The organism is Pseudomonas brassicacearum (assembly GCF_003732175.1).
GTDB classification, from domain to species: Bacteria; Pseudomonadota; Gammaproteobacteria; order Pseudomonadales; family Pseudomonadaceae; genus Aquipseudomonas; species Aquipseudomonas brassicacearum_G.
On record NZ_MOBI01000012.1, the window covers coordinates 1 to 55,732 of the forward strand.

At 56.8% G+C, this 55,732-nt stretch carries 60 protein-coding genes, 4 tRNA genes and 2 pseudogenes; 11 read left to right on the top strand and 55 right to left on the bottom strand.

The annotated features are described in order from the left end of the window. Positions 1–85: 85 nt before the first annotated feature. The gene (locus BK658_RS10475; RefSeq protein WP_123582253.1) at positions 86–1,015 is read right to left on the bottom strand and encodes an NAD-dependent epimerase/dehydratase family protein; all 930 of its coding nucleotides are present in this window, start codon (positions 1,013–1,015) and stop codon (positions 86–88) included. Further along, entirely contained in the window at positions 1,008–1,892 is an 885-nt protein-coding gene (locus tag BK658_RS10480) for a sugar nucleotide-binding protein (RefSeq protein WP_123582254.1), read from the bottom strand. Before BK658_RS10480 ends, BK658_RS10475 begins: the two co-directional genes overlap by 8 nt. Before the next feature lie 376 nt (positions 1,893–2,268). Here BK658_RS10480 and BK658_RS10490 point away from each other — a divergent pair, with 376 nt between their 5' ends. Beyond that, positions 2,269–6,576 (top strand): DEAD/DEAH box helicase, encoded by a 4,308-nt coding sequence (locus BK658_RS10490; protein ID WP_123582256.1) that lies wholly within the window; start codon positions 2,269–2,271, stop codon positions 6,574–6,576. 149 nt (positions 6,577–6,725) lie between these two features. On the opposite strand, the gene BK658_RS10495 is transcribed toward BK658_RS10490, so the two are convergent. Beyond that, on the bottom strand, positions 6,726–7,715 hold the full coding sequence (locus BK658_RS10495) for a GlxA family transcriptional regulator (RefSeq protein ID WP_123582257.1): 990 nt from the start codon (positions 7,713–7,715) through the stop codon (positions 6,726–6,728). Between the two features lie 97 nt (positions 7,716–7,812). On the opposite strand from BK658_RS10495, the gene BK658_RS10500 reads away from it, so the two are divergent. The 9 genes and pseudogenes from BK658_RS10500 to BK658_RS10540 all read left to right on the top strand — a co-directional run bounded on the left by BK658_RS10500 (position 7,813) and on the right by BK658_RS10540 (position 13,846). After that, positions 7,813–8,367: a cysteine hydrolase family protein gene (locus tag BK658_RS10500; RefSeq protein WP_123582258.1), complete on the top strand. Its 555-nt coding sequence runs from the start codon at positions 7,813–7,815 to the stop codon at positions 8,365–8,367. Between the two features lie 164 nt (positions 8,368–8,531). Continuing rightward, positions 8,532–9,209 (top strand): YjfI family protein, encoded by a 678-nt coding sequence (locus tag BK658_RS10505; protein ID WP_123582259.1) that lies wholly within the window; start codon positions 8,532–8,534, stop codon positions 9,207–9,209. A 19-nt stretch (positions 9,210–9,228) separates the two neighbouring features. After that, positions 9,229–9,930, top strand: coding sequence for a PspA/IM30 family protein (locus BK658_RS10510; RefSeq protein ID WP_123582260.1), 702 nt, complete (start codon positions 9,229–9,231; stop codon positions 9,928–9,930). A gap of 69 nt (positions 9,931–9,999) precedes the next feature. Further along, positions 10,000–10,563, top strand: a pseudogene (locus tag BK658_RS10515) (rhomboid family intramembrane serine protease). Between the two features lie 73 nt (positions 10,564–10,636). Then, positions 10,637–10,759: pseudogene (locus tag BK658_RS30725) on the top strand (potassium channel protein); the annotation flags it as partial. 76 nt (positions 10,760–10,835) lie between these two features. After that, positions 10,836–11,486: a DUF2491 family protein gene (locus tag BK658_RS10525; RefSeq protein WP_123582262.1), complete on the top strand. Its 651-nt coding sequence runs from the start codon at positions 10,836–10,838 to the stop codon at positions 11,484–11,486. Positions 11,487–11,499: 13 nt separating this feature from the next. Further along, positions 11,500–11,928 (top strand): DUF350 domain-containing protein, encoded by a 429-nt coding sequence (locus tag BK658_RS10530; protein ID WP_123582263.1) that lies wholly within the window; start codon positions 11,500–11,502, stop codon positions 11,926–11,928. A gap of 19 nt (positions 11,929–11,947) precedes the next feature. Further along, the gene (locus BK658_RS10535; protein WP_123582264.1) at positions 11,948–12,676 is read left to right on the top strand and encodes a DUF1190 domain-containing protein; all 729 of its coding nucleotides are present in this window, start codon (positions 11,948–11,950) and stop codon (positions 12,674–12,676) included. A 12-nt stretch (positions 12,677–12,688) separates the two neighbouring features. Further along, positions 12,689–13,846, top strand: coding sequence for a glutathionylspermidine synthase family protein (locus BK658_RS10540; protein WP_123582265.1), 1,158 nt, complete (start codon positions 12,689–12,691; stop codon positions 13,844–13,846). A gap of 86 nt (positions 13,847–13,932) precedes the next feature. Here BK658_RS10540 and BK658_RS10545 read toward each other — a convergent pair whose 3' ends face one another. Both BK658_RS10545 and BK658_RS10550 read right to left on the bottom strand, forming a co-directional pair. Next, the gene (locus BK658_RS10545; protein ID WP_123423436.1) at positions 13,933–14,454 is read right to left on the bottom strand and encodes a single-stranded DNA-binding protein; all 522 of its coding nucleotides are present in this window, start codon (positions 14,452–14,454) and stop codon (positions 13,933–13,935) included. A 9-nt stretch (positions 14,455–14,463) separates the two neighbouring features. After that, a complete protein-coding gene (locus tag BK658_RS10550; RefSeq protein ID WP_123582266.1) occupies positions 14,464–15,861 on the bottom strand; it encodes an MFS transporter in 1,398 nt (465 codons plus the stop codon). A gap of 193 nt (positions 15,862–16,054) precedes the next feature. On the opposite strand from BK658_RS10550, the gene uvrA reads away from it, so the two are divergent. Beyond that, entirely contained in the window at positions 16,055–18,889 is a 2,835-nt protein-coding gene (gene uvrA / locus BK658_RS10555) for an excinuclease ABC subunit UvrA (protein WP_123582267.1), read from the top strand. Positions 18,890–19,046: 157 nt separating this feature from the next. Here uvrA and bfr read toward each other — a convergent pair whose 3' ends face one another. The 50 genes from bfr to birA all read right to left on the bottom strand — a co-directional run bounded on the left by bfr (position 19,047) and on the right by birA (position 55,612). Beyond that, on the bottom strand, positions 19,047–19,511 hold the full coding sequence (gene bfr / locus BK658_RS10560) for a bacterioferritin (protein ID WP_123582268.1): 465 nt from the start codon (positions 19,509–19,511) through the stop codon (positions 19,047–19,049). 155 nt (positions 19,512–19,666) lie between these two features. Further along, positions 19,667–21,115, bottom strand: coding sequence for a catalase (locus BK658_RS10565; protein ID WP_123582269.1), 1,449 nt, complete (start codon positions 21,113–21,115; stop codon positions 19,667–19,669). Between the two features lie 237 nt (positions 21,116–21,352). After that, positions 21,353–21,739 (bottom strand): 50S ribosomal protein L17, encoded by a 387-nt coding sequence (gene rplQ, locus BK658_RS10570; protein ID WP_007924175.1) that lies wholly within the window; start codon positions 21,737–21,739, stop codon positions 21,353–21,355. A 42-nt stretch (positions 21,740–21,781) separates the two neighbouring features. Then, on the bottom strand, positions 21,782–22,783 hold the full coding sequence (locus BK658_RS10575) for a DNA-directed RNA polymerase subunit alpha (RefSeq protein WP_007924176.1): 1,002 nt from the start codon (positions 22,781–22,783) through the stop codon (positions 21,782–21,784). A 22-nt stretch (positions 22,784–22,805) separates the two neighbouring features. Further along, positions 22,806–23,426 (bottom strand): 30S ribosomal protein S4, encoded by a 621-nt coding sequence (gene rpsD, locus BK658_RS10580; protein ID WP_003210056.1) that lies wholly within the window; start codon positions 23,424–23,426, stop codon positions 22,806–22,808. Positions 23,427–23,444: 18 nt separating this feature from the next. Beyond that, positions 23,445–23,834 (bottom strand): 30S ribosomal protein S11, encoded by a 390-nt coding sequence (gene rpsK, locus BK658_RS10585; RefSeq protein WP_002555466.1) that lies wholly within the window; start codon positions 23,832–23,834, stop codon positions 23,445–23,447. Positions 23,835–23,864: 30 nt separating this feature from the next. Further along, entirely contained in the window at positions 23,865–24,221 is a 357-nt protein-coding gene (gene rpsM, locus BK658_RS10590) for a 30S ribosomal protein S13 (protein WP_003186020.1), read from the bottom strand. 130 nt (positions 24,222–24,351) lie between these two features. Beyond that, entirely contained in the window at positions 24,352–24,468 is a 117-nt protein-coding gene (rpmJ, locus tag BK658_RS10595) for a 50S ribosomal protein L36 (protein ID WP_002555468.1), read from the bottom strand. A gap of 24 nt (positions 24,469–24,492) precedes the next feature. Beyond that, a complete protein-coding gene (gene secY / locus BK658_RS10600) occupies positions 24,493–25,821 on the bottom strand; it encodes a preprotein translocase subunit SecY (RefSeq protein ID WP_003228718.1) in 1,329 nt (442 codons plus the stop codon). Then, positions 25,822–26,259, bottom strand: coding sequence for a 50S ribosomal protein L15 (gene rplO, locus BK658_RS10605; RefSeq protein WP_003228720.1), 438 nt, complete (start codon positions 26,257–26,259; stop codon positions 25,822–25,824). It lies immediately after the preceding gene. 3 nt (positions 26,260–26,262) lie between these two features. Next, on the bottom strand, positions 26,263–26,439 hold the full coding sequence (gene rpmD, locus BK658_RS10610; RefSeq protein ID WP_003186033.1) for a 50S ribosomal protein L30: 177 nt from the start codon (positions 26,437–26,439) through the stop codon (positions 26,263–26,265). A gap of 2 nt (positions 26,440–26,441) precedes the next feature. Next, positions 26,442–26,942, bottom strand: a complete 501-nt coding sequence (gene rpsE, locus BK658_RS10615) for a 30S ribosomal protein S5 (protein ID WP_003186035.1) — start codon at positions 26,940–26,942, stop codon at positions 26,442–26,444. 3 nt (positions 26,943–26,945) lie between these two features. Next, on the bottom strand, positions 26,946–27,296 hold the full coding sequence (rplR, locus tag BK658_RS10620; RefSeq protein WP_003186037.1) for a 50S ribosomal protein L18: 351 nt from the start codon (positions 27,294–27,296) through the stop codon (positions 26,946–26,948). A gap of 10 nt (positions 27,297–27,306) precedes the next feature. Further along, positions 27,307–27,840, bottom strand: a complete 534-nt coding sequence (gene rplF / locus BK658_RS10625; RefSeq protein ID WP_007896774.1) for a 50S ribosomal protein L6 — start codon at positions 27,838–27,840, stop codon at positions 27,307–27,309. Positions 27,841–27,852: 12 nt separating this feature from the next. Continuing rightward, the gene (gene rpsH / locus BK658_RS10630) at positions 27,853–28,245 is read right to left on the bottom strand and encodes a 30S ribosomal protein S8 (protein ID WP_003186040.1); all 393 of its coding nucleotides are present in this window, start codon (positions 28,243–28,245) and stop codon (positions 27,853–27,855) included. A 208-nt stretch (positions 28,246–28,453) separates the two neighbouring features. Then, complete coding sequence (gene rpsN, locus BK658_RS10635) at positions 28,454–28,759, bottom strand: 30S ribosomal protein S14 (protein WP_003176414.1); 306 nt, start codon at positions 28,757–28,759, stop codon at positions 28,454–28,456. A 13-nt stretch (positions 28,760–28,772) separates the two neighbouring features. Then, positions 28,773–29,312 (bottom strand): 50S ribosomal protein L5, encoded by a 540-nt coding sequence (gene rplE, locus BK658_RS10640; RefSeq protein WP_003210069.1) that lies wholly within the window; start codon positions 29,310–29,312, stop codon positions 28,773–28,775. Positions 29,313–29,332: 20 nt separating this feature from the next. After that, positions 29,333–29,647: a 50S ribosomal protein L24 gene (gene rplX / locus BK658_RS10645; RefSeq protein ID WP_007896770.1), complete on the bottom strand. Its 315-nt coding sequence runs from the start codon at positions 29,645–29,647 to the stop codon at positions 29,333–29,335. Positions 29,648–29,658: 11 nt separating this feature from the next. Then, positions 29,659–30,027, bottom strand: coding sequence for a 50S ribosomal protein L14 (gene rplN, locus BK658_RS10650; RefSeq protein WP_002555479.1), 369 nt, complete (start codon positions 30,025–30,027; stop codon positions 29,659–29,661). Between the two features lie 23 nt (positions 30,028–30,050). Continuing rightward, positions 30,051–30,317, bottom strand: a complete 267-nt coding sequence (gene rpsQ, locus BK658_RS10655; RefSeq protein WP_003176419.1) for a 30S ribosomal protein S17 — start codon at positions 30,315–30,317, stop codon at positions 30,051–30,053. Positions 30,318–30,319: 2 nt separating this feature from the next. Next, entirely contained in the window at positions 30,320–30,511 is a 192-nt protein-coding gene (gene rpmC, locus BK658_RS10660; protein WP_008030901.1) for a 50S ribosomal protein L29, read from the bottom strand. Further along, complete coding sequence (gene rplP / locus BK658_RS10665; RefSeq protein ID WP_003186052.1) at positions 30,511–30,924, bottom strand: 50S ribosomal protein L16; 414 nt, start codon at positions 30,922–30,924, stop codon at positions 30,511–30,513. The genes rpmC and rplP overlap by 1 nt, the downstream gene beginning before the upstream one ends. Positions 30,925–30,936: 12 nt before the next feature. Beyond that, positions 30,937–31,623, bottom strand: a complete 687-nt coding sequence (gene rpsC / locus BK658_RS10670) for a 30S ribosomal protein S3 (protein ID WP_003176422.1) — start codon at positions 31,621–31,623, stop codon at positions 30,937–30,939. A 13-nt stretch (positions 31,624–31,636) separates the two neighbouring features. After that, positions 31,637–31,969 (bottom strand): 50S ribosomal protein L22, encoded by a 333-nt coding sequence (gene rplV, locus BK658_RS10675; protein ID WP_003103908.1) that lies wholly within the window; start codon positions 31,967–31,969, stop codon positions 31,637–31,639. Between the two features lie 11 nt (positions 31,970–31,980). Continuing rightward, positions 31,981–32,256, bottom strand: coding sequence for a 30S ribosomal protein S19 (gene rpsS, locus BK658_RS10680; protein WP_002555486.1), 276 nt, complete (start codon positions 32,254–32,256; stop codon positions 31,981–31,983). A 16-nt stretch (positions 32,257–32,272) separates the two neighbouring features. Continuing rightward, positions 32,273–33,097, bottom strand: coding sequence for a 50S ribosomal protein L2 (gene rplB / locus BK658_RS10685; RefSeq protein WP_003186055.1), 825 nt, complete (start codon positions 33,095–33,097; stop codon positions 32,273–32,275). 14 nt (positions 33,098–33,111) lie between these two features. Beyond that, positions 33,112–33,411 (bottom strand): 50S ribosomal protein L23, encoded by a 300-nt coding sequence (gene rplW, locus BK658_RS10690; RefSeq protein WP_002555488.1) that lies wholly within the window; start codon positions 33,409–33,411, stop codon positions 33,112–33,114. Continuing rightward, positions 33,408–34,010: a 50S ribosomal protein L4 gene (rplD, locus tag BK658_RS10695; RefSeq protein WP_003186057.1), complete on the bottom strand. Its 603-nt coding sequence runs from the start codon at positions 34,008–34,010 to the stop codon at positions 33,408–33,410. The genes rplW and rplD overlap by 4 nt, the downstream gene beginning before the upstream one ends. Positions 34,011–34,022: 12 nt before the next feature. After that, positions 34,023–34,658 (bottom strand): 50S ribosomal protein L3, encoded by a 636-nt coding sequence (gene rplC, locus BK658_RS10700; RefSeq protein WP_003186059.1) that lies wholly within the window; start codon positions 34,656–34,658, stop codon positions 34,023–34,025. A gap of 80 nt (positions 34,659–34,738) precedes the next feature. Further along, on the bottom strand, positions 34,739–35,050 hold the full coding sequence (gene rpsJ / locus BK658_RS10705) for a 30S ribosomal protein S10 (RefSeq protein ID WP_003186070.1): 312 nt from the start codon (positions 35,048–35,050) through the stop codon (positions 34,739–34,741). A gap of 139 nt (positions 35,051–35,189) precedes the next feature. Further along, positions 35,190–36,383, bottom strand: a complete 1,194-nt coding sequence (gene tuf, locus BK658_RS10710; protein ID WP_003186071.1) for an elongation factor Tu — start codon at positions 36,381–36,383, stop codon at positions 35,190–35,192. A gap of 31 nt (positions 36,384–36,414) precedes the next feature. Next, on the bottom strand, positions 36,415–38,520 hold the full coding sequence (gene fusA / locus BK658_RS10715; RefSeq protein ID WP_019693879.1) for an elongation factor G: 2,106 nt from the start codon (positions 38,518–38,520) through the stop codon (positions 36,415–36,417). A 30-nt stretch (positions 38,521–38,550) separates the two neighbouring features. Continuing rightward, on the bottom strand, positions 38,551–39,021 hold the full coding sequence (gene rpsG, locus BK658_RS10720; RefSeq protein WP_002555493.1) for a 30S ribosomal protein S7: 471 nt from the start codon (positions 39,019–39,021) through the stop codon (positions 38,551–38,553). 118 nt (positions 39,022–39,139) lie between these two features. Further along, positions 39,140–39,511 (bottom strand): 30S ribosomal protein S12, encoded by a 372-nt coding sequence (gene rpsL, locus BK658_RS10725; protein ID WP_002555494.1) that lies wholly within the window; start codon positions 39,509–39,511, stop codon positions 39,140–39,142. A 216-nt stretch (positions 39,512–39,727) separates the two neighbouring features. Further along, positions 39,728–43,927 carry a DNA-directed RNA polymerase subunit beta' gene (gene rpoC, locus BK658_RS10730; protein WP_123582270.1) on the bottom strand — a complete coding sequence of 1,400 codons (4,200 nt, stop codon included), beginning with the start codon at positions 43,925–43,927 and terminating at the stop codon, positions 39,728–39,730. A 63-nt stretch (positions 43,928–43,990) separates the two neighbouring features. Next, positions 43,991–48,064, bottom strand: coding sequence for a DNA-directed RNA polymerase subunit beta (gene rpoB / locus BK658_RS10735; protein WP_123423427.1), 4,074 nt, complete (start codon positions 48,062–48,064; stop codon positions 43,991–43,993). Positions 48,065–48,283: 219 nt separating this feature from the next. Continuing rightward, positions 48,284–48,649: a 50S ribosomal protein L7/L12 gene (gene rplL, locus BK658_RS10740; RefSeq protein WP_003206098.1), complete on the bottom strand. Its 366-nt coding sequence runs from the start codon at positions 48,647–48,649 to the stop codon at positions 48,284–48,286. A 75-nt stretch (positions 48,650–48,724) separates the two neighbouring features. Next, positions 48,725–49,225 carry a 50S ribosomal protein L10 gene (rplJ, locus tag BK658_RS10745; protein WP_123582271.1) on the bottom strand — a complete coding sequence of 167 codons (501 nt, stop codon included), beginning with the start codon at positions 49,223–49,225 and terminating at the stop codon, positions 48,725–48,727. 198 nt (positions 49,226–49,423) lie between these two features. After that, the gene (gene rplA / locus BK658_RS10750) at positions 49,424–50,119 is read right to left on the bottom strand and encodes a 50S ribosomal protein L1 (RefSeq protein WP_019693883.1); all 696 of its coding nucleotides are present in this window, start codon (positions 50,117–50,119) and stop codon (positions 49,424–49,426) included. After that, positions 50,119–50,550, bottom strand: a complete 432-nt coding sequence (gene rplK, locus BK658_RS10755; RefSeq protein ID WP_008008888.1) for a 50S ribosomal protein L11 — start codon at positions 50,548–50,550, stop codon at positions 50,119–50,121. Before rplK ends, rplA begins: the two co-directional genes overlap by 1 nt. 117 nt (positions 50,551–50,667) lie before the next feature. Then, on the bottom strand, positions 50,668–51,201 hold the full coding sequence (gene nusG / locus BK658_RS10760; RefSeq protein ID WP_010443972.1) for a transcription termination/antitermination protein NusG: 534 nt from the start codon (positions 51,199–51,201) through the stop codon (positions 50,668–50,670). Between the two features lie 9 nt (positions 51,202–51,210). After that, positions 51,211–51,579 carry a preprotein translocase subunit SecE gene (gene secE / locus BK658_RS10765; RefSeq protein ID WP_019693884.1) on the bottom strand — a complete coding sequence of 123 codons (369 nt, stop codon included), beginning with the start codon at positions 51,577–51,579 and terminating at the stop codon, positions 51,211–51,213. 45 nt (positions 51,580–51,624) lie between these two features. Further along, a tRNA-Trp gene (locus BK658_RS10770) sits at positions 51,625–51,700 on the bottom strand. A 53-nt stretch (positions 51,701–51,753) separates the two neighbouring features. Continuing rightward, positions 51,754–52,947, bottom strand: a complete 1,194-nt coding sequence (gene tuf / locus BK658_RS10775; RefSeq protein ID WP_123582272.1) for an elongation factor Tu — start codon at positions 52,945–52,947, stop codon at positions 51,754–51,756. 84 nt (positions 52,948–53,031) lie between these two features. After that, positions 53,032–53,107, bottom strand: a tRNA-Thr gene (locus tag BK658_RS10780). A 26-nt stretch (positions 53,108–53,133) separates the two neighbouring features. Further along, positions 53,134–53,207, bottom strand: a tRNA-Gly gene (locus BK658_RS10785). Between the two features lie 25 nt (positions 53,208–53,232). Then, positions 53,233–53,317: transfer RNA gene (locus tag BK658_RS10790), tRNA-Tyr, on the bottom strand. Between the two features lie 142 nt (positions 53,318–53,459). Beyond that, positions 53,460–53,906: a hypothetical protein gene (locus tag BK658_RS10795; protein WP_123582273.1), complete on the bottom strand. Its 447-nt coding sequence runs from the start codon at positions 53,904–53,906 to the stop codon at positions 53,460–53,462. Positions 53,907–53,913: 7 nt separating this feature from the next. After that, positions 53,914–54,663: a pantothenate kinase gene (locus tag BK658_RS10800; RefSeq protein WP_123582274.1), complete on the bottom strand. Its 750-nt coding sequence runs from the start codon at positions 54,661–54,663 to the stop codon at positions 53,914–53,916. Further along, positions 54,653–55,612, bottom strand: a complete 960-nt coding sequence (gene birA, locus BK658_RS10805; RefSeq protein ID WP_123582275.1) for a bifunctional biotin--[acetyl-CoA-carboxylase] ligase/biotin operon repressor BirA — start codon at positions 55,610–55,612, stop codon at positions 54,653–54,655. Before birA ends, BK658_RS10800 begins: the two co-directional genes overlap by 11 nt. Positions 55,613–55,732 lie beyond the last annotated feature (120 nt).

Consider the following 55,732-nt stretch of genomic DNA (forward strand, 5'->3'; position numbering starts at 1 on the left):
GTATCCGATCAGAAATAAAAATGCCAGTCAGCTTAACTGACTGGCATTAGCCTCGAAAGGCGCCTTTTTCATGACTGCGAAAAACTCAGCGCCCCAACAATCGCGCCAGCCCGACGCTCATCGGCGTCTGCTCGGGGAAGGTGAAGCGCTGCAACAGACGCTGGTTATTCGCCCGCGAGTGGCGGATGTCACCCGAGCGTGCCGGGCCGTAGGTGATCGGTGGCAACGGCCCAACCACTTCCTCCAACGCCTGGAGCATCTGATTGAGGGTCGTCGCCTGGTTCCAGCCGACATTGACCGCACCCACTTCAAGCATTGGCACTTCGATGGCCTGCACCAGCAGGTCGACCAGGTCTTCGACATAGACAAAATCACGGGTCTGTTCGCCATCACCGAACACGGTGATCGGCAGGCCTTTCTGCGCCCGCTCGCTGAAAATGCTGATCACCCCGGAGTACGGCGACGAGGGATCCTGGCGCGGGCCGAAGATATTGAAGAAACGGAAAATCGCCGGTTCCAGGCCGTGCTGACGACGGTAGAAGTCGAGGTAGTACTCGCCTGCCAGCTTGTCTGCGGCATACGGTGTGAGCGGCGCCTTGGTCGTCTCTTCGTCGATCGACTCGCCTTCACCGTTATTGCCGTAGACCGCTGCGCTTGAGGCAAACAGCACGCGCTTGACGCCGGCCTGACGCATCGCTTCGCAGACGTTCAAGGTGCCGATGAAATTGCTCTGGTGAGTGCGCACCGGATCATCCACCGACGCCTGAACCGACGCCACGGCCGCCAAATGCGCCACAGCGCTGCAACCGACCATTACCTGCGCCACCAGCGTGGCATCGGCGACGTCACCTTCGATCAGTTCAATCCGTGGATTATCCAGCGGCAGGTTGCTGCGCTTACCGGTGGACAGGTCGTCGAGGATACGCACCGAATGCCCTTTGGCGAGCAAGGCGTCAGCAAGGTGCGAACCAATGAAGCCGGCACCGCCGGTGATCAAAACAGGGCCATCAGCCATGACGATAAAACCTATCCAGTAAGCTCGGGAGCGCTGCGCGCCAAGCGCGTGGCTTGATCCCGAAGGTGTGCAGAATTTTCTTGCAGGCGAGTACCGCGTGCTGCGGTTCTTCGGCAGCATCCGGACGTGCCGCGTGAGCCTGCGCGGTCGGTGCTTCAATGGCTAGCGGGTGCAGCGTGCGCGCTTCGGCGAGGATCGCCTGCCCCAGTGCCAGCGGCGTGGTCGCCTCATGCCCGGCGTAGTGGTAAGTGCCCCACAGCGGCGCTGCGCAATCGAGTTGCTTGAGCACCGAAATAATCACCCGCGCAGCATCGTCCACCGGTGTCGGGTTGCCACGCCGGTCATCGGCCATCAGCAGCTCTTCAGGCAGCTCGGCACGCGCGAGGAAACGCCCCAGGGTGCCGTCGACGCTGTCATCGAGCAGCCAGCCAAAACGCAACATCACATGTTGCGGGCAAGTCGCGCGCACGCTTTGCTCGATACGCCACAAGGCCTGGCCGCGTAGCCCCAGCGGCACAGGCTCGTCTTTTTCGCTGTAGGCCGTCGCACGCGAGCCATCGAATACCCGATAGCTGGAAGGCTGCACCAGGACAATGTTGTGATGCTGGCACAGCTCGGCCAGCCGCTCGACCGCCCGCTCCTGAGCAGCCAAACGCGCCTCGGCCACGCTCTCCGCCTGAAACCAGTCGAAGTAATAGGCGAGATTGATCAGCGCGTCGGGACGCGTGTCGTCGAGCAGCTGCGTCAGGCTTGCGGCGTCCCAGCCGTCTTGCGGTGGACGGGGGGCGAGGAAACCGATGTCTTCCTCTGCACCGAGGCGAATCAGCGCCTGCCCAAGGGCATTTCCGCCACCCAGTAACATAAGGCGCATTCGCATAGAGTCAGCAGGCCCAGTCTGTTTGGAACGATGATTTTATCGACAGAGCCCGCAGGCTTTGCCGTTGAGAATTGCCAGAATCGTTGCATTTTGCGGGTTTAAAGCGCAACCGTCACCCGTAAAGTGTAGATCCTCCGGTTTCACACCCGCTCATTTGGCAAATGGGCTTGTTGTGGCGAGGGGGCTTGCCCCCGTCGGCCGGTCCGCGCTCGGGCGAAGCAGTCGCAATCCAGTAGACGCGGTGTACCAGAAGAAATGTGGTCGCTGGTTTTGGGGCCGCTTCGCAGCCCAACGGGGGCAAGCCCCCTCGCCACAGGATTACCGGTCAGCTCTGCAGACTTGCAACTTCCTGCCCCCAGCCGCATAAATTATCCCCATGAACCTCCCCGTATCAGCCGACAGCGCCCTGGCAGGCTTTCACCCTGCCGTCAGCGCCTGGTTCAACAGCACCTTTCCAGCGGTCACCGCCGCCCAAGCCGGCGCGTGGCCGTTGATCCGCCAGCGCCGCTCGACGCTGGTCGCCGCGCCTACCGGCTCTGGTAAAACCCTTACGGCGTTTCTTGCGGTCATTGATGATCTGGTCCATCAAGGCCTGGCCCACGGTGGCGAACTACCCGACGAAACCCTGGTGGTTTACGTCTCGCCCCTCAAAGCGCTGTCCAACGACATTCAGATCAACCTGCAAACCCCGCTGGCCGGTATCACCGAGCAACTGCAACGCCTGGGTTTCCCCGAATTACAGATCAACACCGCCGTACGCACCGGCGACACACCGCAAAAGGACCGTTCGGCGATGCGCAAAAGCGCGCCGCACATTCTGGTCACCACTCCGGAATCGCTGTACGTGCTGCTCGGCTCCGACTCTGGCCGGCGCATGCTCGCCAGCACCCGCACAGTGATCGTCGACGAAATCCACGCCATCGCCGGCAGCAAACGTGGCAGCCACCTGGCCCTGAGCCTGGAGCGTCTGCAGGCTTTGTGCTGCGAGCCACTGATGCGCATTGGCTTGTCCGCTACGCAAAAACCCATCGAAGCGGTTTCGCGCTTTCTGGTGGGCACCGCCCGCCCCTGCGAGATCGTCGATATCGGCCACGCCCGCCGGCGGGACCTGGGCATCGAAGTGCCGCCGGTGCCACTGTCGGCGGTGATGGCCAACGATGTCTGGGAGCTGGTCTACGACCGGATCGCCACACTGGCACGCGAGCACCGGACCACGCTGATTTTCGTCAACACCCGACGCTTGGCCGAGCGCCTGAGCCGTCACCTTAGCGAGCGCTTGGGCAAAGACGCCGTCGCCGCCCACCACGGCAGCCTGGCCAAGGAGTTTCGCCTCGATGCCGAACAGCGGCTCAAGCGTGGCGACCTGCAAGTGCTGATCGCCACCGCGTCGCTGGAACTGGGCATCGACATCGGCGATGTCGATCTGGTCTGCCAGATCGCCTCGCCACGTTCGATCGCCGGGTTTCTGCAACGGGTCGGACGCTCCGGGCACCAGGTCGGCGGCACGCCCAAGGGCCGCCTGTTCGCCACCACCCGCGACGACCTGATCGAATGCGCCGCCCTGCTCGACTGCGTGCGCCGGGGTGAACTCGATACCTTGCTGATCCCCACCGCGCCGCTGGACGTACTGGCGCAGCAGATCGTCGCCGAGGTCAGTTGCCAGGAATGGCAGGAGCAGGCCCTGCTCGAAATGGTACGTCGCGCATCGCCCTATACCGAACTCGACGACACACACTATCAAGCACTGCTGCAGATGCTCGCCGAAGGCTATAACGGTTGTCAGGGAATCCGCAGCGCTTACCTGCACCGCGACGCGGTAACTCGCACATTACGTGGCCGGCGCGGCGCCAAACTGACGGCGGTGACCAGTGGCGGGACGATTCCCGACAACGCCGATTACAGCGTGCTGCTGGAGCCACAAGGGCTGAACATCGGCAGCGTCAACGAAGACTTCGCGGTGGAAAGCATCGCTGGCGACGTCTTTCAGTTGGGCAACACTTCGTACCGGATCCTGCGGGTCGAAACCGGCAAGATCCGCGTCGAAGACGCCCAAGGACAGCCGCCGACCATCCCCTTCTGGCTCGGTGAAGCGCCAGGGCGCAGTGCCGAATTGTCGCTCGCCGTGGCGCGTCTGCACGCACACCTCGATGAGTTACTGAGCGCCACGTCCGGTGATCTACAGCCGAGCATCGACTGGCTGACCGAGACCCTCGGCCTGAACCTCGCCAGCGCCGAACAACTGGTGGACTACCTCGCCCGCGCCCGGCTGACGCTCGGCGCCCTGCCGTCTCAGGACACGCTGTTGATGGAGCGCTTTTTCGACGAGTCCGGCGGTACTCAGTTGATCATTCACTCGCTGTTCGGCAGCCGCATCAACCGTGCCTGGGGCCTGGCCCTGCGTAAGCGCTTTTGCCGCACCTTCAACTTCGAATTGCAGGCCGCCGCCAGCGAAGACGCAATCGTCTTGTCACTGTCCGCCAGCCACAGTTTCGAGCTGGATGAGGTCTGGCGTTATCTGCACAGCAACACTGCCGAACAGATCCTGATTCAAGCGGTACTCGACGCGCCACTATTTGGCGTGCGCTGGCGCTGGAACGCCGGCGTCGCCCTCGCGTTGCCGCGGTACAGCGGCGGACGCAAAGTGCCGCCGCAGATCCAGCGGATGAAAAGCGAAGACCTGATCGCCAGCGTGTTTCCCGACCAGATCGCCTGCCTGGAAAACCTCGTCGGCGAGCGCGAAATTCCCGATCACCCGCTGGTCGAGCAAACCCTCGACGATTGCCTGCACGAAGCCATGGACTGCGAAGGCTGGCTGGCGCTGTTGCGGCGCATGGAACGCGGTGAGGTGCGCTTGATCAGCCGCGACTTGCCTGCGCCCTCGCCGCTGGCGGCGGAAATTCTCAGCGCCCGGCCCTACACCTTTCTCGACGATGCGCCGCTGGAAGAACGCCGTACTCAAGCGGTGCTCAATCGGCGCTGGAGCGACCCGCAATCGACCGACGACCTCGGCGCACTGGATGCCGAGGCCATTCAATCGGTGCGCGATGAAGCCTGGCCGCAGCCCACCAGCGCCGATGAAATGCATGAAGCGCTGATGAGCCTGGCCGCCATCAGCGACGCCGAAGCGCAGGCCAATCCGCAGTGGCCGCTCTGGCTACAGACCCTGGCCGATGGTGGTCGCGCCAGCCGTTTGCAGATCAACGCAGAGCACTCTTTATGGCTGGCACTGGAGCGCCTGACCTGCCTGCAAGCGATCTACCCACACGCCACGTTGTTACCGCCGTTGCAGGCCTTGCCGGGTTTCGACGAAACCTGGGACGCCGATGAGGCGCTAGTCGAACTGATCCGCGCTCGCCTCAGTGCATTTGGTCCGTTACCGATTCATGCAATTGCTCAACCGCTGGGGCTTTCGACAGCCCAAGTCACTCAAGCCCTGGCGCAACTGGAGCGCGAAGGCTATGTGTTGCGCGGGCGCTTCAGCCCTGCGGCCACGCAGGAAGAATGGTGCGAGCGGCACTTGCTGGCGCGCATTCATCGCTACACAGTCAAACGCCTGCGGCGGGAAATCGAGCCTGTGGCGTTGCAGGACTTCATGCGTTTTCTGTTCGACTGGCAGCATCTGACGCCGGCAACGCAGGGCCAGGGCAGCGCGGTGTTGCCGGCGATTGTCAGTCAGTTCGAAGGCTACCCGGCGGCCGCATCTGCTTGGGACGGCGATATTCTGCCGGCGCGGCTCAAGGGTTATTCATCGACGTGGCTGGATGAGCTGTGCCGCAGCGGCAAACTGGTCTGGACCCGGCTGACGGCGCGCAACAAAGCCACTGGCGCAGCGCTGCGCAGCACACCGATTGTGTTGTTGCCACGGGCACAGGTCCCGCTCTGGAGCAGCCTGACCGAGCCACCGGAGGTCAGCGAGCTGTCGCCCAAAACCCAAAAAGTCCATCAAGCGCTGAGCCAACATGGCGCACTGTTTTTCGATGAACTGCTGCACGAAGCCCATCTGCTACGCAGTGAACTGGAGATCGCCTTGCAGGAACTGGTCGGCGCCGGGCTGGTCAACGCCGACAGCTTCGCTGGCCTGCGCGCGTTGATTACACCCGCCAGCAAACGCCAGGCGCGCAGCAGCCGACGTGGACGCGGAGCGTTTGTCGGTGGAATGGACGATGCCGGGCGCTGGGCCTTGTTGCGCCGTCAATCGACGCCGCCGGTTGTGGATAAGCGTGGCACCCCGAGCGAAACCCTCGAACACATCGCCCTGACCTTGCTCAGGCGTTACGGCGTGGTGTTCTGGCGGCTGCTGGAGCGAGAGGCCGACTGGCTGCCGAGCTGGCGCGAATTGCTGCGCACCTTTCACCGGTTGGAGGCACGCGGGGAGATTCGCGGCGGACGTTTTGTCAGCGGTCTGGCGGGTGAACAATTCGCCTTGCCCGAAGCGATCCCGCTGCTGCGCGAAGTGCGCCGGCGCCCGCATGACGGCAGTCTGATAAGTGTGTGCGGCGTCGACCCGCTGAACCTCGCCGGCACTCTGCTGCCGGGTCACAAAGTCCCCGCCCTCGCCAGCAACCGGCTGGTGTACCGCGATGGCCTGCCGGCTGCCGCCGAGATCGCCGGCACGCAGCATTACTGGCTGGAACTGGATCAAGCAGCGGCGACCGAAGTTCGCAGAAAGCTGATACAACACTGATCTACAGACCGATTGTTCCCACGCTCTGCGTGGGAATACCTCAATGGACGCTCTGCGTCCGCTTTGTGACGCGGAGCGTCATGGGCTGCATTCCCACGCAGAGCGTGGGAACGATCGAGCAACGCAGGCTGCTACGGGGACCGTGTTGCTTACATCCGCGCAGGAGCTGTCACCCCAAATCGCGCGCGATAATCGCTCGGCGCCAGGCCGGTGATTTTCTTGAACGTGGCGCGAAACGCACTCGGGTCCGAGTAACCGACGTTCCAGGCGATATAGTCAATGGTGCCGTTGGTAAACTCGAGCATCTCCCGGGCCTTGCCGACCCGCAGGTGCTGGCAGTACTCGGTCGGTTTCAAACCGGTCGCGGCTCGAAAGCGCCGCAGGAATGTCCGCTCTTCCAGCCCTGCCTGCTGCGACATCGCGCTCAGCGACACCTCCACCGCACCGTTGGCTTGCAACCAGTGCTGAACCTTGAGAATCGCTGCATCGCCATGACTCAGAATCGGTCCGAAGTTGCTCCCGCATTCGCTCGCACTGTCGCTGTGTTCGATCACCAGAAAACGCGCGGTGCCGGTGGCGATGCTCGGACCAAGCAAACGGTCGACCAGGCGCAAACCCAGCTCCGACCAGGCCATTAATCCGCCAGTGGTGATCAGGTCGCCATCGTCGACGATGGGCTTGTCGGCGTTGAGCGCGACCTTCGGGTAACGCTCGGCGAATTTTTTCGCCGAGGTCCAGTGAGTGGTGGCGCGGCGACCGTCGAGCAGACCGCTTTCGGCCAACAGAATAGACCCCACGCACACCCCACCAAGGGTCGCGCCAGCCGCGTGTTGCTGGCGAATCCACTGAATCAGCGCAGGCGATGCCTGACCTTCGGAAAAGCCGCCAATCGAGGGCGGGATCAACAGCGCTATCAGTGCGCCGTCAACAGCGGGATGACTGTCGTAAATGCGTTGGGGCGTATGCTCCGCATCAGCCTGCCAGTGGCTGACTCGCAACAACGGCAGCTGCGCGCGCTGATGCTCGGCGGCGATGCGATTCGCGACACCGAACAAATCCGTCAAACCATGCACCGCCGCCATCTGCGCGCCGGGATAGATCAGCACGCCCAACTCGGCGACTGCGCGTTCTACGCCCATTGTCAGTTTTCCCCCTTCTATTGTCGGTGCGGCCAATCCTCGAACGGCCGGTGAAACCCAATACTTCGTTCCACCCCCCCCCTGCGAGGAAACACCCATGGCCAAGCAAGCGCTCATCGTAGTCGATATCCAGAATGACTACTTCCCTCAAGGCAAATGGCCGCTGGTCGGCGCCAACGCGGCTGCCGACAATGCCGCGCGGGTGATCCAGGCCTTCCGTGATGCCGGTGATCACGTGGTGCATATCCGCCACGAATTCACCTCTGACACCGCGCCGTTTTTCACACCGGGCTCGGAGGGTGCGCAACTGCACCCCAAAGTCCTCAACCGCAGCCATGAGCCGGTGGTGCTCAAACACTTCGTCAACGCGTTCCGCGAAACCGAACTGGAATCAATCCTCGACCAATACGGCATCGAGAGCCTGGTAATTGTCGGCAGCATGAGCCACATGTGCATCGACGGTGCAGCACGTGCCGCGGCCGATCTTGGCTACGGCGTCACGGTGATCCACGACGCCTGCGCCACCCGTGACCTGGAGTTCAACGGTGTTGTTGTCCCAGCGGCCCAGGTACACGCGGCCTTCATGTCGGCCCTGGGATTTGCTTATGCAACGGTGCTGTCCACCGATGACTTCCTGGCGACCAATCACTGAGTCTGCCCCATAAAAACCTGAAGGCCCGTAGCGCTGACACGCTACGGGCCTTTTTTCGTGATGAAAATCAGTCGATTAAAAATCTCACGCGTGAGTTGTTGAGAGCGCTTGAATTTATCTGTAGTGTTCTCACGCGTGATACAAAATAAAGCGGAGCAACTGCTATGAAACGTCGCTCTCCATCAGCCTCAGACACCCCACCCGCGAGCAGCCAGGGAGAGCGCTCGAAACCCTCCACCAAAAAACCGTCGAGCTTCTACATGAAGCAGATGCGTGGAGGACTTAGCGCCGCCGGCTATGTGAAACATGAAACTTGGGTGCTTCCCGAAAACCGAAGCCTGCTCAAGCAAATGGAGAAACAGCTACGCCAGCCGATCCTGGCTGGTTCATTCATGTTGGAGGATTACATGAGCGCAGGTAACAACTGGAACATCGATCGCCTCTTCAGCGCCCTACAGGCCCTCGATGAGGTGACATCAAATGAAATCACTCCGACGCTGATTCAAGGCTCCGAGCAAAGCATCAAGCTGGAAATGAACGAGTTTGGCGGGCTGCCGATTTACATCGCCGTCGTCGGCGAGCAAATCATCGTCGACACCGTGCTGGTCGATCTCGAATCCATCAAGGACGTGCAGCGCTTCAACGATGCCGTGCTGCGCAGCCGGGAAATGTTCCCGCTGTCGTCGATCGGTATTGAATCGATGCCCAACGGCCAGACCGTCTACAACATGTTCGGTGCGCTCAGTTCCGAGTCCAGCCTGACCAACGTCGTGACCGAAATCAAAACGCTCGTCGACAACGTTCAGCGCGCCAGCGAAGCCTTCGAAAGCTTCTTCAACTAATTTTCGGGAGTACCGACGCATGCAAAACCAATCGATCTGGAGCAAGTTGTTCACCGCACTGCGTGGCGGCGCCAGCGAAGTCGGCGAAGCCATCGCCGACCAACAGGCCCTGCGCATCCTCGATCAGGAAATCCGCGACGCCGACAGCGCTCTGGCAAACGCCAAGCGCGAACTGGTCACCATCATGGCCAAGCACAAACTCTCGGCCGAGCGCGTGGCGCAGTACAACGCCAAGATCAAGGACCTGGAATCCAAGGCAATGGGCGCGATCCAGGCCAACCGTGAAGACCTGGCTCTGGAAGTGGCCGAAGCCATTTCGACCCTGACCAACGAACTCGACGCCGAACAAAAGCAAACCACCGAGTTCGGTGCCTACGCCGACAAAATGCGCAAGGACATCACCAAGGCCGAAGCCCGTATCAAGAGCCTTCGCCAGCAAGTGGACATGGCCAAGGCCCGTGAAAGCGTACAGAAAGCGCAGGTCAGCGCCTCCATCGCCAGCGGCGGTGCCAACGGCAAGCTGGAAACTGCGGTCAGCACCCTGAATCGCCTGCAAGCCAAGCAGGAACAACGTGCTGCCGAGCTGGAAGCGAGCGACGAACTGGCGGACGCGTCCACTGGTAACGACCTGGAGCGCAAGCTGCGCGAAGCCGGCATCACCCCGGACCAAGGCAGCGCGAACGCGATTCTGGACCGTCTGAAAAAACAATCGGCCGAGTAACCGGCTAACGCAAGCACTCAAAAGCAAGGGCACCGACGTGCCCTTCTTTTTGTCGATTCGAGGACAAGGATGGACAGGGTAACCGGCTTCAAGATCATCGCAGGCCTGGCCATGCTGATGGTCGCGATCCACCTGCTGAACATACTGACAGGCTACAGCCTGACGATATTCGGCCTGGTCCCCCGAACCGCCCACGGCCTCGTCGGAATTGTGACCTCACCGTTTCTGCACATATCCTTCGCGCACTTGATCGCCAACCTGGTGCCGTTCCTGGTGCTGGGAACCCTGGTGATCGCCGAGGGCTTCAAACGCTTTGCGGCCGTCAGCGCAATCATCATTCTGCTCGGCGGCTCACTGGTCTGGCTGTTCGGTTTCAACGGCGTTCATGTGGGTGCCAGCGCCTGGGTCTTTGGCCTCTGGGCGTACCTTCTGGCGCGCGCCTGGTTCCATCGCAGCTGGAGCAATGTACTGATCGCCGGCATTGTCGCCCTCCTCTACGCAAGCCTGATTTTCGGCTTTATTCCGCGCCAGGGCACTTAATTTGAAGGGCATATTGGCGGCGCATTCGCCGGATTTATTGCAGCACGGCTACTTCTCTCCAAGCCGCGCAGCAGGTCTAATGCAGCCCGGTAAATACGCAGGCACCAAAAAGGTCCACGGCGGGTTTATTCGTCAAGGACGCGTCACCCCAGGGAGCCAGGGACGAATGTCGATTTTCCTCTTATTACGCATGTACGCAGCGTCGCTCTTCCACACGTCTGGATCGGGCGGACTCGCCATCGCCTTGGGCGTACACGTTGCCAGCGCCTGCCTGGGCGAGTTGGCGCTCCTCATAGGCCTCCGCGCCAAAGGCTCACAGCAGCCTTCGATCAATATCGCTTCCACCCGCCTGAAGGAAATCACCAATGGGATGGTTTAAACAGTTGATGGGCCTTGAGGCCCCGACACCCAAGGACAGTGCACCGGTTGCCGGCCCCCTCGGGCTCGGCCAGGGCAAAGCGCTGATGTTCGACACCACTCTTAAGCTGTTGCTCGACGAAAAAACCAGCGTGGTCATTCCCGGCACCCAGCAGATCTGGAGCGTCGGCACGGTTGACCTCGGCCAGTCGACCTGGCTTTCGCGCTACTACATGGACGACGAAGACTTCTGGCTGCAGGTTCATACCACCGGCGCCGTCGCCGGCCAGGTCGAGTCGGTGATCCTGTTCAACTACCAGAGCTATGTCACCCTCAACAGTGAATCCGAACTGCGCAGGCTCGCGGGGCCGGACAGCCTGATCGGCCTGCCGACCTACACCCATGACGGCGTCGAATACAGCCGCGAATGGGGCACCGAGGCCGGGCAGACCGAGCTGGTGGCCTTCACTGAGCAGGTCAGCAATCCGGATCAGTCCTACGTCGTAGAACATCGCTCGATGCTCTACGCCCGCGAGACCGGTCTGACCGATCGCCGCGAATTCCTGCTGTTCTCGGTCGAAGAAGACGCCGAAGGCAGCATCAGCTTGAGCACCTCACTGGGCATCTCGCTGTACACCACCGACCTCACTACTCTTTAAAAAGGAACAGCCAATGCTAGAAGCACTCTCCGTCTCGTTGAACAAAGCCGCCGTCCTGGGATTTGTTTCGTACATCATAGGTGCCGCGCTGCTGTTCGCGATTTTCCAGTTCGTCTATACCCGCATCACGCCGCACAAAGAGTTCGAACTGATTCGCTCCGGCAACACCGCGGCCGCCATCGCCCTGTCCGGCGCCATCATCGGCTTCGCGATCCCGGCGAGCAATGTGATTGCCTACTCGGTCAGCCTGCTGGACTTCGCCGTGTGGGCGCTGATTGCCGCAGTGGTACAACTGCTGGCGTTCCTGATGACCAACCTGGTGCTCAAAGGCATCTCCGAGCGCATCCGTAACGGTGAAATCGCAGCAGCGATCTACGTCGCCGCTGTCGCCATCAGCGTTGGCCTGCTCAATGCCGCGTGCATGACCCCTTCGCAGAACTGATCGCGCCACGGAGGCAATGATGAAACGAAGCAAGTACGTTCAACTGTCCCTGGCGGCATCGGTCGCCGTCGCAATATCAGGCTGCGGGCCGACAGAAAAAACCTACACAGTGAATCAGAAGTTCAACTTTCAATCCGTGCAGCAGTGCGTGGATCAAAAGCTTCCGGTGAGTGTCTGCTCCAATGCCTATATGACCGCCCTCACCGAACACCGTCGCATTGCGCCGCTGTACGACAGCCAGGCCGATTGCGACGCCGACTTTGTCGCCGACTGGTGCCAGCAGGACTCCACCGGCAAGTTCATTCCAAAACTCGGCGGTTTCGAGCTGGCAGCCAATGGCCAGGTCACGCAGACCCAGCTGGACGCCGCCAGAGCACAACTGCCCGCCTCCGAGGTGAGCTCAGGCGGCTCAGGAGGAATGGTCAACGGTCTTCTCGCCGGCATGCTGATCAGCAACATGCTGAACAGCAACCGGGGCAGCTACAACTCCGAACCGGTTTACCGCTACCGCGATTCACGCGGTGACTACTCATCCTCGACGCTCAGCCAGCGCATCGCCACCGGCTCGAGCTTCACCAAATCCGACCAGGCGAAATACGGCAATGGCTACAGCAGCTCCACGTTCAAGTCGAGCAGCACCAAGCCGATCTCGGTAGCGTCGTCCACTTCCCGGGGCGGTTTTGGCAGCCAGGCCAGCGCTCGCAGCGGCTGGGGTGGCTCGAGCAGTTCCGGTCGATCGAGCAGTTAAGGAGCGAGCGCCATGAAGAAAATCCTCTGCCAGGAACGTCACGACTGGAAACAGACCGCCGAAAACCTCGGCTTCATGTTTCACACCATCGACGACGAACCCTATTGGGACGAGAGCGCGCATTACCAATTCACGCTCAAGCAGATCGAAAACGATCTCGAAGACCCTACTACCGAGATCCATGAGATGTGCATGGACCTGGTCGATCGGGTGGTGCAGAGCGAAGAACTGCTGGAGCGCCTGAGCATTCCAGCGCCCTTCTTTGACATGATTCGCACTTCATGGCGCGAGGGCCATCCGCACCTTTACGGTCGCCTGGACTTCTCCTACAACGGCACCGGCCCCGCCAAATTGCTGGAACTCAACTACGACACGCCCACCAGCCTGTACGAGGCGTCGGCGTTCCAGTGGGGCTGGCTGGAGCAATGCATCGAACGCGGCTTGCTGCCCAGCCATGCCGACCAGTTCAACAGCATCGACACCAAGCTGCATCAGGCCTTTGCGCAGCTGCAGATCAAACAGCCTTTCTACTTCGCTTCAATGAAACAGTCGGTCGAAGACAAGGGCACCACCGACTACTTGCGCCTGATTGCGGAAAAAGTCGGGATCGAGTCACGCCACATCGATATCGAAGACATCGGCCTCAACAGCGAAGGACGCTTCGTCGATCTCGAAGAACGCTGGATCCCTCACCTGTTCAAACTGCACGCCTGGGAATTCATTTTTCACGAGCCGTTTGGTGAAGCCATCGCCCAGAGTGACACGCAGTTTTTCGAGCCCGCCTGGAAATCGATCATCTCGAACAAAGGCATCCTCCCTCTGCTGTGGGAGTTCAATAAAGGGCACCCGAACCTGCTTGCCACCCACCTGGACCCCGAGCCTGGCAAGCCGGTGCCGAAAGGCTGGGTACGCAAACCGTTCTTCTCCCGCGAAGGCGCCAACATCGAGCTGCAGACCCCGGACGGGCAAGTCGTGAAGGAAGACGGACCGTACACCGATGCGCCGTTCATCCTCCAGGAGTTCGCCCCACTGCCGAAGTTCGGCGACAGCTATACGCTGATCGGCTCCTGGGTGATCGGCGACCAGGCCGCCGGCATTGGCGTGCGCGAGGACAACAGCCTGATCACCAAAGACTCAAGCCGCTTCCTGCCACACCTGATACTCGACTGAACGACTTTTCCTCTGGAAAGCGCCCAAAGAAAAAGGCCCGCAGTGTTAGCTGCGGGCCTTTTGTCTATATCCGGCGGATCTGATGATCAGAACGGAATATCGTCATCAAAGCTGTCGAAATCCGGAGCTGGCTGCGGTGCGGCCTGCTGTGGTGCCGGAGCCGAACGCTGTTGCGGAGCCGACTGCTGCGGACGCGGAGCTTGCTGACGCGGAGCGGGTTGCTGGTAGTTGTTACCGCCGCCCTGGCCCTGTTGGTCGCCCTGTGGACGGCCGCCCAGCAGTTGCATGGTGCCCTGCATGTCGACCACGATTTCAGTGGTGTAACGCTTGATACCGTCTTTTTCCCACTCGCGGGTTTGCAGCTTGCCTTCGATGTAGACCTGCGAACCTTTACGCAGGTATTCGCCGGCGATTTCCGCAACCTTGCCGAACATCGATACACGGTGCCATTCGGTCTTTTCGACTTTCTGGCCGGTTTGCTTGTCGGTCCATTGTTCGCTGGTCGCCAGACTCAGGTTGGTCACGGCGTTACCGTTAGGCAAGTAGCGAACTTCGGGATCCTGGCCGCAAGTGCCGACCAATATGACTTTGTTAACCCCACGGGCCATAACGTTCTCCTAGGCTTCGCACGCAGTCGGGGCCGGGTTGTTGACCAGGCTCTCGAGGGTCGTGCGATCCAATAGTTCGGTGTCCAATTTGATGTAAATGGCCGCTTCATCAGCAACCACCACTGCATCTGTTACCCCAACGACGGCCAGCAGGCGCTCGACCAAACCAGCTTCGCGGATCGCTTCAGGCGATAACGGCAAGCGCAGGCTCGTCACATAGGGAGGTTCACGCATGGTAACAGCAAAGGCCAACCAGAGGGCAGCCAGCGCGGCACATCCGATGAACACCGCTGATAGGCCACCATGCTGGAACATCCAGCCGCCCATGATCCCGCCCAGTGCCGAACCGAGGAACTGACTGGTGGAATAAACCCCCATCGCCGTGCCTTTGCCGCCTGCCGGTGAAACCTTGCTGATCAGCGACGGCAACGAAGCTTCGAGCAGATTGAACGCGGTGAAGAACACCACCGTACCAATCACCAGAGCCCGCAAGCTGTCGCCGAACTGCCAGAAGAATAGCTCAGTGAGCATCAGCGTACTGACCGCACCGAGTAAAACTCGTTTCATTTTGCGTTTCTTCTCGCCGTAGATAATGAACGGGATCATGGCGAAGAACGAAATCAGCAGCGCGGTCAAGTACACCCACCAGTGCTGCTCCTTGGGCAGCCCGGCTTTCTCGACCAGCGCCAACGGCAAGGCGACGAAGCTCGACATCAACATCGCGTGCAACACAAAAATTCCCAGGTCCAGGCGCAGCAGGTCCGGATGCTTGAGCGTCGGGATCAGCGCCTGACGGGCAACGCCGGATTCGCGGTGATGCAACGGGCTGGTGGCGCGCGGCACCATGAACATCACGATCACGATGCCAAACAACGCCATGCCGCCCGTCGCCAGGAACAAGCCGGACAGACCAAAGGCGCGGGTCAGCAGCGGCCCGACCACCATGGCCACGGCGAACGACAGACCGATAGTCATGCCGATCATGGCCATGGCTTTGGTGCGGTGCTGTTCGCGGGTCAGGTCCGACAGCAAGGCCATGACCGCCGCGGAAATCGCCCCGGCGCCTTGCAGGATTCGTCCGGCGATCACGCCCCAGATCGAATCGGCATTGGCGGCCAAAACGCTACCGAGGGCGAAGACGATCAGCCCCAGGTAAATCACCGGGCGGCGACCGATACGGTCGGAAATGATCCCGAACGGAATCTGAAAAATCGCCTGAGTCAGACCGTAAGCGCCAATCGCCAGACCGATGAGGGCCGGGGTCGCTCCTGCGAGATCCATTCCATAGGTCGCCAATACCGGCAACACCATAAACATGCCAAGCATACGGAAGGCGAACACCAGGGCCAGACCGCTTGCTGCGCGGGTCTCGCCACCACTCATGCGTTCGCTGTGGGGATCGTGCATGGAATAACCTCATGTGAACCGGCGGCGATTCTACCAGTCCCATCGGTTGACGGGGTATAGGGCGACGCTTTGTCGCGAGCCTGCCTCGCGCCGTTGTCAGGCGCCGTTCAGCAAGCGTCATTTGATAGTGTGCATCCATCCAGTATTTGCCCGTATACTCCTACGTTTTCGATGCCCGCCAAGCGAGGCCACCTTGGACAAGATCCTGATTCGTGGGGCTCGAACCCACAACCTGAAGAACATCGACCTGACCCTGCCGCGGGACAAACTGATCGTCATCACCGGTTTGTCCGGGTCCGGCAAGTCTTCCCTGGCATTCGACACCTTGTACGCCGAGGGTCAGCGACGCTATGTCGAGTCGCTGTCGGCCTATGCCAGGCAGTTCCTGTCGATGATGGAAAAGCCTGACGTCGACACCATCGAAGGTCTGTCGCCAGCCATCTCCATCGAACAGAAGTCGACCTCGCACAACCCGCGCTCGACAGTCGGCACCATCACCGAAATCTACGACTATCTGCGCCTGCTTTATGCTCGCGTGGGTATTCCACGCTGCCCGGATCACGACATTCCGCTGGAAGCGCAGACCGTCAGTCAGATGGTCGACCTGGTCCTCGCCGAGCCCGAAGGCAGCAAGTTGATGCTGCTGGCGCCAGTGATCCGCGAGCGCAAGGGTGAACACCTTTCAGTCTTCGAAGAATTGCGCGCCCAGGGCTTTGTCCGGGCCCGGGTCAACGGCAAGCTCTTCGAGCTGGACGAATTGCCGAAGCTGGATAAACAGAAGAAGCACTCGATCGATGTCGTGGTCGACCGCTTCAAGGTCCGCGCCGACCTGCAGCAGCGGCTGGCCGAGTCGTTCGAGACGGCGCTGAAGCTGGCAGACGGGATTGCCCTGGTCGCGCCGATGGACGACGAGCCGGGCGAAGAAATGATCTTCTCCGCACGCTTCGCCTGCCCGATCTGCGGCCACGCCATCAGCGAACTGGAGCCCAAGCTGTTTTCCTTCAACAATCCAGCAGGCGCCTGCCCAACCTGCGACGGTTTGGGAGTTAAACAGTTCTTCGACATCAAGCGCCTGGTCAATGGCGAGCTGACCCTGGCTGAAGGGGCGATTCGCGGCTGGGACAGGCGCAACGTCTACTACTTCCAGATGCTCGGTTCACTGGCCTCGCATTATGGCTTCAGCCTGGAAATGCCGTTCAATCAGCTGCCGGCCGACCAGCAGAAGGTCATCCTGCATGGCAGCGGCACGCAGAACGTCGATTTCAAATATTTGAACGACCGTGGCGACATCGTCAAACGCTCGCACCCGTTCGAAGGCATCGTGCCGAACCTGGACCGTCGCTACCGCGAAACCGAGTCCGCGTCGGTGCGCGAAGAACTGGCCAAGTTCCTCAGCACCCAGCCTTGCCCGGATTGCCGCGGCACTCGCCTGCGTCGTGAAGCGCGGCATGTGTGGGTCGGTGAAAAAACACTGCCAGCGGTGACCAACCTGCCGATTGGCGATGCGTCCGATTACTTCGACACGCTGAAACTGACCGGTCGACGCGGCGAAATTGCCGACAAGATTCTCAAGGAAATCCGCGAGCGCCTGCAGTTCCTGGTCAACGTCGGTCTCGACTATCTGTCGCTGGACCGCAGTGCCGACACCCTGTCTGGCGGTGAAGCACAACGCATTCGTCTGGCCAGCCAGATCGGCGCCGGCCTGGTGGGCGTGCTGTACATTCTCGACGAACCGTCGATTGGCTTGCACCAGCGCGACAACGATCGACTTCTGGGGACCCTCAAGCATCTGCGCGATATCGGCAACACGGTGATCGTGGTCGAGCACGACGAAGATGCGATTCGTCTGGCCGACTATGTAGTGGACATCGGCCCGGGTGCTGGCGTGCACGGTGGTCACATTGTCGCCGAAGGCACCCCGGCCGAAGTCATGGCGCACCCTGACTCGCTGACCGGTAAATACCTGTCCGGCCGCGTGAAGATCGAAGTCCCGACCAAACGCACGCCGCGCAACAAGAAGCTCTCGTTGTCGCTCAAGGGCGCCCGGGGCAACAACTTGCGCGACGTCGATCTGGACATTCCGATTGGCTTGCTGACCTGCGTGACCGGCGTGTCCGGTTCGGGCAAGTCGACGTTGATCAACAACACCCTGTTCCCGCTCAGCGCCACCGCACTGAATGGTGCGACCACCCTGGAAGCCGCAGCCCACGACAGCATCAAGGGCCTTGAGCATCTGGACAAAGTCGTCGACATAGACCAAAGCCCGATCGGCCGTACGCCGCGCTCCAACCCGGCAACCTACACCGGGCTGTTCACACCGATTCGTGAATTGTTTGCCGGCGTGCCGGAATCCCGCTCACGTGGCTATGGCCCAGGGCGTTTCTCCTTCAACGTGAAGGGCGGTCGCTGCGAGGCCTGTCAGGGCGACGGTCTGATCAAGGTGGAAATGCACTTTCTGCCGGACATCTATGTTCCGTGCGACGTCTGCAAGAGCAAGCGCTATAACCGCGAAACCCTGGAGATCAAGTACAAGGGCAAGAGCATCCACGAAACGCTGGAAATGACCATCGAAGAAGCCCGAGTGTTTTTCGATGCGGTTCCGGCGCTGGCGCGCAAGCTACAGACGTTAATGGATGTGGGCCTGTCGTACATCAAGCTGGGGCAATCGGCGACCACCCTGTCGGGCGGTGAAGCCCAGCGGGTGAAACTGTCCCGCGAGTTGTCCAAGCGCGATACCGGCAAAACCCTATACATCCTCGACGAGCCGACCACCGGCCTGCACTTCGCGGATATCCAGCAGCTGCTTGATGTACTCCATCGCCTGCGCGATCACGGCAACACTGTAGTGGTGATCGAGCACAACCTGGACGTGATCAAGACCGCTGACTGGCTGGTGGACCTTGGGCCAGAAGGCGGCTCCAAGGGCGGGCAGATCATTGCCGTGGGTACACCAGAGGAAGTCGCCGAGATGAAGCAGTCGCATACTGGTTTCTACCTCAAGCCGCTTCTGGAGCGCGACCGGGCTTAACGTCCGCACATGAAAAAGCCCCGGCCACTTCACCAGTGACCGGGGCTTTTTGCTTTTGTGGGAGCGAGTCTGCTCGCGATAGCGGTGTAATAGTCGACATCAATGTCGAATGTCATGGCCTCATCGCGAGCAAGCTCGCTCCCACATTCAATCGCCGTTAGAACTGCGATTGCAGGTAGTTTTCCAGACCGACCAGTTTGATCAGACCCAACTGCTTCTCCAGCCAGTACGTGTGATCTTCTTCGGTATCAGCCAATTGAACCCGCAGGATCTCGCGACTGACGTAATCCTTGTGCAGCTCGCAGAGCTCGATACCTTTGCAGAGGGCGGCACGGACTTTATATTCCAGGCGCAAGTCGGCAGCGAGCATCTCAGGCACCGTGGCGCCAACGTCCAGATCGTCCGGACGCATGCGTGGCGTGCCTTCCAGCATGAGGATTCGGCGCATCAGCGCATCGGCGTGCTGGGCCTCTTCTTCCATCTCGTGATTGATGCGCTCGTAGAGCTCGGTAAAGCCCCAGTCCTCATACATCCGCGAATGGATGAAATATTGATCACGTGCCGCCAGCTCGCCCGTGAGCAACGTGTTGAGGTAATCGATTACGTCTGGGTGGCCTTGCATCGCCCTACATCTCCCTGCTTGAAAGGCTGTAGTTTGAACCAAGCGGACTGATAGGTCACTCGAATAGCGCGATAAAAGCGAAGATACTCTGAGAAAAGTGGCTTAAATAACGCAAAAACCACCCAAATGAGGGCGGTTCTGCTTATCGTTTAGACTTACTGAAGCTGTACACCCAAAGCCTTTGCGATACCTTCTCCGTAAGCAGTATCCGCTTTGTAGAAGTGCTGCAGTTGACGCTGGACCACATCACTGGAAACACCCGACATAGCACCGGCAATGTTGTTGATCAGCAGGGTTTTCTGCTCATCGCTCATCAAGCGGAACAACGCACCGGCGTGGCTGAAGTAATCAGTGTCTTCACGGTGATCGTAACGATCGGCCGCGCCGCTCAGGGCCAGTGCCGGTTCTGCGTATTGTGGAGCCTGTTTTGGCGCATCGGCGTAGCTGTTGGGCTCGTAGTTCGGCGTACCGCCACCGTTGCTGCCAAATGCCATGGAGCCGTCACGCTGATAGCTGTTGACCGGACTACGTGGCGCATTCACCGGCAATTGCTGGTGATTGGTGCCAACACGGTAGCGATGCGCATCAGCGTAGGCGAATACCCGACCTTGCAGCATACGGTCTGGCGACAAGCCCACACCCGGCACCATGTTGCTTGGACCAAACGCCGCCTGCTCGACTTCAGCGAAGTAGTTCTGCGGATTGCGATTAAGCTCAAGCTCACCGACTTCGATCAACGGGAACTCCTTCTGCGACCAGGTTTTGGTCACATCGAACGGGTTCTCGTAATGCGCCGCAGCCTGGGCCTCGGTCATGATCTGGATGCACACGCGCCATTTCGGGAAGTCACCGCGCTCGATTGCACCGAACAGGTCGCGTTGAGCGTAATCCGGATCAGTACCGGCCAGGCGTGCAGCTTCTGCCGGCGCCAGGTTCTTGATGCCCTGTTTGGTCTTGTAGTGCCACTTAACCCAGTGACGCTCGCCTTTGGCGCTGATCAGGCTGTAGGTATGGCTGCCAAAGCCGTGCATGTGACGGTAGCCGTCAGGGATGCCGCGATCCGAGAACAGGATGGTGACCTGGTGCAGCGCCTCAGGCGAGTGCGACCAGAAGTCCCACATCATCTGTGCGCTTTTCAGGTTGCTTTGCGGCAAACGTTTTTGGGTGTGGATAAAGTCCGGGAACTTCAGCGGATCACGGATGAAAAACACTGGCGTGTTGTTGCCAACAATGTCCCAGTTGCCTTCCTCGGTGTAGAACTTCAGCGCAAAACCACGCGGGTCACGCTCGGTATCTGCCGAACCACGCTCGCCACCCACGGTGGAGAATCGCAGGAAGGTCGGAGTTTGCTTGCCAACGGACTCAAACAGCTTGGCACTGGTGTATTGGGTAATGTCGCGAGTAACGGTGAACGTACCGTAAGCACCCGAGCCTTTGGCGTGTACGCGGCGCTCCGGGATGTTTTCACGGTTGAAGTGGGCAAGCTTCTCGATCAGATGAAAGTCGTCGAGCAGCAGCGGGCCACGAGGACCGGCGGAACGGGAATTCTGGTTGTCGGCGACGGGCGCGCCACTGGCGGTAGTAAGCGTTTTATTCTGACTCATGCGATCTCTTCCTGTGTCAGTCTGGGAACTGCCGGCTAATCGGCTTGGGGGGAGTATTGATCATCAATACGGCACTCACAAATTCATTAATTTGTAGATATCGATAGAAAAATACTAATTATCAACCCACGCATATAGTGCGGACAGGAAAAGGTTCGAAGCTTGTACGTAGAGCGCATTTCTTATAGCCACAAAAAACCGGGCACTAGGCCCGGTTCTTCGTTTCAGACTGACGTCTTACTCAGCGGATACAGCTTCACCGCCGACAGCACGATCAACCAACTCGACATACGCCATAGGCGCGTTGTCGCCAGCGCGGAAACCGCACTTGAGGATGCGCAGGTAGCCACCCTCACGGGTAGCGTAACGCTTGCCCAGGTCGTTGAAGAGCTTACCAACGATAGCTTTCGAACGAGTACGGTCGAAAGCCAGACGGCGGTTAGCCAGGCTGTCTGTCTTGGCCAAAGTGATCAGCGGCTCAGCAACGCGACGCAGTTCTTTAGCTTTTGGCAGTGTAGTTTTGATCAGCTCGTGCTCGAACAGCGACACCGCCATGTTTTGAAACATGGCCTTGCGGTGCGAGCTGGTGCGGCTCAGGTGACGACCACTTTTACGATGACGCATGGTTCATTCCTTACCAAACACAACGTTCGGTGATTACGACGATCAGGCAGTCGCCTTGTCGTCCTTCTTAAGACTTGCAGGCGGCCAGTTGTCGAGGCGCATGCCGAGGGACAGACCGCGGGAGGCCAGAACGTCCTTGATTTCAGTCAAGGATTTCTTGCCAAGGTTCGGAGTCTTCAACAGTTCTACTTCGGTACGCTGAATCAGGTCGCCGATGTAGTAAATGTTTTCCGCCTTAAGGCAGTTAGCCGAACGTACAGTCAGTTCCAGATCGTCAACCGGGCGAAGCAGGATCGGATCGATCTCGTCTTCTTGCTCGATTACCACTGGTTCGCTGTCACCTTTGAGGTCGACGAACGCAGCCAACTGCTGTTGCAGAATGGTTGCAGCGCGGCGAATAGCCTCTTCAGGATCCAGAGTACCGTTGGTTTCCAGATCAATAACCAGCTTGTCCAGGTTAGTACGCTGCTCGACACGGGCGTTTTCCACCACGTATGCGATACGGCGAACCGGGCTGAACGAAGAGTCAAGCTGCAAGCGACCGATGCTGCGGCTTTCGTCTTCATCGCTCTGACGCGAGTCGGCCGGTTCATAACCACGACCACGAGCTACTACTAGCTTCATGTTCAGGGCGCCGTTAGACGCCAGGTTAGCGATTACGTGATCGGGATTAACGATCTCGACATCATGATCCAGCTGAATATCGGCAGCGGTAACCACCCCCGAACCCTTCTTCGACAAGGTCAGCGTAACTTCGTCACGGCCGTGCAGCTTGATAGCCAGACCTTTAAGGTTCAACAGGATTTCAATTACGTCTTCCTGTACACCTTCGATGGCGCTGTACTCGTGGAGCACACCGTCAATCTCGGCCTCGACTACTGCACAGCCGGGCATTGAGGACAACAGGATGCGGCGCAGCGCGTTGCCCAGGGTGTGGCCAAAACCACGCTCGAGAGGCTCGAGAGTGATCTTGGCGCGGGTTGGACTGACAACCTGCACATCAATATGGCGGGGTGTCAGGAACTCATTTACCGAAATCTGCATGGATGCACCTATTTTCTAGCCCTTACTTGGAGTAGAGCTCGACAATCAGGCTTTCGTTGATGTCGGCGGACAGATCACTGCGAGCTGGAACGTTCTTGAAAACGCCCGACTTCTTCTCAGTGTCTACTTCTACCCATTCTACGCGGCCACGTTGGGCACACAGATCGAGAGCTTGGACAATGCGAAGTTGGTTCTTTGCTTTCTCGCGAATCGCGACCACGTCACCAGCACGAACCTGGTAGGACGGAACGTTTACGGTCTGACCGTTAACGCTGACGGATTTGTGCGATACCAGCTGACGGGATTCGGCACGAGTCGAACCAAAGCCCATACGGTATACAACGTTGTCCAGACGGCATTCGAGCAGCTGCAACAGGTTTTCGCCAGTTGCGCCTTTCTTGCCAGCAGCTTCTTTGTAGTAGCCGCTGAATTGACGCTCGAGAACGCCGTAGATACGACGGACCTTCTGCTTTTCACGCAGTTGGGTGCCGTAATCGGACTGGCGACCGCGGCGTTGGCCGTGGATACCAGGTGCTGCTTCAATGTTGCACTTCGATTCGATCGCGCGCACGCCGCTCTTCAGGAAGAGATCGGTGCCTTCGCGACGAGCGAGTTTGCATTTTGGACCAATGTAACGAGCCATTCTTTACAATCTCCTGGATTACACGCGGCGCTTCTTCGGCGGACGGCACCCGTTGTGCGGGATTGGCGTCACGTCGGTGATGCTGGCGATCTTATAGCCACAGCCGTTCAAAGCACGGACAGCGGACTCACGACCTGGACCTGGACCTTTGACGTTAACGTCGAGGTTTTTCAGGCCATATTCCAGCGCAGCTTGACCAGCACGTTCAGCAGCTACTTGAGCAGCAAACGGGGTGGACTTGCGGGAACCGCGGAAACCCGAACCACCGGAGGTAGCCCAGGAAAGAGCGTTACCTTGACGGTCGGTGATGGTCACGATTGTGTTGTTAAAAGACGCGTGGATGTGGGCGATGCCATCAACCACTGTCTTTTTGACTTTTTTACGAGGACGAGCAGCAGGTTTTGCCATGATTAAATTCCTGTCGATTCGCTGGGGCGATTACTTGCGGATCGGCTTACGCGGACCTTTACGGGTACGCGCGTTGGTCTTGGTACGCTGACCGCGTACTGGCAGACCACGACGATGACGCAGACCGCGATAGCAACCGAGGTCCATCAAGCGCTTGATTTTCATGTTGATTTCGCGACGCAGGTCACCTTCAGTGGTGAACTTCGCCACTTCGCCACGCAGCTGTTCAATCTGCTCGTCGCTCAGATCCTTGATCTTTGCGGCTGGGTTTACCCCAGTCACTGCACAGATCTTCTGTGCAGTTGTGCGACCAACACCATAGATGTAGGTCAGCGAGATAACAGTATGCTTGTTATCTGGAATGTTGACGCCTGCAATACGGGCCATTCAGTGGGACTCCAATTGACAGCTACCTACGCCCCGGAAGCCAAGAAATAGGGCGCGAGATAATATCGCTGTAATAACAAATAATCAACCCAGCAGCGCACTAGCTGCTGGGCTTGAAGCACAATCACACTCAGCCTTGGCGCTGTTTGTGACGCGGTTCCGCGCTGCAAATTACTCGAACAACACCTTCGCGGCGAATAATCTTGCAGTTACGGCACAGCTTTTTCACCGATGCACGAACTTTCATCACCAACTCCTCGAACCTTATGGGTCAGCGCAGCATGCCGCTGCCGTAACCCTTCAGGTTGGCTTTCTTCATCAGGGATTCGTACTGGTGCGAAACGAGGTGCGATTGTACTTGGGACATGAAGTCCATCACAACCACGACCACGATCAGCAACGAGGTCCCGCCAAGGTAGAACGGAACGTTTGCTGCAACCACCAGAAACTGGGGCAACAAGCACACGGCCGTCATATAAAGAGCACCGAACATGGTCAAGCGAGTCAGAACGCCATCAATATAGCGCGCAGACTGCTCACCTGGACGGATACCCGGAATAAAGGCACCGGACTTCTTCAGGTTTTCCGCTACGTCTTTCGGATTGAACATCAACGCCGTATAGAAGAAGCAGAAGAAAATAATCCCTGCACTAAACAGCAGAATATTCAACGGCTGACCAGGAGCGATCGACTGTGAGATGTCCTGCAACCAGCCCATACCTTCAGACTGACCAAACCAGGCACCCAACGAAGCCGGGAACAGCAAAATGCTGCTCGCGAAAATAGCCGGAATAACACCGGCCATGTTCACTTTCAGCGGCAAGTGGCTAGTCTGCGCAGCAAACACCTTGCGGCCCTGCTGACGCTTGGCGTAGTGAACAGCAATACGACGCTGACCACGCTCAATGAACACCACGAAACCGATAATCGCTACTGCCAGCAAACCGATGGCAACCAAGGCGAAGATGTTGATATCACCCTGACGCGCAGACTCGAAAGACTGCCCGATTGCTCTCGGAAGACCGGCGACGATACCCGAAAAAATCAACATCGAGATACCGTTGCCAACACCACGCTCAGTAATCTGCTCACCCAGCCACATCATGAACATCGCACCAGCCACAAAAGTGGATACCGCGACGAAATGGAAGCCAAAGTCACCAGTGAACGCAACGCCCTGCCCCGCCAGGCCAATGGACATGCCAATAGCCTGAACGAGAGCGAGGACGACAGTGCCGTAGCGGGTGTACTGGCTGATCTTGCGACGGCCAGCTTCACCTTCCTTCTTCAACTGCTCCAGCTGCGGGCTGACGGCTGTCATCAGTTGCATGATGATCGATGCCGAAATGTACGGCATGATCCCCAACGCAAAGATGCTCATCCGCTCCAGCGCGCCGCCGGAAAACATGTTGAACAAGCTAAGAATGGTCCCCTCATTCTGTCGAAACAGGTCTGCGAGTCGGTCCGGGTTGATACCTGGAACCGGGATGTGTGCGCCTATTCGGTAGACGATAATCGCCAGGAACAGAAAACGCAGACGAGCCCAGAGTTCAGACATACCGCCTTTGCCGAGCGCAGAGAGAGCACCTTGCTTAGCCATTTATTCCTCGAACTTGCCGCCAGCTGCTTCGATAGCCGCACGCGCACCTTTGGTGGCGCCGATTCCCTTTCCGATGGTGACAGCGCGAGTAACTTCGCCGGACAGCATGATTTTCACACGCTGAACGTTGACGTTAATTACGTTGGCATCTTTCAGGGACTGCACGGTGACGATGTCGCCTTCCACTTTAGCCAGCTCGGACAAACGCACTTCTGCGCGATCCATGGCTTTCAGGGAAACGAAACCGAACTTCGGCAGGCGACGATGCAGCGGCTGTTGACCGCCTTCAAAGCCTGGAGCAATGGTGCCACCGGAGCGGGAGGTTTGACCTTTGTGACCACGGCCACCAGTCTTACCCAAACCACTACCGATACCACGGCCCGGACGATGCTTTTCGCGACGGGAACCCGGCGCTGGACTCAGATCATTGAGTTTCATCGATTAACCCTCGACACGCAGCATGTAGTAAGCCTTGTTGATCATCCCGCGATTCTCGGGAGTATCCAGTACTTCTACAGTGTGACCGATGCGACGCAGACCCAGACCCTTAACGCACAGTTTGTGGTTAGGGATGCGGCCGGTCATGCTTTTGATCAGCGTTACTTTAACGGTAGCCATGATCAGAAGATCTCCTTGACGCTTTTGCCACGCTTGGCGGCAATGGATTCAGGAGACTGCATAGCTTTCAAACCTTTGAAAGTGGCGTGAACCACGTTTACCGGGTTAGTCGAGCCGTAGCACTTGGCCAGAACGTTCTGAACGCCAGCAACTTCGAGGACAGCACGCATAGCGCCGCCAGCGATGATACCGGTACCTTCAGAAGCAGGCTGCATGTACACCTTCGAAGCGCCATGGGCGGACTTCATTGCGTACTGCAGAGTGGTGCCGTTCAGATCAACTTGGATCATGTTGCGGCGAGCAGCTTCCATTGCCTTCTGGATCGCAGCAGGCACTTCACGCGACTTGCCACGGCCGAAGCCAACGCGCCCTTTACCATCACCAACCACGGTCAACGCGGTGAAAGTGAAGATACGGCCGCCTTTAACGGTTTTGGCTACGCGGTTAACTTGAACCAGCTTCTCGATGTAGCCTTCGTCGCGCTTTTGGTCGTTATTTGACATAACTTAGAACTCCAGCCCAGCTTCACGAGCAGCATCAGCCAGCGCCTTGACGCGGCCGTGGTACTTGAAGCCAGAGCGGTCGAAAGCCACCTGCGAGACGCCAGCGGCTTTAGCACGCGTAGCGACCAGCTGGCCAACCTTAGTGGCCGCGTCGATGTTGCCAGTGGCGCCATCACGCAGTTCTTTATCCAAAGTCGAGGCACTTGCCAGGACTTTGTTGCCGTCGGCCGAAATGACCTGGGCGTAGATGTGCTGCGACGAACGGAACACGCAGAGACGCACGACTTCGAGTTCGTGCATTTTCAGGCGTGCTTTGCGAGCGCGACGCAGTCGAGTAACTTTTTTGTCGGTCATTTGCTATGCCCTACTTCTTCTTGGCTTCTTTACGACGGACGACTTCGTCCGCGTAGCGCACACCTTTACCTTTGTAAGGCTCTGGTGGACGGAAGTCGCGGATCTCGGCGGCCACTTGACCTACCAGCTGCTTATCGATACCCCGGATCAGGATGTCGGTTTGGCTAGGAGTCTCAGCGGTGATGCCTTCCGGCAGTTCGTAATCCACTGGGTGCGAGAAGCCAAGAGCCAGGTTCAGCACTGTGCCTTTTGCTTGCGCTTTGTAACCAACACCGACCAGCTGGAGCTTGCGCTCGAAGCCTTGGCTTACGCCTTGGACCATGTTGTTTACCAACGCACGAGTGGTACCGGCCATTGCGCGAGTTTGTTGATCGCCATTGCGAGCAGCGAAACGCAGCTCACCAGCTTCTTCAACGATCTCAACGGACGAATGGATGTTCAGTTCAAGAGTACCCTTGGCACCCTTCACCGAAAGCTGTTGGCCTGCGAATTTTACTTCGACACCGGCTGGCAGCTTAACGGGGTTCTTAGCGACGCGAGACATGCTTATCCCCCCTTAGAACACAGTGCAAAGAACTTCGCCGCCGACACCGGCAGCGCGCGCAGCACGATCCGTCATCACACCTTTGTTGGTGGAGACGATAGACACACCGAGACCGCCACGAACTTTTGGCAGATCATCGACGGACTTGTACTGACGCAGGCCTGGACGGCTAACGCGCTTCACTTCCTCGATGACCGGACGGCCTTCGAAGTACTTCAGCTCGATGGACAGCAGTGGCTTGATTTCGCTGCTGATCTGATAACCCGCGATGTAACCTTCGTCCTTCAGGACTTTAGCTACAGCCACCTTCAACGTGGAAGACGGCATGCTTACGACGGACTTTTCAGCCATCTGGGCATTACGGATTCGAGTTAGCATGTCCGCTAACGGGTCCTGCATACTCATGGGCTAGACGCTCCTAATACAAAAAAATAAGCCTTGCGGCTACTACCTTCGCCGAGAAACTCCGCACGAAAAAAGCACGGGCTCAGGCGAGCCGGGTATTCTAGACACACCCCACAAATGAATCAAGCCCCAATAGGGGCTTGATTCAAGTTCAAGGTCGCCGGCGGTCAGGATCTTGCGATCCCGAACACCGAGACTTTGATAGTGCTTACCAGCTGGCTTTAACCAGACCAGGTACGTCACCACGCATTGCCGCTTCACGCAGTTTGTTACGGCCAAGGCCGAACTTGCGGTAAACGCCGTGTGGACGACCGGTCAGGCGGCAGCGGTTACGCATGCGCGAAGCGCTTGCGTCACGTGGCTGCTTCTGCAGAGCTACTGTAGCTTCCCAACGTGCTTCTGGACTTGCGTTCAGATCAACAATGATAGCTTTCAGTGCTGCACGCTTCTTGGCGTACTTGGCAACCGTGAGCTGACGCTTCAGCTCGCGGTTTTTCATGCTCATCTTGGCCATTTTCCTACTCCAATCAGTTGCGGAACGGGAATTTGAAAGCACGCAGCAGTGCGCGACCTTCATCATCGTTCTTGGCAGTGGTGGTCAGGGTAATGTCCAGACCGCGGAGAGCATCGATCTTGTCGTAATCGATTTCCGGGAAAATGATCTGCTCTTTTACGCCCATGCTGTAGTTACCACGACCATCGAAGGACTTGGCATTCAGGCCGCGGAAGTCGCGAACCCGAGGCAGGGAGATCGACAGCAGACGATCCAGGAACTCGTACATACGCTCACGGCGCAGGGTCACTTTGACGCCGATCGGCCAACCTTCACGGACTTTAAAGCCAGCGATGGATTTCCGAGCGTAGGTCACAACGACTTTCTGGCCGGTGATCTTTTCCAGGTCAGCAACAGCGTGCTCGATGACTTTTTTGTCGCCGATCGCTTCGCCCAGACCCATGTTCAGGGTGATTTTGGTAACGCGCGGAACTTCCATCACGTTCGAAAGCTTAAGTTCTTCCTTAAGTTTCGGTGCGATTTCCTTCCGGTAAATCTCTTTTAGTCGTGCCATGGTCTTCTACCTAGCAGTGTTCAAGCATCAACCGCTTTTTGGGTCGACTTGAAGACACGAATTTTCTTGCCGTCTTCTACTTTGAAACCAACGCGGTCAGCCTTGTTGGTTTCGCCGTTGAAAATGGCGACGTTGGAAGCGTGCAGTGGCGCTTCTTTTTCGACGATACCGCCTTGTACGCCCGACATCGGGTTAGGCTTGGTATGACGCTTAACCAGGTTCAGACCACCAACGACCAGACGGTCGTCAGCGAGAACCTTAAGCACCTTACCGCGCTTACCTTTGTCTTTGCCGGCGATCACGATGATCTCGTCGTCACGACGAATCTTTTGCATGTCGGATCTCCTTACAGCACTTCTGGGGCGAGCGAGACGATCTTCATGAACTTCTCAGTACGAAGTTCACGGGTCACTGGCCCAAAGATACGGGTGCCGATCGGCTCTTGCTTGTTGTTCAGAAGAACAGCAGCGTTGCCATCAAAGCGGATAATGGAGCCATCAGCACGACGAACGCCGTGACGAGTGCGGACTACAACAGCAGTCATCACTTGGCCTTTTTTCACTTTACCGCGAGGAATTGCTTCCTTGACGGTAACTTTGATGATGTCACCGATACCAGCGTAACGACGATGGGAGCCACCCAGCACCTTGATGCACATAACACGGCGAGCGCCGCTGTTATCGGCCACATCGAGCATGGATTGAGTCTGAATCATATAATTTCTCCGACCCCTAGTCCTTAGACTTCCACAGCGCGTTCGAGAACATCAACCAGTGCCCAAGACTTGGTCTTGGCCAAAGGACGAGTTTCACGAATAGTGACTTTGTCGCCGATGTGGCACTGATTGGTTTCGTCGTGCGCGTGCAGCTTAGTCGAACGCTTAACGTATTTACCGTAGATCGGGTGCTTTACGCGACGCTCGATCAGAACGGTGATGGTCTTGTCCATTTTGTCGCTGACAACACGGCCAGTCAGCGTACGGACGGTTTTTTCGGCTTCAGCCATGATTACTTACCTGCCTGCTGTTTGAGCACAGTCTTCACGCGAGCGATGTCACGCTTAACTTGCCGGAGCAGGTGAGACTGCCCCAACTGGCCAGTTGCTTTCTGCATACGCAGATTGAACTGGTCGCGCAACAGGCCGAGCAGTTGCTCGTTTAGCTGTGGCGCGTCTTTTTCACGAAGTTCATTCGCTTTCATCACATCACCGTCCGTTTAACAAAGGAGGTGGCGAGCGGCAGCTTTGCAGCAGCCAGGGCGAAAGCCTCACGCGCCAGCTCTTCAGAAACGCCCTCGATTTCATACAGGACTTTGCCTGGCTGAATCTGGGCAACCCAGTACTCCACGTTACCCTTACCTTTACCCATCCGAACTTCGAGTGGCTTTTTGGTTACAGGCTTGTCCGGGAATACACGGATCCAGATCTTGCCGCCACGTTTTACGTGACGGGTCAGAGCACGACGCGCTGACTCGATCTGACGAGCGGTGAGACGACCACGAGCAACAGACTTCAGCGCGAACTCGCCGAAGCTGACTTTGCTACCGCGCAATGCCAGACCACGGTTGTGGCCAGTCATCTGCTTGCGGAACTTCGTACGCTTTGGTTGCAACATTTGGCGTACCCCTTACTTAGCAGCTTTTTTACGAGGCGCTGGTGCTTGTGGTTTCAGCTCTTCTTGGCGACCACCAATTACTTCGCCTTTGAAGATCCAAACCTTTACACCGATCACACCGTAGGTGGTGTGAGCTTCGTAGTTGGCATAGTCGATGTCGGCACGCAGGGTGTGCAGTGGCACACGACCTTCGCGATACCATTCAGTACGTGCGATTTCAGCACCGCCGAGACGACCGCTCACTTGGATTTTGATGCCTTTGGCACCAATGCGCATGGCGTTCTGAACAGCGCGCTTCATAGCGCGACGGAACATTACGCGACGCTCCAGCTGCTGAGCTACGCTCTGCGCAACCAGCATACCGTCGAGTTCCGGCTTGCGGATCTCTTCGATATTGATGTGCACAGGCACACCCATTTGCTTGGTCAGGTCCTGACGCAGTTTCTCAACATCTTCACCTTTCTTCCCGATAACGATACCTGGACGAGCGGTGTGGATGGTGATACGTGCAGTTTGGGCCGGACGATGGATATCGATACGGCTTACGGACGCGCTTTTTAGTTTGTCTTGGAGATACTCACGCACCTTCAGATCAGCGAACAAATAGTCCGCATAAGTCCGACCGTCTGCGTACCAGACGGAGGTGTGCTCCTTGACGATTCCCAGGCGAATGCCAATGGGATGTACTTTCTGACCCATCTCTTCGACTCCGTTACTTGTCAGCAACCTTGACAGTGATATGGCAAGACCGCTTGACGATGCGATCAGCACGGCCTTTGGCACGCGGCATGATGCGCTTCAGCGAACGCCCTTCGTTGACGAAAACGGTGCTGACTTTAAGGTCATCAACGTCTGCGCCTTCGTTATGCTCGGCGTTGGCTACGGCCGACTCCAGCACTTTCTTCATGATCTCGGCGGCTTTCTTACTGCTGAAAGCCAACAGGTTGAGCGCTTCGCCCACCTTCTTCCCGCGGATCTGGTCGGCGACCAAGCGGGCTTTCTGGGCGGAGATTCGAGCGCCCGACAACTTAGCGGCTACTTCCATTTCCTAACCCCTTAACGCTTGGCTTTCTTGTCAGCCACGTGCCCACGATATGTGCGGGTACCGGCGAACTCGCCCAGTTTGTGGCCGACCATGTCTTCGTTAACGAGAACTGGGACGTGTTGACGACCGTTGTGTACTGCGATGGTCAGACCGACCATTTGTGGCAGGATCATGGAACGGCGCGACCAGGTCTTAACTGGTTTGCGATCGTTCTTTTCCGCCGCCACTTCGATCTTCTTCAGTAGGTGAAGATCGATAAAAGGACCTTTTTTCAGAGAACGTGGCACTGTCGTATCCCTCTATTTACTTGCGACGACGGACGATCATTTTGTCGGTACGCTTATTACCACGAGTCTTCGCGCCCTTAGTCGGGAAGCCCCATGGCGATACCGGATGACGACCACCAGAGGTACGACCTTCACCACCACCATGTGGGTGGTCAACCGGGTTCATGGCAACACCACGAACGGTTGGGCGAACGCCACGCCAGCGTTTGGCACCAGCTTTACCCAGCGAACGCAGGCTGTGCTCGGAGTTCGAGACTTCGCCCAGGGTCGCACGGCATTCAGCCAGCACTTTACGCATCTCACCAGAACGCAGACGCAGGGTCACGTAGACACCTTCACGAGCGATCAGCTGAGCCGAAGCACCAGCGGAACGAGCGATTTGCGCGCCTTTACCTGGCTTCAATTCGATGCCGTGTACGGTGCTACCAACTGGAATGTTACGCAGTTGCAGAGCGTTGCCCGGCTTGATCGGCGCCAAAGCACCTGCGATCAGCTGGTCGCCAGCGCTCACGCCTTTAGGGGCGATGATGTAGCGACGCTCGCCATCTGCGTACAGCAGCAGAGCGATGTGGGCAGTACGGTTTGGATCGTATTCGATACGCTCGACAGTGGCAGCGATGCCATCTTTGTCGTTACGACGGAAGTCGACCAGACGATAATGCTGCTTATGACCACCACCGATGTGACGAGTGGTAATACGGCCATTGTTGTTACGACCACCAGACTTCGATTTTTTCTCGAGCAGCGGTGCGTGAGGAGCGCCTTTATGCAGCTCCTGGTTGACCACCTTGACCACAAAACGGCGGCCAGGGGAAGTCGGTTTGCATTTAACGATTGCCATGATGCACCCCTTCCTTACTCAGCACTGCTGCTGAAATCGAGATCTTGGCCTGGCTGAAGGGAGATAACTGCCTTCTTCCAGTCATTACGCTTGCCCAGACCGCGAGCAGTGCGCTTGCTCTTACCCAGAACATTCAGGGTAGTAACACGCTCTACTTTCACGCTGAACAGGCTTTCGACGGCCTTCTTGATTTCCAGCTTGGTTGCGTCAGTAGCAACCTTGAAAACGAACTGGCCTTTCTTGTCTGCCAGAACCGTAGCCTTCTCGGAAACGTGCGGGCCAAGCAGAACTTTAAATACGCGTTCCTGGTTCATCCCAGCAGCTCCTCGAATTTCTTCACGGCCGACACGGTGATCAACACCTTGTCGTATGCGATCAGACTAACTGGATCGGAACCTTGCACGTCACGTACATCAACGTGTGGCAGGTTACGAGCAGCCAGGTACAGGTTCTGATCAACAGCATCGGACACGATCAGGACATCAGTCAGACCCATGCCATTCAGCTTGTTCAGCAGATCTTTGGTTTTCGGTGCTTCAACAGCGAAGTCCTGAACCACGACCAGACGATCAGTACGCACCAGCTCAGCAAGGATGGAACGCATTGCTGCGCGATACATCTTCTTGTTCAGCTTTTGGGAGTGATCCTGTGGACGAGCTGCGAAAGTGGTACCGCCGCCACGCCAGATTGGGCTACGGATAGTACCAGCACGAGCACGGCCAGTACCTTTCTGACGCCATGGGCGCTTACCGCCACCAGAAACGTCGGAACGGGTCTTTTGCTGCTTGCTACCTTGACGGCCGCCAGCCATGTAGGCCACGACTGCTTGGTGAACCAGCGTCTCGTTGAACTCGCCGCCAAATGTCAGTTCGGAAACTTCGATCGCTTGAGCGTCATTTACATTTAATTGCATGTCAGCTTCCCCTTAACCGCGAGCCTTGGCTGCTGGACGTACAACCAGGTTGCCGCCAGTAGCGCCAGGAACAGCGCCCTTGACCAACAACAGATTGCGTTCAGCGTCCACGCGCACTACTTCCAGGGACTGCACGGTCACGCGCTCAGCGCCCATATGACCGGACATTTTTTTGCCCTTGAATACACGACCAGGAGTCTGGCACTGGCCGATAGAGCCTGGGACGCGGTGGGATACGGAGTTACCGTGGGTGTTATCTTGCCCGCGGAAATTCCAACGCTTGATCGTACCCTGGAAGCCTTTACCTTTGGACTGACCGGTTACATCAACCAGCTGACCAGCGGCGAAGATTTCAGCGTTGATCAGATCGCCGGCCTGGTACTCGCCTTCTTCAAGGCGGAATTCCATTACGGTACGACCAGCGGCAACGTTCGCTTTAGCGAAGTGGCCAGCCTGAGCAGCTGTTACACGCGAAGCACGACGCTCGCCGACAGTGACTTGCACTGCACGATAGCCATCGGTCTCTTCAGTTTTGAACTGGGTGACGCGATTCGGCTCGATCTCAATGACCGTGACCGGAATGGAGACACCTTCTTCGGTGAAAATACGGGTCATACCGCATTTACGACCGACTACACCAATAGTCATGTTGTAAACCTCATGAGTGTACGGGGCTTTCACCCGCTATGGCCGCCCATTTCAGAGCGTTACACGACTAAGACCGAGTCTTAGCCGAGGCTGATCTGCACTTCCACACCGGCCGCAAGATCAAGCTTCATAAGTGCATCAACGGTTTTATCCGTTGGCTGGACGATGTCCAGAACGCGCTTATGAGTACGGATCTCGTACTGGTCACGCGCGTCTTTGTTGACGTGCGGGGAGACCAGAACGGTGAACCGCTCTTTACGGGTAGGCAGTGGAATTGGACCACGCACTTGAGCACCAGTACGTTTCGCGGTTTCCACGATTTCCTGGGTGGATTGGTCGATCAGGCGATGGTCAAAAGCCTTCAACCTGATACGGATTTGCTGATTTTGCATTGGATTTCAGACTCCGGCTGCTATTCCCACCGGGCGCACTGCGCCCGTTAAAAGGAGGCGCAATTCTATAGACGGGCCAACATAGTGTCAACCCAATAAAAAAGCCCCCGCAAGCGGAGGCTTTTTATCAAATCAACGATTACTCGATGATTTTGGCTACGACGCCAGCGCCGACGGTACGACCGCCTTCACGAATAGCGAAACGCAGACCGTCTTCCATTGCGATGGTCTTGATCAGGGTGACAACCATTTTGATGTTGTCGCCTGGCATTACCATTTCAACGCCTTCCGGCAGTTCGCAGTTACCGGTCACGTCAGTGGTCCGGAAGTAGAACTGTGGACGGTAGCCTTTGAAGAACGGAGTGTGACGACCGCCTTCTTCTTTGCTCAGAACGTACACTTCAGCTTCGAACTTGGTGTGCGGCTTAACCGAACCTGGCTTAACCAGAACCTGGCCACGCTCAACGTCGTCACGCTTGGTACCACGCAGCAGAACGCCGCAGTTCTCGCCAGCACGACCTTCGTCGAGCAGCTTACGGAACATTTCAACACCGGTGCAGGTGGTGACGGTAGTGTCACGCAGACCAACGATTTCCAGTGGATCCTGAACCTTGACGATACCGCGCTCGATACGACCAGTTACAACAGTACCGCGACCGGAGATCGAGAATACGTCTTCGATTGGCATCAGGAACGGCTTGTCGATAACACGAACCGGCTCTGGGATGTAGCTGTCCAGAGTTTCTACCAGACGCTTAACAGCGGTGGTACCCATTTCGTTGTCGTCTTGGCCGTTCAGAGCCATCAGAGCCGAACCGATGATGATCGGAGTGTCGTCACCTGGGAAGTCGTAAGTGCTCAGCAGATCGCGCACTTCCATCTCAACCAGTTCCAGCAGCTCAGCGTCGTCAACCATGTCAGCCTTGTTCAGGAAGACAACGATGTACGGAACGCCTACCTGACGGGACAGCAGGATGTGCTCACGGGTTTGCGGCATCGGACCATCAGCGGCCGAGCAAACCAGGATAGCGCCGTCCATCTGAGCAGCACCGGTGATCATGTTCTTCACATAGTCAGCGTGACCTGGGCAGTCAACGTGAGCGTAGTGACGAATCGAAGAGTTGTACTCAACGTGTGCGGTGTTGATGGTGATACCACGAGCCTTTTCTTCCGGAGCGCTGTCGATTTTATCGAAAGCAACAACGGCCGAACCGAAAACTTCGGAGCAGACGCGAGTCAGAGCAGCAGTCAGAGTGGTTTTACCGTGGTCAACGTGACCGATGGTGCCAACGTTGACGTGCGGTAGGGAACGATCAAATTTTTCTTTAGCCACGACAATTAACTCCTAGCCTAAAGGGGCTGAATCAGCCTTGTTTTTTGGTAACAGTTTCGACGATGTGCGACGGAGCTGTATTGTATTTTTTGAATTCCATAGAGTAGCTTGCGCGACCCTGGGACATGGAACGGACGTCGGTCGCATAACCGAACATCTCACCCAGCGGAACTTCAGCACGAATTACTTTGCCGGAGACCGTGTCTTCCATACCCAAGATCATGCCGCGACGACGGTTAAGGTCGCCCATCACGTCACCCATATAGTCTTCAGGCGTAACAACCTCTACCGCCATGATCGGCTCAAGCAATTCACCACCGCCCTTCTGGGCCAGTTGCTTGGTCGCCATGGAAGCAGCCACCTTAAACGCCATCTCGTTGGAGTCGACGTCGTGGTAGGAACCATCAAACACGGTAGCCTTCAGGCCGATCAGCGGATAGCCGGCAACAACGCCGTTCTTCATCTGCTCTTCGATGCCCTTCTGGATAGCCGGGATGTATTCCTTAGGAACCACACCACCCACTACTTCGTTCAGGAATTGCAGACCTTCCTGACCTTCGTCAGCAGGAGCAAAACGGATCCAGCAGTGACCGAACTGACCACGACCACCGGACTGACGAACGAACTTGCCTTCGATCTCACAGCTCTTCGTGATGCGCTCACGATAGGAAACCTGAGGCTTACCAATGTTGGCTTCGACGTTGAACTCGCGGCGCATCCGGTCTACCAGGATGTCCAGGTGCAACTCGCCCATGCCAGAGATGATCGTCTGACCAGTCTCTTCATCGGTTTTAACGCGGAAAGACGGGTCTTCCTGAGCAAGCTTGCCCAGAGCGATACCCATTTTTTCCTGGTCATCCTTGGTCTTAGGCTCAACGGCAACCGAAATAACCGGCTCCGGGAAGTCCATGCGAACCAGGATGATTGGCTTGTCAGCGTTGCACAAGGTTTCACCAGTGGTGACGTCCTTCATGCCGATCAAGGCCGCGATGTCACCAGCGCGTACTTCCTTGATTTCTTCACGGGCGTTTGCGTGCATTTGCACCATACGACCCACGCGCTCTTTCTTGCCTTTAACCGAGTTGATCACGCCGTCGCCGGAAGCCAACACGCCCGAGTAAACACGGACAAAGGTCAAGGTACCCACGAATGGGTCGGTAGCGATCTTGAACGCCAGAGCCGAGAACGGCTCGTCGTCGCTCGCATGACGCTCCATTTGTTTTTCCTCGTCATCCGGGTCAGTACCCTTGATGGCAGGAATATCAGTAGGAGCAGGCAAGTAGTCGATAACGGCGTCGAGAACCAGGGGAACACCCTTGTTCTTGAAGGAAGAACCGCAAACAGCCAGAACGATCTCACCAGCGATAGTACGCTGACGCAGAGCGGCCTTGATTTCCTCGATGGAGAGCTCTTCCCCTTCGAGGTACTTGTTCATCAGCTCTTCGCTGGCTTCAGCCGCAGCTTCGACCATGTTGCTACGCCACTCTTCAGCCAGTTCCTGCAGTTCAGCAGGGATAGCTTCGCGACGAGGCGTCATGCCCTTGTCAGCATCGTTCCAGTAAACCGCTTCCATGGTCATCAGATCGATCTGACCCTGGAAGTTGTCTTCGGAACCGATAGCCAACTGGATTGGCACTGGAGTGTGACCCAGACGCTGCTTGATCTGAGCGATCACGCGCAGGAAGTTCGCACCAGCACGGTCCATCTTGTTCACGTAAACGATACGTGGAACACCGTACTTGTTGGCTTGACGCCATACGGTTTCGGACTGAGGCTCAACACCCGAAGTACCACAGAACACAACGACCGCGCCGTCGAGTACACGCAGGGAACGCTCAACTTCAATGGTGAAGTCTACGTGGCCCGGGGTGTCAATGACGTTGAAACGGTATTGGTCCTTGTGCTGCTTCGCAGAACCCTGCCAGAAGGCGGTGATAGCAGCAGAAGTAATGGTAATACCACGCTCCTGCTCCTGCACCATCCAGTCCGTGGTCGCGGCGCCGTCATGCACCTCGCCCATCTTGTGACTTTTGCCGGTGTAAAAAAGGACGCGCTCGGTGGTAGTGGTTTTACCAGCATCCACGTGAGCAACGATACCGATGTTACGGTAGCGGCTAATCGGAGTAGTACGAGCCATAAAGCCCTCGCAAAATTAGTGAAGCTAAAATTAGAAGCGGTAGTGCGAGAAAGCTTTGTTAGCCTCAGCCATACGGTGCACGTCTTCACGCTTCTTAACAGCAGCACCTTTACCTTCAGCAGCGTCCAGCAGTTCGCCAGCCAAACGCAGAGCCATAGACTTCTCGCCGCGCTTACGGGCGAAGTCTACCAACCAGCGCATTGCCAGAGCGTTACGACGGGACGGACGAACTTCGACCGGAACCTGGTAAGTAGCACCGCCTACACGGCGCGACTTCACTTCGACCAGCGGAGCGATGGCGTCGAGAGCTTTCTCGAAGATTTCCAGGGGATCGCTGTTCTTGCGTTCTTTAACCTTTTCCAGCGCGCCATAAACGATACGCTCGGCAACGGCTTTCTTGCCGCTTTCCATCACGTGGTTCATGAACTTGGCCAGGATTTGGCTTCCGTATTTTGGATCGTCAAGCACTTCGCGCTTGGCTGCTACGCGTCTTCTTGGCATGGATAAGCCCTCAAACGGTCTTCAGGTTCGCTCGGAATCGGTGCCCTTTCGGGACGCCTCCGACCTTACTCTTATCGACTCAGAAAATAGATAATTCAGTGTTTACAAAAAGCCGCTACTACTTAGGCTTCTTGGTACCGTACTTCGAACGACCCTGGTTACGACCTTTAACGCCGGAAGTATCCAAAGAACCGCGTACGGTGTGGTAACGAACACCTGGCAAGTCTTTTACACGACCGCCGCGGATCAGTACCACGCTGTGCTCTTGCAGGTTGTGGCCTTCACCGCCGATGTACGAGGAAACCTCGAAACCGTTGGTCAGACGCACACGGCATACTTTACGCAGTGCCGAGTTAGGTTTTTTCGGCGTGGTGGTATACACACGGGTGCATACGCCACGACGTTGCGGGCAGTTCTGCAGCGCAGGCACGTCGGATTTCTCGACGATACGCTTACGCGGCTGACGTACCAGCTGGTTGATAGTTGCCATCTACTAGCTCCACTGTTGTCTTGCGACGCTATTGTCTTGCAAGAAAAGCAAAATGGCAGGAACGAATTCCCGCCAAATTTAGGGGTACAAGAGTCTAAAGAGGATCTTGTCCCCAGTCAAGGCAAGGCCCCGACCTCCCCGCTCATCCAGCCTCGACAAATTGTCTCGATTCGATGAACGGGGGCGCCAGGGCCCCACACTTATTTATCGCAGAACTCAGTTACCGCTCGAGTTCAGCGCTTCGGTCAGTGCAGCTTCCACTTCACTGGCGCTTACGCGCAACGGTTTGTCAGCATCACGGCGGCGCTTGCGCTCGCTGTGATAAGCCAGACCGGTACCTGCCGGGATCAAACGACCCACGACCACGTTTTCTTTCAGGCCGCGCAGGTAATCGCGCTTGCCGGTTACCGCCGCTTCGGTCAGTACGCGAGTGGTCTCTTGGAAAGAGGCCGCGGAGATGAACGATTCGGTGGACAACGACGCCTTGGTGATACCCAGCAGAACGCGAGTGAACTTGGAAACGAACTTGTCGTCGCCAGCCAAACGCTCGTTCTCTACCAGTACGTGAGTCAATTCCATCTGGTCGCCCTTGATGAAAGTGGAATCGCCGGATTCAGCGATTTCAACTTTACGCAGCATCTGACGCAGAATGGTCTCGATGTGCTTATCGTTGATCTTCACGCCTTGCAGACGGTAAACGTCCTGGATCTCGTTAACAATGTACTTGGCCAGCGCACTCACACCCAGCAGACGCAGGATGTCGTGTGGATCGCTCGGGCCGTCGGAGATAACTTCGCCGCGGTTTACCTGTTCGCCTTCGAAGACGTTCAGGTGACGCCACTTCGGAATCAGCTCTTCATACGGATCGCTACCGTCGTTCGGGGTAATGACCAGACGGCGTTTGCCCTTGGTCTCTTTACCGAACGCGATGGTGCCGCTGACTTCAGCCAGAATCGAGGCTTCTTTCGGACGACGAGCTTCGAACAAGTCGGCAACACGCGGCAGACCACCGGTGATGTCACGGGTCTTCGAAGTCTCTTGCGGAATACGAGCGATAACATCACCGATCGCGATTTTCGCACCGTCTGCTACACCGACCAGGGCGTTGGCAGGCAGGAAGTACTGAGCGATTACGTCGGTACCCGGCAGCAACAGATCCTTGCCGTTGTCATCAACCATCTTCACGGCTGGACGGATGTCTTTACCGGCAGCAGGACGGTCTTTGGCATCGAGTACTTCAATGTTGGTCATACCGGTCAATTCGTCAGTCTGACGCTTGATCGTGATGCCTTCTTCCATGCCCACGTAGGTCACGGTACCTTTCATTTCGGTAACGATTGGGTGAGTGTGCGGATCCCACTTGGCCACGATTGCGCCAGCGTCGACCTTGTCACCTTCTTTAACCGAAATCACAGCACCGTACGGCAGCTTGTAACGCTCGCGCTCACGACCGTAGTCATCAGCGATTGCCAGCTCACCGGAACGGGACACAGCAACCAGGCAACCATCCACTCGCTCAACGTGCTTCAGGTTGTGCAGACGGACGGTACCGCCATTCTTCACCTGAACGCTGTCCGCAGCGGAGGTCCGGCTTGCCGCACCACCGATGTGGAACGTACGCATTGTCAGCTGGGTACCCGGCTCACCGATCGACTGGGCAGCGATTACGCCGACAGCTTCACCGATGTTCACCTGGTGACCACGAGCCAAGTCACGGCCGTAGCACTTGGCGCAAATGCCATAACGGGTTTCGCAGCTGATCGGCGAACGCACGATCACTTCGTCGATGCTGTTCAGCTCGATGAATTCAACCCACTTCTCGTCTACCAGAGTGCCGGCAGGAACGATGATTTCCTCGGTACCTGGCTTGAATACGTCACGGGCGATAACACGACCCAATACGCGCTCACCCAACGGCTCTACAACGTCACCGCCTTCAATGTGCGGAGTCATCAGCAGACCGTGCTCGGTGCCGCAATCGATCTCGGTTACAACCAGATCCTGCGCCACGTCTACCAGACGACGAGTCAGGTAACCGGAGTTCGCAGTTTTCAACGCGGTATCCGCCAGACCCTTACGAGCACCGTGAGTGGAGATGAAGTACTGAAGTACGCTCAAACCTTCACGGAAGTTCGCAGTAATCGGCGTTTCGATGATAGAACCGTCCGGCTTGGCCATCAGGCCACGCATACCGGCGAGCTGACGGATCTGCGCAGCAGAACCCCGTGCGCCCGAGTCGGCCATCATGTACATCGAGTTGAAGGACTCTTGCTCGACTTCGACGCCATGACGGTCGATGACTTTCTCTTTCGAGAGGTTGGCCATCATTGCCTTGGAAACTTCGTCGTTCGCCTTGGACCAAAGGTCGATCACTTTGTTGTACTTCTCGCCCTGGGTTACCAGGCCGGAGGCGTACTGACTTTCGATCTCTTTCACTTCGTCGGTGGCTGCACCGATGATGCGGGCTTTTTCATCCGGGATAACGAAGTCGTTAACGCCGATGGAAACGCCGGAAATAGTCGAATAGGCAAAACCGGTGTACATCAACTGGTCAGCGAAGATCACGGTCTCTTTCAAACCAACCACGCGGTAGCACTGGTTGATCAGCTTGGAGATCGCCTTTTTCTTCATCGGCAGGTTGACGACGTCGTACGACAGACCTTTTGGCACAACCTGGAACAACAGCGCACGGCCGACAGTAGTGTCGACGATACGGGTGTTGGTCACGCTGCCGCCGTCACGGTCATTGACGGTTTCGTTGATCCGCACTTTAACCTTGGCGTGCAGTGCGGCTTCGCCGGCACGGAACACACGGTCAACTTCTTGCAGATCCGCGAATACACGACCTTCGCCTTTGGCGTTGATCGCTTCACGAGTCATGTAGTACAGACCCAATACAACGTCCTGCGACGGAACGATGATTGGCTCACCGTTGGCTGGCGACAGAATGTTGTTGGTCGACATCATCAACGCGCGCGCTTCCAACTGGGCTTCCAGTGTCAGCGGTACGTGCACGGCCATTTGGTCGCCGTCGAAGTCGGCGTTGTACGCGGCGCAGACCAGCGGGTGCAGCTGGATAGCCTTACCTTCGATCAGAACCGGTTCAAATGCCTGGATACCCAGACGGTGAAGGGTCGGTGCACGGTTGAGAAGCACTGGGTGTTCGCGGATAACTTCAGCGAGAACGTCCCAAACTTCCGGCAGCTCGCGCTCAACCATCTTCTTGGCAGCTTTGATGGTGGTAGCGAGACCACGCATTTCCAGCTTGCCGAAAATGAACGGCTTGAACAGCTCGAGAGCCATTTTCTTCGGCAGACCGCACTGGTGCAGACGCAGAGTCGGACCTACGGTAATTACCGAACGACCGGAGTAGTCAACACGCTTACCGAGCAAGTTCTGACGGAAACGACCTTGTTTACCCTTGATCATGTCAGCCAGGGATTTCAGAGGACGCTTGTTGGAACCGGTGATAGCGCGGCCACGACGACCGTTGTCGAGCAAGGCGTCGACGGCTTCCTGCAACATACGCTTTTCGTTGCGCACGATGATGTCCGGAGCGGAAAGATCAAGCAGGCGCTTCAAGCGGTTGTTACGGTTGATCACTCGACGATACAGGTCGTTGAGGTCGGAAGTCGCGAAACGACCGCCATCCAATGGGACCAGTGGACGCAGATCTGGCGGCAGAACCGGCAGAACGGTCAGCACCATCCACTCTGGCAAGTTGCCGGAACCCTGGAAGGCTTCCATCAACTTCAGACGCTTGGACAGCTTCTTGATTTTGGTTTCGGAGTTGGTTTGCGGAATCTCTTCACGCAGACGGCCAATCTCGTGCTCCAGATCGATAGCGTGCAGCAGTTCACGGACAGCCTCGGCACCCATGCGGGCATCGAAATCGTCGCCGAACTCTTCCAGCGCTTCGAAGTACTGCTCGTCGTTGAGCAGCTGACCTTTCTCAAGGGTGGTCATGCCTGGATCGATAACGACATAGCTCTCGAAGTAGAGAACGCGTTCGATATCACGCAGGGTCATGTCCATCAGCAAGCCGATACGCGACGGCAGCGATTTCAGGAACCAGATGTGGGCAACTGGCGAGGCCAGTTCGATGTGCGCCATGCGCTCACGACGAACTTTTGCCAGCGCGACTTCAACGCCGCACTTCTCGCAGATCACGCCACGGTGCTTCAAGCGCTTGTACTTACCGCACAGGCACTCGTAATCCTTTACCGGGCCAAAGATCTTGGCGCAGAACAGGCCGTCACGCTCAGGTTTGAACGTACGGTAGTTGATGGTTTCCGGCTTTTTAACTTCACCGAACGACCACGAACGGATCATCTCAGGCGATGCCAATCCGATACGGATGGCGTCGAACTCTTCGACTTGACCCTGGTTTTTCAGCAAATTCAGTAGGTCTTTCAAGGCCTTTCCTCCTGGCGGAGCAGAGAGCGGGCAATCCTGCCCCGCTCTCATTCGCGTCACGTGTTATTCGGTTTCCAGATCGATATCGATGCCGAGGGAACGAATTTCCTTGATCAACACGTTGAAGGACTCGGGCATGCCCGGCTCCATACGGTGATCGCCGTCCACGATGTTTTTGTACATCTTGGTCCGGCCGTTCACATCGTCCGACTTCACTGTGAGCATTTCTTGCAGAGTGTATGCAGCACCGTATGCTTCCAGTGCCCAGACCTCCATCTCCCCGAAACGCTGACCACCGAACTGCGCCTTACCACCCAGCGGCTGCTGGGTAACCAGGCTGTACGAACCGGTAGAACGAGCGTGCATCTTGTCGTCTACCAAGTGGTTCAGCTTCAGCATGTACATGTAGCCAACGGTAACCGGGCGCTCGAACTTGTTGCCGGTACGGCCGTCAGTCAGCTGCATCTGGCCGCTTTCTGGCAGGTCTGCCAGTTTCAGCATGGCCTTGATTTCGCTTTCCTTGGCACCGTCGAACACCGGAGTGGCCATCGGTACGCCGCCGCGCAGGTTCTTCGCCAGATCCAGGATTTCCTGGTCGGAGAAGTCATCGAGGCTTTCCTGACGACCGCCGATCTCGTTATAGATCTCGTGCAGGAATTTGCGCAGCTCAGCAACCTTACGCTGCTCTTCGATCATCCGGTTGATCTTCTCGCCCAGACCTTTAGCCGCGAGGCCCAGGTGGGTTTCAAGGATCTGACCAACGTTCATACGCGAAGGTACGCCCAACGGGTTGAGGACGACGTCGACCGGGGTGCCATTGGCATCGTGCGGCATGTCTTCAACCGGCATGATCACGGAGACCACACCCTTGTTACCGTGACGACCGGCCATCTTGTCGCCCGGCTGGATGCGGCGACGGATTGCCAGGTAAACCTTGACGATTTTCAGCACGCCTGGAGCCAGGTCATCGCCCTGCTGCAGTTTGCGTTTCTTGTCTTCGAACTTGTCGTCCAGCAGACGGCGGCGATCAACGATGTAGGCCTGAGCCTTCTCGAGCTGCTCGTTCAGAGCATCTTCAGCCATGCGCAGTTTGAACCACTGACCATGCTCAAGACCGTCGAGAACTTCGTCGGTGATTTCCTGACCTTTCTTCAGACCGGCGCCGCCTTCGGCTTTGTGGCCGACCAGAGCGGAACGCAGACGTTCGAAAGTAGCGCCTTCAACGATACGGAACTCTTCGTTCAGGTCCTTGCGGATCTCGTCGAGTTGAGTCTTCTCGATCGACAGAGCACGAGCATCACGCTCAACGCCGTCACGGGTGAAGACCTGTACGTCGATAACAGTACCCTTGGTACCGGTAGGTACGCGCAGGGAAGTGTCTTTAACGTCGCTGGCTTTTTCACCGAAGATCGCACGCAACAGCTTCTCTTCCGGAGTCAGCTGGGTCTCGCCTTTCGGAGTGACCTTACCAACCAGAATGTCGCCTGCGCCTACTTCAGCACCTACGTAAACGATACCGGCTTCGTCCAGCTTGTTCAGTGCAGCTTCACCCACGTTCGGGATGTCCGCAGTGATTTCCTCTGGCCCAAGCTTGGTGTCACGCGCCACACAGGTCAGTTCCTGGATGTGGATCGTGGTGAAGCGGTCTTCCTGAACCACACGCTCGGACAGGCAGATGGAGTCTTCGAAGTTGAAGCCGTTCCATGCCATGAACGCGATGCGCATGTTCTGACCCAAAGCCAGTTCACCCATGTCGGTGGACGGACCGTCGGCCATGATGTCGCTACGCTGAACCCGATCACCCTTGCTCACCAGCGGACGCTGGTTGATGCAGGTGTTCTGGTTGGAGCGGGTGTATTTGGTCAGGTTGTAGATGTCGACACCAGCTTCGCCGGTTTCAACTTCGTCATCAGCAACACGAACCACGATACGGCTGGCATCAACGGAGTCGATCACGCCACCACGACGAGCCACGACGCAAACGCCGGAGTCGCGAGCCACGTTACGCTCCATGCCGGTACCTACCAGCGGCTTGTCAGCGCGCAGGGTTGGTACAGCTTGACGCTGCATGTTCGAACCCATCAACGCACGGTTGGCGTCGTCGTGCTCGAGGAACGGGATCAGCGACGCTGCAACCGAAACTACCTGCTTCGGCGATACGTCCATCAAGGTGACGTCTTCCGGCGCCTTGACGGTGAACTCGTTCAAGTGACGAACAGCCACCAGCTCGTCGATCAGGACTTTCTTGTCGTTCATCGTGGCCGAAGCCTGAGCGATCACGTGATCAGCTTCTTCGATGGCGGACAGGAACACGATCTCGTCGGTGACCAGAGCGTCTTTCACCACACGGTACGGGCTCTCGAGGAAGCCGTACTGGTTGGTGCGCGCATAAGCGGCCAGGGAGTTGATCAGACCGATGTTCGGACCTTCCGGCGTTTCAATCGGGCATACACGACCGTAGTGAGTCGGGTGTACGTCACGAACTTCAAAGCCCGCACGCTCACGTGTCAGACCACCAGGGCCGAGTGCAGAGACACGACGCTTGTGGGTGATCTCGGACAGCGGGTTGTTCTGGTCCATGAACTGGGACAGCTGGCTCGAACCGAAGAACTCTTTCACCGCCGCAGCCACTGGCTTGGCATTGATCAGGTCTTGCGGCATCAGGCCTTCGCTTTCAGCCATCGACAGACGCTCTTTGACCGCACGCTCAACACGCACCAGGCCAACGCGGAACTGGTTCTCGGCCATTTCGCCTACGCAGCGAACACGACGGTTACCCAGGTGGTCGATGTCATCGACGATGCCTTTACCGTTACGGATGTCGACCAGAGTCTTCAGTACCGCGACGATGTCTTCTTTGCACAACACGCCCGAACCTTCGATCTCGGTACGACCGATACGACGGTTGAACTTCATCCGGCCGACCGCAGACAGGTCATAGCGCTCAGGGCTGAAGAACAGGTTGTTGAACAGAGTCTCGGCAGCGTCTTTGGTTGGCGGCTCGCCAGGACGCATCATGCGATAGATCTCGACCAGCGCTTCCAATTGGTTGCTGGTGGAGTCGATCTTCAGTGTGTCGGAGACGAACGGACCGCAGTCGATATCGTTGGTGTACAGAGTCTCGATGCGAACGACCTGGGCCTTGGCGATTTTCGCCAGGATCTCGGTGTTCAGCTCGGTGTTGCACTCTGCCAGGATTTCGCCGGTTGCCGGATGCACGATGACCTTGGCGGTAGTGCGACCCAGGACGTAGTCCAGAGGCACTTGCAGCTCTTTGATCCCGGCCTTTTCCAGCTGGTTGATGTGGCGAGCGGTGATACGGCGACCTTGCTCGACAATAACCTTGCCTTTGTCATCCAGGATATCCAGGACAGCAATTTCACCACGCAGGCGCTGAGGCACCAGTTCCAGGCTGAGGTTTTCACCCTGCACGTGGAAGACGTTGGTGGTGTAGAACGCGTCCAGCACTTCTTCAGTGGTATAGCCGAGCGCGCGCAGCAGTACCGATGCAGGCAGCTTGCGACGACGGTCGATACGCACGAATACGCAGTCTTTCGGGTCGAACTCGAAGTCCAGCCACGAACCGCGGTAAGGAATGATCCGCGCGGAGTACAGCAGTTTGCCGGAGCTGTGCGTCTTGCCACGGTCGTGGTCGAAGAACACGCCCGGGGAACGGTGCAGCTGGGAAACGATTACACGCTCGGTACCGTTGATTACGAAGGTACCGTTCTCAGTCATCAGGGGGATTTCACCCATGTAGACTTCTTGCTCTTTGATGTCCTTGATCGCTTTGTTCGACGATTCTTTGTCGAAAATGATCAGGCGCACTTTTACCCGCAAAGGTACGGCGTAAGTTACACCGCGCAATACGCATTCTTTGACATCAAATGCCGGTTCGCCCAGGCGATAACCGACGTACTCCAGCGCAGCATTGCCGGAGTAGCTGATGATCGGGAAAACGGATTTGAAGGCCGCATGCAGGCCCACGTCGCGGAACTGATCTTTAGTCGCTCCCGCTTGCAAGAATTCACGATACGAATCCAGCTGGATGGCCAGGAGGTACGGCACATCCATGACGTCCGGCAACTTGCTAAAGTCCTTGCGGATACGTTTTTTCTCAGTATATGAGTAAGCCATCAGCGTTCCCCAGCTTGGTCACCTGCTTGTTTGGCCCCTCCCGACGGGAGCAGCCAGAAAATCGTGCAAACCCCATGGTTTGCGCCACCGCATCGGGTGGTACAGCTCGTTATCGGCACCGACCCAGTCGGCTGCCAATAACGGAAAAAGGCCGGTGGCAAGAGCCACCAGCCATCAGCCTTTCGCTTAACGCTCGGGCTGGAGACGCAAAGTCGAAGCTTACTTCAGCTCGACTTTAGCGCCTGCTTCTTCCAGAACTGCTTTGGCTTTGTCAGCTGCGTCTTTGGCAACAGCTTCCAGAACCATGGCAGGAGCGCCGTCAACTACAGCCTTGGCTTCTTTCAGGCCCAGACCGGTCAGTTCACGTACAGCCTTGATCACGTTAACTTTCTTCTCGCCAGCTTCGGTCAGCATGACGTTGAATTCGGTTTGCTCTTCAGCAACGGCAGCAGCAACAGCTGGACCAGCCGATGCAGCAGCAGCGGTAACGCCGAATTTTTCTTCGAAAGCTTTGATCAGTTCAACAACTTCCATTACGGACATGTTGCCAACGGCTTCAAGGATATCGTTTTGAGAGATAGACATGACTCTAATTCCTGAATTGGGGGACGGCCTACGCGACCATCGAAATAAACAAAAAACGCGAGAAGATGGCGAGCCTTAGGCTGCAGCAGCTTCTTTCTGGTCGCGAATTGCCGCCAGAGTACGAGCCAATTTGCTGGTAGCGCCTTGAATCACGCTCATCAGCTGAGAAATTGCTTCGTTACGGGTCGGCAGAGTTGCCAGTACGTCGATTTGGTTAGCTGCGAGGAACTTGCCCTCGAACGCAGCTGCCTTGATCTCGAACTTGTCCTGACCTTTTGCGAATTCCTTGAAGATACGAGCAGCAGCGCCCGGATGTTCTTTGGAGAATGCAATCAAGGTCGGGCCAGTGAACACGTCGTTGAGAACACTGTATTCAGTGTCAGCAACAGCGCGCTTGAGCAGGGTGTTACGTACAACACGTACGTAAACGCCAGCTTCACGAGCCTCTTTACGGAGTCCGGTCATAGCGCCTACTGTTACGCCACGGGCATCAGCCACGACAGCGGACAGAGCAGCTTTGGCAGCCTCGTTGACTTCAGCGACGATGGCCTTCTTGTCTTCGAGTTTAATTGCCACGGGTTTAACTCCTGCTTGTTACCGTTTCATCCAGCCGAGGCCGGATGTCGTTTTGGTGTCTGATTCGGTAAGGAACCGGGAGCACCATCTGCGTAGGCTTGAGGTTTAAGACTTGCGTCGCCTACGGTCTTGGATAGCCCCCGCCAGGCAGGGACCCCAATTTTTCAATTGGCGCAATCACTTGCGCCAATCTGTGTCTTACGCGTCGAGCGAACCCTGGTCGATGACCAGACCTGGGCCCATAGTGGTGCTCAGGGTAACGCGCTTGACGTAAATACCTTTCGAGGAAGCTGGCTTGATACGCTTCAGATCAGCGATCAGGGCTTCAACGTTTTCCTTCAGCTTGACGGCATCGAAACCGACTTTGCCAACGGAGGTGTGGATAATGCCGTTTTTGTCGGTGCGATAACGAACCTGACCAGCTTTTGCGTTTTTAACCGCGGTAGCTACGTCTGGCGTTACGGTGCCGACTTTAGGGTTAGGCATCAGGCCACGTGGACCGAGGATCTGACCCAACTGACCTACAACACGCATTGCGTCCGGGGAAGCAATAACTACGTCATAGTTCAGGTCGCCGCCTTTCATTTCGGCAGCCAGGTCGTCCATACCTACGCGATCAGCGCCGGCAGCCAGAGCAGCTTCAGCTGCCGGGCCCTGGGTGAACACAGCAACGCGAACGGTCTTGCCAGTGCCGTGTGGCAGCACAGTAGCGCTACGAACAACCTGGTCAGATTTACGCGGGTCAACACCCAGGTTCACAGCAACGTCGAACGACTCGCTGAACTTGACAGTCGACAGCTCAGCCAGCAGAGCAGCGGCGTCTACAAAGTTGTAGGCCTTGCCCGCTTCGATTTTGCCGGCGATAGCCTTTTGGCGCTTGGTCAGCTTAGCCATTACACACCCTCCACGTTAAGGCCCATGCTACGAGCAGAACCGGCGATAGTACGCACGGCTGCTTCCATATCAGCTGCAGTCAGATCCGCGTTTTTGGTTTTCGCGATTTCTTCCAGCTGAGCACGAGTTACAGTGCCAACCTTAACGGTGTTTGGACGAGCGGAACCGCTAGTCAAACCAGCAGCCTTCTTCAGCAGAACCGAAGCCGGGGTGCTTTTAGTTTCGAAAGTGAAGCTACGGTCGCTGTAGACAGTGATGATCACTGGAGTCGGCAGACCTGGCTCAATACCCTGAGTACGGGCGTTGAAAGCCTTGCAGAATTCCATGATATTCACGCCGTGCTGACCCAGAGCAGGACCAACAGGTGGGCTTGGGTTAGCCTGAGCGGCCTTCACTTGCAGCTTGATGTAAGCGGTAATCTTCTTGGCCATGAGGCACTCCAATTACGGGTTCGAACGCCTCGAGAGGCTCCCCGGTTACTTGCGCGTTTATCCCAGTGACGACAAAACCCCACAGCCTAGGGCTGCGGGGTTGGGATGCTTGCTCGGCTAGACCTTTTCGACCTGGCTGAACTCTAGCTCTACCGGAGTAGAGCGACCGAAAATGAGCACTGCGACCTGGATCCGGCTCTTTTCGTAGTTAACTTCTTCGACCGTGCCATTAAAATCAGCAAACGGACCGTCGGTAACACGAACCACTTCACCCGGCTCGAACAGAGTCTTGGGCTTCGGCTTGTCGCTACCATCAGCAACACGACGCAGAATTGCTTCCGCTTCTTTGTCAGTGATTGGTGCAGGTTTATCGGCGGTACCGCCGATGAAGCCCATCACCCGAGGAGTATCCTTGACCAAGTGCCAAGTACCCTCATTCATATCCATCTGGACCAGTACGTAACCTGGGAAGAATTTACGCTCGCTTTTGCGCTTCTGGCCATTACGCATTTCAACCACTTCTTCAGTGGGAACCAGAATTTCGCCGAAGCCATCTTCCATGCCAGCCAGCTTTACGCGCTCGATCAACGAGCGCATGACATGCTTCTCGTAACCCGAGTAAGCATGCACAACGTACCAACGCTTAGCCACGGGACACCCTTAGCCAACAATCAAGGAAACAAGCCAGCCGAGCAGGGAATCAAGCCCCCACAACAGCAACGCCATAACCAGAACAACAGCCACCACAATCAGGGTGGTCTGCGTGGTTTCTTGGCGAGTTGGCCACACGACTTTACGAATCTCGGTGCGAGCTTCCTTAACCAGTACAAAGAAAGACTTGCCCTTGACGGTCTGCAGGCCTACAAAGGCAGCTACAGCAGCAATAACAAGCAAAGCGAGTACACGGTACAGGATCGGCGCAGCATGGTAATACTGATTGCCGACAACGCCAACAACTACCAAGGCGACTACTACAAGCCACTTGAGCAGATCGAAGCGAGAGCCTTGAGCTTCAGCTTTAGGAGTCATCTATGAAGATCCTGTGAAAAGAAAGCCAGACACACTGAGTGAATCTGGCAGGTCAGGAGGGAATCGAACCCCCAACCTACGGTTTTGGAGACCGTCGCTCTGCCAATTGAGCTACTGACCTAAAACAAAATTAGGCCGACCATTATGCCGGCCTAAAAAAGACATTACAACAACTTACTCGATGACTTTTGCTACGACACCAGCGCCGACGGTACGACCGCCTTCACGGATAGCGAAACGCAGGCCATCTTCCATCGCAATGGTCTTGATCAGGGTAACAGTCATCTGAATGTTATCGCCTGGCATCACCATCTCAACGCCTTCTGGCAGCTCACAGTTACCAGTCACATCAGTCGTACGGAAGTAGAACTGCGGACGATAGCCTTTGAAGAACGGAGTATGACGCCCGCCTTCTTCCTTGCTCAGAACGTAAACTTCCGCAGTGAACTTGGTGTGCGGCTTAACCGAACCCGGCTTGACCAGCACCTGACCACGCTCAACATCATCACGCTTGGTACCACGCAACAGAACACCACAGTTCTCACCTGCACGACCTTCATCGAGCAGCTTGCGGAACATTTCAACACCCGTACAGGTGGTGGCAGTAGTGTCACGCAGACCAACGATTTCCAGCGGTTCTTGAACACGAACAATACCGCGCTCGATACGACCAGTCACAACAGTACCGCGACCCGAAATCGAGAACACATCTTCGATCGGCATCAGGAATGGCTTGTCGATAGCACGCTCAGGCTCCGGGATGTAGCTATCCAGAGTCTCAACCAGCTTCTTGACTGCAGTGGTGCCCATCCCGTTATCGTCCAGACCTTCCAGCGCCATACGAGCAGAGCCGATGATGATTGGAGTGTCGTCACCCGGGAAATCGTAAGTGCTCAGCAGATCGCGCACTTCCATCTCAACCAGCTCCAGCAGCTCAGCATCGTCTACCAGATCAGCCTTGTTCAGGAAAACCACGATATACGGAACACCTACCTGACGGGACAACAGGATGTGCTCACGAGTTTGCGGCATCGGACCATCAGCAGCCGAGCAAACCAGGATAGCGCCATCCATCTGAGCAGCACCGGTAATCATGTTCTTCACATAGTCAGCGTGACCCGGGCAGTCAACGTGCGCATAGTGACGCACGGCCGAGTCATACTCAACGTGAGCGGTGTTAATGGTGATGCCACGAGCTTTTTCTTCTGGGGCGCTATCGATCTTGTCGAAGTCAACTTTGGCCGAACCGAAAACTTCGGAGCAGACGCGAGTCAGAGCGGCAGTCAGAGTAGTCTTACCATGGTCGACGTGACCAATGGTGCCTACGTTGACGTGCGGCTTATTACGTTCGAACTTTTCCTTAGCCATCGAAATCACCCCTAGGAGAAGAATTAAGCAAGTCACACTAGCCATTAAAACAAAGGCAGATATTTTCATATCTGCCTTGTTATATGGAGCTCTTGAGCGGATTTGAACCGCTGACCTCACCCTTACCAAGGGTGTGCTCTACCAACTGAGCTACAAGAGCTAAACACTTTGCACAACCTGCAAACTTGGAGCGGGTAGCGGGAATCGAACCCGCATCATCAGCTTGGAAGGCTGAGGTTCTACCACTAAACTATACCCGCGTAAGCTTGCAGCTCACGCTAAAAATGGTGGAGGGGGAAGGATTCGAACCTTCGAAGTCGTAGACGTCAGATTTACAGTCTGATCCCTTTGGCCGCTCGGGAACCCCTCCTAAGCGAGCCGGCATTCTACATCATGCCAGCCTTCTGTCAAGCATTTTCTCATTAAAAACCTGAGGTTAGCTGCGTTGACCTCGCTTCACACCGTTGACCGTTAAAGGTCTTCACTGCGAAGCGGGCGCCATTCTATGCAACCTATTCAGCAGTTGCAACCCCCTCGCATGGCATTATTTTATGTTTTAACTCATTGAATTCTTTAGCAAGGTTCTGCAGCACGGAATCATCAGCCAAACGCCGGCTCTCTGGAGCTACACGCATCCAATATCCAACAGAATCAGGAAGAGAAACCGATAGCTGCTGAACCTTGATGTCGAGAGCGGCCAATCGCTGTTCAAGCGTCTTCGCCGTTTCCTGACGAGCAAAACCACCCAGATAAAGGCAACTGGTATCTGCCTGTGCAGATTTACCCTTATCACGTGCAGCCACCGCATCAGGCGTTTCGCTCAGCAGACGAATATCCTGCTGCGAACCTTTATACAAACTTAACGGAGTGACGTCCTTCGCACGCAAGGGCGCCTCCTGTTGGTGCCAGACGTAATAGAACACATTGAGGACCAGCAACAGCAGAAACAACCAACGCATAAAAACCTCAGGACAATGGGCACGCCATGGCCAAACCAACGAATACGAGATCCGGCACCACCCGCGCCTCTGGCACGACTCCAGAAACCAGGCCAGCGTCACCACCAGTGAGGAACACCGAGAATTCCTGCCCCCAATAGCTACGCGCCAGCTCCAATTGCGTAAGGACAAACCCTCTTAACATCAATGAACATCCACGCTCGACGGCCTCCACTGTATTTCGCCCCGGTTCAAAGCTATCGAGCGCCCTGGATGCCGCAAGATCGTTATAGCGGATTCGCCGGGTGTGGGTGCGCAACTGGTTACGCATCAAGGGCATTCCTGGACAAATGAACCCTCCTAGATGCTCGCCATCCGCCGCAATGTAGTCTGCGGTAAGCGCAGTACCAAAATCGAGAACCAGACAAGCTCCCGACGCAAGATGAAATGCGCCAAGCATCGCAAGCCAGCGATCAAGGCCCAGCCGCTGATAATCCTCGTAACCGTTGCGAACTCCAGACATTTCACGAGCCGGTGCCGCACAGGACACCGCTACACCGAATGCATCGACCAGCAAGGAAACTAGCGCAGCAGTCTCTTCATTGGTTCTTACACTTACCAGACGACAGTACTTGAGATTCAACCCATCATAGCCGCGCAGACTTTCCAACAAAGCCAGATCCGAGTCGACCACTCCCTCGGCAACCAGGCTTGTCGCATCTGCGTGCAGCACACGCCATTTAATAAAGCTGTTCCCGCAGTCGAGCTCAAGAATCATCGCGCAACCTCAGACTTAGCTCACCACCACTGAACACTTTTTCTACGCCACCTACGCTCAAACGCAACGCACCCTGACCATCAATCCCTATCACCTCACCGTCAATCCGGTTCACTCCAGCAATCAGCGAAACCGCACGCCCCTGCCATAGATGGCCTTGCTCCCACTCCGCCTGAAGCGCTGAAAAACCCGCCGACTGATGACGACTCAGATACCCCTGGAGAACAACCCCCAAACGCGCCACTAGAAGATTACGATCAAACGCCCTACCTGCTTCGAGACGCATAGAGGTCCACTGCTGATCGACCTCATCAGCAATCTGCATATTTACATTGATTCCTACACCCAGAACGACATGACACACATCAGCAGGATCGCCAACCAACTCCAACAATATGCCGGCGATTTTCTTCTCCCCCACCAGGACATCGTTCGGCCACTTCAAACCAGCTCCAGCAATGCCCAGATCGCGTAGCGTTTGCATCACGGCAAGGCCGACGACCAAGCTAAGCCCCTCAAGCTGGCGCATACCACCATCGATTCGCAGCACGAGGCTATAGTAGACATTTTCGGCAAACGGGCTCACCCACTTGCGGCCGCGTCGACCGCGACCAGCAGTTTGTCGCTCTGCAAGCACAAGAAACGGTGCAGCCATACCACGCCCTATAGAGCGCAAAGCTTCAGCGTTGGTGGAGTCAATCGAATCAAAGACTATTACGGGCCAGCCGCAAGCAGGCGAATGCTCACTGATCTCCACGGCGTTGAGCAGAGTCAACGGCGCACTCAACTGGTAACCACGACCGCGCACCTTGTGGATAGAAACCCCCAACTCAGTCTCGAGGTGCTGGAGCTGTTTCCATACTGCGGCACGACTAATACCTAGAGCAGCGCCCAGCACTTGACCGGAATGGAAACGACCGTCCTTCAGGAGCTTTAACAACGTCAGCATGCAAGTATCGCCTCACAATGAGGTCCGCATGATAGCCATGCCCCGGGCTGTTGCATAGAAATCGTAAGAATCAACTTTCTCGCAGGCAAAACAAAACCCCAACTGCTTTCGCAATTGGGG

Coding starts and splice junctions, on each gene's coding strand:
- rpsE (WP_003186035.1), bottom strand. CDS start 26,942: ATGTCAAATAACGACCAAAAGCGCGACGAAGGCTACATCGAGAAGCTG.
- BK658_RS10545 (WP_123423436.1), bottom strand. CDS start 14,454: ATGGCCCGTGGGGTTAACAAAGTCATATTGGTCGGCACTTGCGGCCAG.
- rpsM (WP_003186020.1), bottom strand. CDS start 24,221: ATGGCCCGTATTGCAGGCGTCAACATTCCAGATAACAAGCATACTGTT.
- tuf (WP_123582272.1), bottom strand. CDS start 52,947: ATGGCTAAGGAAAAGTTCGAACGTAATAAGCCGCACGTCAACGTAGGC.
- rplA (WP_019693883.1), bottom strand. CDS start 50,119: ATGGCTAAGCTGACCAAGCGCCAAAAGGCTATCGCCGGCAAAATCGAA.
- rpsH (WP_003186040.1), bottom strand. CDS start 28,245: ATGAGTATGCAGGACCCGTTAGCGGACATGCTAACTCGAATCCGTAAT.
- rpsL (WP_002555494.1), bottom strand. CDS start 39,511: ATGGCAACTATCAACCAGCTGGTACGTCAGCCGCGTAAGCGTATCGTC.
- rplR (WP_003186037.1), bottom strand. CDS start 27,296: ATGACCGACAAAAAAGTTACTCGACTGCGTCGCGCTCGCAAAGCACGC.
- rplF (WP_007896774.1), bottom strand. CDS start 27,840: ATGTCTCGCGTCGCTAAGAACCCCGTTAAGCTGCCAGCCGGTGTCGAA.
- BK658_RS10495 (WP_123582257.1), bottom strand. CDS start 7,715: ATGGGCGTAGAACGCGCAGTCGCCGAGTTGGGCGTGCTGATCTATCCC.
- rplV (WP_003103908.1), bottom strand. CDS start 31,969: ATGGAAGTAGCCGCTAAGTTGTCGGGCGCTCGAATCTCCGCCCAGAAA.
- rpsK (WP_002555466.1), bottom strand. CDS start 23,834: ATGGCAAAACCTGCTGCTCGTCCTCGTAAAAAAGTCAAAAAGACAGTG.
- rpsG (WP_002555493.1), bottom strand. CDS start 39,021: ATGCCAAGAAGACGCGTAGCAGCCAAGCGCGAAGTGCTTGACGATCCA.
- rpmJ (WP_002555468.1), bottom strand. CDS start 24,468: ATGAAAGTTCGTGCATCGGTGAAAAAGCTGTGCCGTAACTGCAAGATT.
- BK658_RS10535 (WP_123582264.1), top strand. CDS start 11,948: ATGAAACGAAGCAAGTACGTTCAACTGTCCCTGGCGGCATCGGTCGCC.
- BK658_RS10795 (WP_123582273.1), bottom strand. CDS start 53,906: ATGCGTTGGTTGTTTCTGCTGTTGCTGGTCCTCAATGTGTTCTATTAC.
- BK658_RS10540 (WP_123582265.1), top strand. CDS start 12,689: ATGAAGAAAATCCTCTGCCAGGAACGTCACGACTGGAAACAGACCGCC.
- rpsD (WP_003210056.1), bottom strand. CDS start 23,426: ATGGCTCGTTACATTGGTCCAAAATGCAAACTCGCTCGTCGCGAAGGC.
- rplE (WP_003210069.1), bottom strand. CDS start 29,312: ATGGCACGACTAAAAGAGATTTACCGGAAGGAAATCGCACCGAAACTT.
- fusA (WP_019693879.1), bottom strand. CDS start 38,520: ATGGCTCGTACTACTCCGATTAGCCGCTACCGTAACATCGGTATCGTT.
- BK658_RS10525 (WP_123582262.1), top strand. CDS start 10,836: ATGGGATGGTTTAAACAGTTGATGGGCCTTGAGGCCCCGACACCCAAG.
- BK658_RS10480 (WP_123582254.1), bottom strand. CDS start 1,892: ATGCGAATGCGCCTTATGTTACTGGGTGGCGGAAATGCCCTTGGGCAG.
- rplO (WP_003228720.1), bottom strand. CDS start 26,259: ATGAAACTCAATGATCTGAGTCCAGCGCCGGGTTCCCGTCGCGAAAAG.
- rplW (WP_002555488.1), bottom strand. CDS start 33,411: ATGAACCAGGAACGCGTATTTAAAGTTCTGCTTGGCCCGCACGTTTCC.
- rplB (WP_003186055.1), bottom strand. CDS start 33,097: ATGGCAATCGTTAAATGCAAACCGACTTCCCCTGGCCGCCGTTTTGTG.
- BK658_RS10550 (WP_123582266.1), bottom strand. CDS start 15,861: ATGCACGATCCCCACAGCGAACGCATGAGTGGTGGCGAGACCCGCGCA.
- BK658_RS10530 (WP_123582263.1), top strand. CDS start 11,500: ATGCTAGAAGCACTCTCCGTCTCGTTGAACAAAGCCGCCGTCCTGGGA.
- BK658_RS10510 (WP_123582260.1), top strand. CDS start 9,229: ATGCAAAACCAATCGATCTGGAGCAAGTTGTTCACCGCACTGCGTGGC.
- BK658_RS10800 (WP_123582274.1), bottom strand. CDS start 54,663: ATGATTCTTGAGCTCGACTGCGGGAACAGCTTTATTAAATGGCGTGTG.
- rpsJ (WP_003186070.1), bottom strand. CDS start 35,050: ATGCAAAATCAGCAAATCCGTATCAGGTTGAAGGCTTTTGACCATCGC.
- BK658_RS10505 (WP_123582259.1), top strand. CDS start 8,532: ATGAAACGTCGCTCTCCATCAGCCTCAGACACCCCACCCGCGAGCAGC.
- BK658_RS10565 (WP_123582269.1), bottom strand. CDS start 21,115: ATGAGTCAGAATAAAACGCTTACTACCGCCAGTGGCGCGCCCGTCGCC.
- rplD (WP_003186057.1), bottom strand. CDS start 34,010: ATGCAATTAAATGTAAATGACGCTCAAGCGATCGAAGTTTCCGAACTG.
- rplL (WP_003206098.1), bottom strand. CDS start 48,649: ATGTCTATCTCTCAAAACGATATCCTTGAAGCCGTTGGCAACATGTCC.
- BK658_RS10575 (WP_007924176.1), bottom strand. CDS start 22,783: ATGCAGATTTCGGTAAATGAGTTCCTGACACCCCGCCATATTGATGTG.
- rpsC (WP_003176422.1), bottom strand. CDS start 31,623: ATGGGTCAGAAAGTACATCCCATTGGCATTCGCCTGGGAATCGTCAAG.
- rpmC (WP_008030901.1), bottom strand. CDS start 30,511: ATGAAAGCGAATGAACTTCGTGAAAAAGACGCGCCACAGCTAAACGAG.
- BK658_RS10500 (WP_123582258.1), top strand. CDS start 7,813: ATGGCCAAGCAAGCGCTCATCGTAGTCGATATCCAGAATGACTACTTC.
- bfr (WP_123582268.1), bottom strand. CDS start 19,511: ATGCAAGGCCACCCAGACGTAATCGATTACCTCAACACGTTGCTCACG.
- BK658_RS10475 (WP_123582253.1), bottom strand. CDS start 1,015: ATGGCTGATGGCCCTGTTTTGATCACCGGCGGTGCCGGCTTCATTGGT.
- rpmD (WP_003186033.1), bottom strand. CDS start 26,439: ATGGCTACCGTTAAAGTAACGCTGATCAAAAGCATGACCGGCCGCATC.
- rpsQ (WP_003176419.1), bottom strand. CDS start 30,317: ATGGCTGAAGCCGAAAAAACCGTCCGTACGCTGACTGGCCGTGTTGTC.
- birA (WP_123582275.1), bottom strand. CDS start 55,612: ATGCTGACGTTGTTAAAGCTCCTGAAGGACGGTCGTTTCCATTCCGGT.
- rplN (WP_002555479.1), bottom strand. CDS start 30,027: ATGATTCAGACTCAATCCATGCTCGATGTGGCCGATAACAGCGGCGCT.
- rplP (WP_003186052.1), bottom strand. CDS start 30,924: ATGTTGCAACCAAAGCGTACGAAGTTCCGCAAGCAGATGACTGGCCAC.
- BK658_RS10490 (WP_123582256.1), top strand. CDS start 2,269: ATGAACCTCCCCGTATCAGCCGACAGCGCCCTGGCAGGCTTTCACCCT.
- rplX (WP_007896770.1), bottom strand. CDS start 29,647: ATGCAAAAGATTCGTCGTGACGACGAGATCATCGTGATCGCCGGCAAA.
- rpoB (WP_123423427.1), bottom strand. CDS start 48,064: ATGGCTTACTCATATACTGAGAAAAAACGTATCCGCAAGGACTTTAGC.
- rplC (WP_003186059.1), bottom strand. CDS start 34,658: ATGACTATTGGTGTAGTCGGTCGTAAATGCGGTATGACCCGTATTTTC.
- secY (WP_003228718.1), bottom strand. CDS start 25,821: ATGGCTAAGCAAGGTGCTCTCTCTGCGCTCGGCAAAGGCGGTATGTCT.
- secE (WP_019693884.1), bottom strand. CDS start 51,579: ATGACTCCTAAAGCTGAAGCTCAAGGCTCTCGCTTCGATCTGCTCAAG.
- rplK (WP_008008888.1), bottom strand. CDS start 50,550: ATGGCCAAGAAGATTACCGCTTACATCAAGCTGCAAGTGAAGGCCGCT.
- rplQ (WP_007924175.1), bottom strand. CDS start 21,739: ATGCGTCATCGTAAAAGTGGTCGTCACCTGAGCCGCACCAGCTCGCAC.
- rpsN (WP_003176414.1), bottom strand. CDS start 28,759: ATGGCCAAGATGAGCATGAAAAACCGCGAGCTGAAGCGTCAGCTCACG.